The 54215-nt window shown below is 63.6% G+C and carries 55 protein-coding genes, 1 tRNA gene and 1 pseudogene (2 of these 57 cut by a window edge); 30 read left to right on the top strand and 27 right to left on the bottom strand.

The window, feature by feature from the left end; translation table 11 throughout:
• Both AC5I5I_RS23360 and AC5I5I_RS23355 read right to left on the bottom strand, forming a co-directional pair.
• Window positions 1-284, bottom strand: the 5' portion of a protein-coding gene (locus AC5I5I_RS23360) for a hypothetical protein (protein ID WP_495977119.1). The gene continues 217 nt to the left of window position 1, outside the view; 284 of the gene's 501 nt are visible here — the first part of the coding sequence; it begins with the start codon at window positions 282-284; its stop codon lies beyond the left edge, outside the window.
• Between the two features lie 137 nt (window positions 285-421).
• Entirely contained in the window at window positions 422-1219 is a 798-nt protein-coding gene (locus AC5I5I_RS23355) for a DUF2189 domain-containing protein (RefSeq protein ID WP_495977117.1), read from the bottom strand.
• Window positions 1220-1429: 210 nt separating this feature from the next.
• On the opposite strand from AC5I5I_RS23355, the gene AC5I5I_RS23350 reads away from it, so the two are divergent.
• Both AC5I5I_RS23350 and AC5I5I_RS23345 read left to right on the top strand, forming a co-directional pair.
• A complete protein-coding gene (locus AC5I5I_RS23350) occupies window positions 1430-1957 on the top strand; it encodes a hypothetical protein (protein WP_495977115.1) in 528 nt (175 codons plus the stop codon).
• Window positions 1958-2084: 127 nt separating this feature from the next.
• Window positions 2085-2663 carry an NAD(P)H-dependent oxidoreductase gene (locus AC5I5I_RS23345; protein ID WP_495977113.1) on the top strand — a complete coding sequence of 193 codons (579 nt, stop codon included), beginning with the start codon at window positions 2085-2087 and terminating at the stop codon, window positions 2661-2663.
• A gap of 23 nt (window positions 2664-2686) precedes the next feature.
• Here the strand turns inward: AC5I5I_RS23345 and AC5I5I_RS23340 are convergent, their stop codons facing one another.
• From AC5I5I_RS23340 to AC5I5I_RS23330, 3 genes are all read right to left on the bottom strand, one after another.
• Entirely contained in the window at window positions 2687-3565 is an 879-nt protein-coding gene (locus tag AC5I5I_RS23340; RefSeq protein ID WP_495977112.1) for an SDR family NAD(P)-dependent oxidoreductase, read from the bottom strand.
• A 3-nt stretch (window positions 3566-3568) separates the two neighbouring features.
• The gene (locus tag AC5I5I_RS23335) at window positions 3569-3742 is read right to left on the bottom strand and encodes a hypothetical protein (RefSeq protein ID WP_495977110.1); all 174 of its coding nucleotides are present in this window, start codon (window positions 3740-3742) and stop codon (window positions 3569-3571) included.
• 154 nt (window positions 3743-3896) lie between these two features.
• Window positions 3897-4595 (bottom strand): HAD hydrolase-like protein, encoded by a 699-nt coding sequence (locus AC5I5I_RS23330; RefSeq protein ID WP_495977109.1) that lies wholly within the window; start codon window positions 4593-4595, stop codon window positions 3897-3899.
• 80 nt (window positions 4596-4675) lie between these two features.
• Between AC5I5I_RS23330 and AC5I5I_RS23325 the strand changes: the two genes are divergently transcribed.
• On the top strand, window positions 4676-5041 hold the full coding sequence (locus AC5I5I_RS23325; RefSeq protein WP_495977107.1) for a lysozyme inhibitor LprI family protein: 366 nt from the start codon (window positions 4676-4678) through the stop codon (window positions 5039-5041).
• 24 nt (window positions 5042-5065) lie between these two features.
• Here the strand turns inward: AC5I5I_RS23325 and AC5I5I_RS23320 are convergent, their stop codons facing one another.
• Window positions 5066-5854 (bottom strand): potassium channel family protein, encoded by a 789-nt coding sequence (locus tag AC5I5I_RS23320; RefSeq protein WP_495977105.1) that lies wholly within the window; start codon window positions 5852-5854, stop codon window positions 5066-5068.
• 113 nt (window positions 5855-5967) lie between these two features.
• A complete protein-coding gene (locus AC5I5I_RS23315; RefSeq protein ID WP_495977103.1) occupies window positions 5968-6237 on the bottom strand; it encodes a hypothetical protein in 270 nt (89 codons plus the stop codon).
• Between AC5I5I_RS23315 and AC5I5I_RS23310 the strand changes: the two genes are divergently transcribed.
• Window positions 6236-6649: a hypothetical protein gene (locus AC5I5I_RS23310; RefSeq protein ID WP_495977101.1), complete on the top strand. Its 414-nt coding sequence runs from the start codon at window positions 6236-6238 to the stop codon at window positions 6647-6649. The genes AC5I5I_RS23315 and AC5I5I_RS23310 overlap by 2 nt on opposite strands.
• A 74-nt stretch (window positions 6650-6723) precedes the next feature.
• On the opposite strand, the gene AC5I5I_RS23305 is transcribed toward AC5I5I_RS23310, so the two are convergent.
• The gene (locus tag AC5I5I_RS23305; protein WP_495977099.1) at window positions 6724-7317 is read right to left on the bottom strand and encodes an HXXEE domain-containing protein; all 594 of its coding nucleotides are present in this window, start codon (window positions 7315-7317) and stop codon (window positions 6724-6726) included.
• A gap of 98 nt (window positions 7318-7415) precedes the next feature.
• Window positions 7416-8456, bottom strand: a complete 1041-nt coding sequence (locus AC5I5I_RS23300; RefSeq protein ID WP_495977366.1) for a fatty acid desaturase — start codon at window positions 8454-8456, stop codon at window positions 7416-7418.
• Window positions 8457-8727: 271 nt separating this feature from the next.
• Here AC5I5I_RS23300 and AC5I5I_RS23295 point away from each other — a divergent pair, with 271 nt between their 5' ends.
• The gene (locus AC5I5I_RS23295; protein WP_495977098.1) at window positions 8728-8928 is read left to right on the top strand and encodes a hypothetical protein; all 201 of its coding nucleotides are present in this window, start codon (window positions 8728-8730) and stop codon (window positions 8926-8928) included.
• 25 nt (window positions 8929-8953) lie between these two features.
• On the opposite strand, the gene AC5I5I_RS23290 is transcribed toward AC5I5I_RS23295, so the two are convergent.
• Window positions 8954-9190, bottom strand: a complete 237-nt coding sequence (locus AC5I5I_RS23290; protein ID WP_495977096.1) for an amphi-Trp domain-containing protein — start codon at window positions 9188-9190, stop codon at window positions 8954-8956.
• Between the two features lie 109 nt (window positions 9191-9299).
• Window positions 9300-9614 carry a hypothetical protein gene (locus AC5I5I_RS23285; RefSeq protein ID WP_495977094.1) on the bottom strand — a complete coding sequence of 105 codons (315 nt, stop codon included), beginning with the start codon at window positions 9612-9614 and terminating at the stop codon, window positions 9300-9302.
• Between the two features lie 590 nt (window positions 9615-10204).
• On the opposite strand from AC5I5I_RS23285, the gene AC5I5I_RS23280 reads away from it, so the two are divergent.
• Both AC5I5I_RS23280 and AC5I5I_RS23275 read left to right on the top strand, forming a co-directional pair.
• On the top strand, window positions 10205-10918 hold the full coding sequence (locus AC5I5I_RS23280) for a nucleoside deaminase (protein ID WP_495977093.1): 714 nt from the start codon (window positions 10205-10207) through the stop codon (window positions 10916-10918).
• Between the two features lie 198 nt (window positions 10919-11116).
• Window positions 11117-11566, top strand: a complete 450-nt coding sequence (locus AC5I5I_RS23275) for a DUF6790 family protein (protein WP_495977091.1) — start codon at window positions 11117-11119, stop codon at window positions 11564-11566.
• Between the two features lie 71 nt (window positions 11567-11637).
• Here the strand turns inward: AC5I5I_RS23275 and AC5I5I_RS23270 are convergent, their stop codons facing one another.
• The 4 genes from AC5I5I_RS23270 to AC5I5I_RS23255 form a co-directional block, all read right to left on the bottom strand.
• Window positions 11638-12309 carry a hypothetical protein gene (locus AC5I5I_RS23270; RefSeq protein WP_495977089.1) on the bottom strand — a complete coding sequence of 224 codons (672 nt, stop codon included), beginning with the start codon at window positions 12307-12309 and terminating at the stop codon, window positions 11638-11640.
• Between the two features lie 67 nt (window positions 12310-12376).
• Window positions 12377-13171 carry a response regulator gene (locus tag AC5I5I_RS23265; RefSeq protein ID WP_495977087.1) on the bottom strand — a complete coding sequence of 265 codons (795 nt, stop codon included), beginning with the start codon at window positions 13169-13171 and terminating at the stop codon, window positions 12377-12379.
• Between the two features lie 25 nt (window positions 13172-13196).
• Entirely contained in the window at window positions 13197-16145 is a 2949-nt protein-coding gene (gene uvrA, locus AC5I5I_RS23260) for an excinuclease ABC subunit UvrA (protein WP_495977085.1), read from the bottom strand.
• Between the two features lie 248 nt (window positions 16146-16393).
• The gene (locus AC5I5I_RS23255; protein ID WP_495977083.1) at window positions 16394-17167 is read right to left on the bottom strand and encodes an outer membrane protein; all 774 of its coding nucleotides are present in this window, start codon (window positions 17165-17167) and stop codon (window positions 16394-16396) included.
• A 233-nt stretch (window positions 17168-17400) separates the two neighbouring features.
• On the opposite strand from AC5I5I_RS23255, the gene ku reads away from it, so the two are divergent.
• The 6 genes and pseudogenes from ku to ipdC all read left to right on the top strand — a co-directional run bounded on the left by ku (window position 17401) and on the right by ipdC (window position 24533).
• Complete coding sequence (gene ku / locus AC5I5I_RS23250) at window positions 17401-18351, top strand: non-homologous end joining protein Ku (RefSeq protein ID WP_495977081.1); 951 nt, start codon at window positions 17401-17403, stop codon at window positions 18349-18351.
• A 14-nt stretch (window positions 18352-18365) separates the two neighbouring features.
• Window positions 18366-21113: a DNA ligase D gene (gene ligD, locus AC5I5I_RS23245; RefSeq protein WP_495977079.1), complete on the top strand. Its 2748-nt coding sequence runs from the start codon at window positions 18366-18368 to the stop codon at window positions 21111-21113.
• 220 nt (window positions 21114-21333) lie between these two features.
• Window positions 21334-21825 (top strand): single-stranded DNA-binding protein, encoded by a 492-nt coding sequence (locus AC5I5I_RS23240; protein ID WP_495977077.1) that lies wholly within the window; start codon window positions 21334-21336, stop codon window positions 21823-21825.
• Between the two features lie 146 nt (window positions 21826-21971).
• Entirely contained in the window at window positions 21972-22448 is a 477-nt protein-coding gene (locus AC5I5I_RS23235) for a DUF2269 family protein (RefSeq protein ID WP_495977075.1), read from the top strand.
• A 7-nt stretch (window positions 22449-22455) separates the two neighbouring features.
• Window positions 22456-22854, top strand: a complete 399-nt coding sequence (locus AC5I5I_RS23230) for a DUF2306 domain-containing protein (protein WP_495977073.1) — start codon at window positions 22456-22458, stop codon at window positions 22852-22854.
• A gap of 33 nt (window positions 22855-22887) precedes the next feature.
• A pseudogene (gene ipdC / locus AC5I5I_RS23225) lies at window positions 22888-24533 on the top strand (indolepyruvate/phenylpyruvate decarboxylase).
• 13 nt (window positions 24534-24546) lie between these two features.
• Here the strand turns inward: ipdC and AC5I5I_RS23220 are convergent.
• Both AC5I5I_RS23220 and AC5I5I_RS23215 read right to left on the bottom strand, forming a co-directional pair.
• Window positions 24547-25809 (bottom strand): RNA polymerase sigma factor, encoded by a 1263-nt coding sequence (locus AC5I5I_RS23220; RefSeq protein WP_495977071.1) that lies wholly within the window; start codon window positions 25807-25809, stop codon window positions 24547-24549.
• 57 nt (window positions 25810-25866) lie between these two features.
• On the bottom strand, window positions 25867-26298 hold the full coding sequence (locus tag AC5I5I_RS23215; RefSeq protein WP_495977069.1) for a YciI family protein: 432 nt from the start codon (window positions 26296-26298) through the stop codon (window positions 25867-25869).
• A gap of 272 nt (window positions 26299-26570) precedes the next feature.
• Between AC5I5I_RS23215 and gyrA the strand changes: the two genes are divergently transcribed.
• Both gyrA and AC5I5I_RS23205 read left to right on the top strand, forming a co-directional pair.
• The gene (gene gyrA, locus AC5I5I_RS23210; RefSeq protein ID WP_495977067.1) at window positions 26571-29333 is read left to right on the top strand and encodes a DNA gyrase subunit A; all 2763 of its coding nucleotides are present in this window, start codon (window positions 26571-26573) and stop codon (window positions 29331-29333) included.
• A 108-nt stretch (window positions 29334-29441) separates the two neighbouring features.
• Entirely contained in the window at window positions 29442-30044 is a 603-nt protein-coding gene (locus AC5I5I_RS23205; protein ID WP_495977065.1) for a DUF4337 domain-containing protein, read from the top strand.
• Window positions 30045-30056: 12 nt separating this feature from the next.
• On the opposite strand, the gene AC5I5I_RS23200 is transcribed toward AC5I5I_RS23205, so the two are convergent.
• Entirely contained in the window at window positions 30057-30737 is a 681-nt protein-coding gene (locus AC5I5I_RS23200; protein ID WP_495977063.1) for an ankyrin repeat domain-containing protein, read from the bottom strand.
• Between the two features lie 52 nt (window positions 30738-30789).
• The gene (locus AC5I5I_RS23195; RefSeq protein ID WP_495977061.1) at window positions 30790-31212 is read right to left on the bottom strand and encodes a hypothetical protein; all 423 of its coding nucleotides are present in this window, start codon (window positions 31210-31212) and stop codon (window positions 30790-30792) included.
• A gap of 161 nt (window positions 31213-31373) precedes the next feature.
• On the opposite strand from AC5I5I_RS23195, the gene coaD reads away from it, so the two are divergent.
• The 5 genes from coaD (at window position 31374) to tgt (ending at window position 35252) form a co-directional block, all read left to right on the top strand.
• Window positions 31374-31871 (top strand): pantetheine-phosphate adenylyltransferase, encoded by a 498-nt coding sequence (coaD, locus tag AC5I5I_RS23190; RefSeq protein WP_495977059.1) that lies wholly within the window; start codon window positions 31374-31376, stop codon window positions 31869-31871.
• 23 nt (window positions 31872-31894) lie between these two features.
• Window positions 31895-32440 carry a peptidylprolyl isomerase gene (locus tag AC5I5I_RS23185; RefSeq protein WP_495977057.1) on the top strand — a complete coding sequence of 182 codons (546 nt, stop codon included), beginning with the start codon at window positions 31895-31897 and terminating at the stop codon, window positions 32438-32440.
• 12 nt (window positions 32441-32452) lie between these two features.
• Window positions 32453-32914: a peptidylprolyl isomerase gene (locus AC5I5I_RS23180; protein WP_495977055.1), complete on the top strand. Its 462-nt coding sequence runs from the start codon at window positions 32453-32455 to the stop codon at window positions 32912-32914.
• Window positions 32915-33042: 128 nt separating this feature from the next.
• Window positions 33043-34122: a tRNA preQ1(34) S-adenosylmethionine ribosyltransferase-isomerase QueA gene (queA, locus tag AC5I5I_RS23175; protein WP_495977053.1), complete on the top strand. Its 1080-nt coding sequence runs from the start codon at window positions 33043-33045 to the stop codon at window positions 34120-34122.
• Window positions 34119-35252, top strand: a complete 1134-nt coding sequence (gene tgt, locus AC5I5I_RS23170; protein WP_495977051.1) for a tRNA guanosine(34) transglycosylase Tgt — start codon at window positions 34119-34121, stop codon at window positions 35250-35252. Before queA ends, tgt begins: the two co-directional genes overlap by 4 nt.
• Window positions 35253-35284: 32 nt before the next feature.
• On the opposite strand, the gene AC5I5I_RS23165 is transcribed toward tgt, so the two are convergent.
• Window positions 35285-36205, bottom strand: coding sequence for a LysR family transcriptional regulator (locus AC5I5I_RS23165; protein WP_495977049.1), 921 nt, complete (start codon window positions 36203-36205; stop codon window positions 35285-35287).
• Between the two features lie 216 nt (window positions 36206-36421).
• On the opposite strand from AC5I5I_RS23165, the gene AC5I5I_RS23160 reads away from it, so the two are divergent.
• The 4 genes from AC5I5I_RS23160 (at window position 36422) to AC5I5I_RS23145 (ending at window position 39724) form a co-directional block, all read left to right on the top strand.
• Window positions 36422-37249 (top strand): amidohydrolase family protein, encoded by an 828-nt coding sequence (locus AC5I5I_RS23160; RefSeq protein WP_495977047.1) that lies wholly within the window; start codon window positions 36422-36424, stop codon window positions 37247-37249.
• A 77-nt stretch (window positions 37250-37326) separates the two neighbouring features.
• Window positions 37327-37788, top strand: a complete 462-nt coding sequence (locus AC5I5I_RS23155) for a DoxX family protein (RefSeq protein ID WP_495977045.1) — start codon at window positions 37327-37329, stop codon at window positions 37786-37788.
• An 86-nt stretch (window positions 37789-37874) separates the two neighbouring features.
• Complete coding sequence (locus AC5I5I_RS23150) at window positions 37875-38876, top strand: Bug family tripartite tricarboxylate transporter substrate binding protein (protein ID WP_495977043.1); 1002 nt, start codon at window positions 37875-37877, stop codon at window positions 38874-38876.
• The gene (locus tag AC5I5I_RS23145; RefSeq protein ID WP_495977041.1) at window positions 38876-39724 is read left to right on the top strand and encodes an amidohydrolase family protein; all 849 of its coding nucleotides are present in this window, start codon (window positions 38876-38878) and stop codon (window positions 39722-39724) included. The genes AC5I5I_RS23150 and AC5I5I_RS23145 overlap by 1 nt, the downstream gene beginning before the upstream one ends.
• Window positions 39725-39860: 136 nt before the next feature.
• Here the strand turns inward: AC5I5I_RS23145 and AC5I5I_RS23140 are convergent, their stop codons facing one another.
• Window positions 39861-40058, bottom strand: a complete 198-nt coding sequence (locus tag AC5I5I_RS23140) for a hypothetical protein (RefSeq protein ID WP_495977040.1) — start codon at window positions 40056-40058, stop codon at window positions 39861-39863.
• Between the two features lie 236 nt (window positions 40059-40294).
• Between AC5I5I_RS23140 and AC5I5I_RS23135 the strand changes: the two genes are divergently transcribed.
• The gene (locus AC5I5I_RS23135) at window positions 40295-40690 is read left to right on the top strand and encodes a hypothetical protein (protein ID WP_495977038.1); all 396 of its coding nucleotides are present in this window, start codon (window positions 40295-40297) and stop codon (window positions 40688-40690) included.
• A 605-nt stretch (window positions 40691-41295) separates the two neighbouring features.
• On the opposite strand, the gene AC5I5I_RS23130 is transcribed toward AC5I5I_RS23135, so the two are convergent.
• Both AC5I5I_RS23130 and AC5I5I_RS23125 read right to left on the bottom strand, forming a co-directional pair.
• On the bottom strand, window positions 41296-41502 hold the full coding sequence (locus AC5I5I_RS23130; RefSeq protein ID WP_495977036.1) for a hypothetical protein: 207 nt from the start codon (window positions 41500-41502) through the stop codon (window positions 41296-41298).
• 123 nt (window positions 41503-41625) lie between these two features.
• Window positions 41626-41701: transfer RNA gene (locus AC5I5I_RS23125), tRNA-Lys, on the bottom strand.
• Between the two features lie 370 nt (window positions 41702-42071).
• On the opposite strand from AC5I5I_RS23125, the gene AC5I5I_RS23120 reads away from it, so the two are divergent.
• Window positions 42072-43250 carry a M20 aminoacylase family protein gene (locus tag AC5I5I_RS23120; RefSeq protein WP_495977034.1) on the top strand — a complete coding sequence of 393 codons (1179 nt, stop codon included), beginning with the start codon at window positions 42072-42074 and terminating at the stop codon, window positions 43248-43250.
• Window positions 43251-43357: 107 nt separating this feature from the next.
• Here AC5I5I_RS23120 and AC5I5I_RS23115 read toward each other — a convergent pair whose 3' ends face one another.
• Together AC5I5I_RS23115 and AC5I5I_RS23110 are read right to left on the bottom strand one after the other, a co-directional pair.
• Entirely contained in the window at window positions 43358-46207 is a 2850-nt protein-coding gene (locus tag AC5I5I_RS23115; RefSeq protein WP_495977032.1) for a glycosyltransferase, read from the bottom strand.
• 163 nt (window positions 46208-46370) lie between these two features.
• Window positions 46371-46838 carry a beta-1-3, beta-1-6-glucan biosynthesis protein gene (locus AC5I5I_RS23110; RefSeq protein ID WP_495977030.1) on the bottom strand — a complete coding sequence of 156 codons (468 nt, stop codon included), beginning with the start codon at window positions 46836-46838 and terminating at the stop codon, window positions 46371-46373.
• Window positions 46839-47065: 227 nt separating this feature from the next.
• Here AC5I5I_RS23110 and AC5I5I_RS23105 point away from each other — a divergent pair, with 227 nt between their 5' ends.
• Window positions 47066-48691 (top strand): glycoside hydrolase family 17 protein, encoded by a 1626-nt coding sequence (locus AC5I5I_RS23105; RefSeq protein WP_495977028.1) that lies wholly within the window; start codon window positions 47066-47068, stop codon window positions 48689-48691.
• Here AC5I5I_RS23105 and AC5I5I_RS23100 read toward each other — a convergent pair.
• Both AC5I5I_RS23100 and AC5I5I_RS23095 read right to left on the bottom strand, forming a co-directional pair.
• The gene (locus tag AC5I5I_RS23100) at window positions 48648-49040 is read right to left on the bottom strand and encodes a hypothetical protein (protein WP_495977026.1); all 393 of its coding nucleotides are present in this window, start codon (window positions 49038-49040) and stop codon (window positions 48648-48650) included. The two genes, AC5I5I_RS23105 and AC5I5I_RS23100, sit on opposite strands and share 44 nt — an antisense overlap.
• A gap of 50 nt (window positions 49041-49090) precedes the next feature.
• Entirely contained in the window at window positions 49091-49936 is an 846-nt protein-coding gene (locus AC5I5I_RS23095) for a hypothetical protein (protein ID WP_495977024.1), read from the bottom strand.
• Between the two features lie 207 nt (window positions 49937-50143).
• Here AC5I5I_RS23095 and glmU point away from each other — a divergent pair, with 207 nt between their 5' ends.
• From glmU to AC5I5I_RS23080, 3 genes are all read left to right on the top strand, one after another.
• Window positions 50144-51499 (top strand): bifunctional UDP-N-acetylglucosamine diphosphorylase/glucosamine-1-phosphate N-acetyltransferase GlmU, encoded by a 1356-nt coding sequence (glmU, locus tag AC5I5I_RS23090; RefSeq protein ID WP_495977022.1) that lies wholly within the window; start codon window positions 50144-50146, stop codon window positions 51497-51499.
• 127 nt (window positions 51500-51626) lie between these two features.
• Window positions 51627-53453 carry a glutamine--fructose-6-phosphate transaminase (isomerizing) gene (glmS, locus tag AC5I5I_RS23085; protein WP_495977020.1) on the top strand — a complete coding sequence of 609 codons (1827 nt, stop codon included), beginning with the start codon at window positions 51627-51629 and terminating at the stop codon, window positions 53451-53453.
• Between the two features lie 72 nt (window positions 53454-53525).
• On the top strand, window positions 53526-54215 hold the 5' portion of the coding sequence (locus AC5I5I_RS23080; protein WP_495977018.1) for a DUF502 domain-containing protein. 75 nt of this gene lie beyond the right edge of the window; 690 of the gene's 765 nt are visible here — the first part of the coding sequence; its start codon is at window positions 53526-53528; its stop codon lies beyond the right edge, outside the window.

The raw sequence follows: 54215 nt of genomic DNA, 5'->3' as shown, positions 1-54215 counted from the left end.
CTCAACGCTTCGCCGGTCTCGACCGCAGCTGTGTGCTGCGCGAGTGCGCGGGCGTTTGCCGCCGCATGGGTCATTCTGGCATGGAGCGCGTAGACGCTGATCGATCCGCCAAGGACCAATGCAACTGCGACGGCAGCGATGAACGCGTGCTGCCACTCGCGGTGCCGGGTCTTTCGGCGGTGGGCCGGGGCAACGGCTGCGCGCGCGACGACAGGCGCGGCAACGCGCGGCGGCGGAGCGCGATACTTTCCGACATGAGGACGCAATGGGTGGTTGGCAGCCATGGCTGCCACCAATGCAACAGGTCAGCTGTCGATCGCATGAAAGTTGCGCGATCAACTTGAATCCAATTCAAGCTAAAGGCACCACAAATCCGGCACGCGTTGCGATGGAGCGGGCGGCGGCGCCTTACTGTTCGGAGCTACGCGACAAGCTTGCGGTACAGGTGCCATGTCGCATGGCCGAGGACCGGCATCACTACCGCCAACCCGATGAAAGCCGGCAGCGAGCCGAGAACCAGCAATCCCGCAACGATCAAGCCCCAGGCCGCCATCACGACCGGATTGAGAACAACCGCCCGCACCGAGGTCAACAGCGCCGTAGCGGCGCCGACGTCGCGGTCGAGCAGAAGCGGAAAGGAGATCACCGTGAGGCAGAACGCGACCAGCGCAAACACGAAACCGATGGCGTTTCCATAGATCATCAATTCCCAGCCGGCTTTGGTGGTGAAGACCTGACGGACGAACGGTCCGATCGCGTCGGGCGCCGCGTAGACACCGAACAGCGATTGATACAGCGAGCGCGCGACCCCGATCCACAGCAGGAACAGGCCCATCAGCAGCAGGCCGATGGCGACGATGGCCGGAAACCCGGGCGCCCGGGTGACTCCAACGGCAGCCTCAAACGACGGTGGCTCGCCCCGTTCGCGGCGGCGGCTCAGTTCGTACATCATCAATGCAGCCACCGGTCCCAGCAACGCGAAACCAGCGATCAGCGGGAATACCAGTGGCAGCACGCTGTAGCCGAGTGCCATGCCGGCGAGTACGAGACCGACAAGGGGGTAGATGATACAGAGAAAAATGGCGTGGGTCGGCCACAGCTTGAAGTCTTCCCAACCTTGACGCAGAGCGTCTCCGAGATCGGAAAAGCCGATGCGGCGAACGACGGGCAGGTCCGCTTTCCGGTCGTCGGCAGGCGTAAGAACGTGGAACTGCGCCATGGGCAACTCTCCCTGTTCTGCGGTATTTTGCCAGCCGGGAACGATGTGGCGCGGTGAACAAGCCGGTCACGTCGGTCTCAGCCTGTCGCGCCATGCTAGAATAGAATGCGCGCCGGCAAATTCACGCTTTCGTGCATCGCCGGCGCCTGACGCCCTGCGAGTGCCGCAAAGTCGCCCTAGGGAACTCGAGACCCGAAACCGGGAAATGGAATGAAGCTTCGTACCGTCGCAATCGCACTGATCGGGCTTGCCGCGCTCGTGGGCGTCGCAGCGATCGTACTGCCTTTGGCGTTGACCGCGTCGGTGCCCAGCGCTGGTCCGGCAGCGCCGTCGGACACTGCGATGATCGCGCATTGGGAGAAGCATCGCGCCACGCTCGATGAAATCACCGACATGCTCCGGCGCGACCCGGCTTTGAACCGGCTGGGCCTAACCTGGAGCGATCCCGACGACCCCGAGCGCGCGCATGTGCCTGCAGCCCGTATCGCGGATTACCGCGATCTGATGCGCGAGGCTGCGATCATCAGCGTCAGCCGCGGACATCGGTCGGTGCAGTTTTTGTTCTATTCGAGCGGTCTGCCGGCCAACGGCTTCGGCAAAGGCTTTGTCAGGGGCGAGGCGTCGCGGCACGCGGAAATCGTTGACGGGGATCTCGACAAAGCGGCGGCTGGCCGGAAAAAGGTCTTGCTCCAGCGACCGATCGCCGAAGGCTGGTGGCTGCAGCGCGACGGCAGCTGATAGAGCGCAACGAGGGTGCTGCCCTTATTTCGAGCAGCCGGCAGCGGCGTTGCGCCATCGCAAAGCGTAGTCGGAGGTGTTTCGTCATAAGACGCCAAGTTGGCTTTTTCAGCAGCGGGCATGCGTCATGGCAATTGTCACAATCATTGTCGGTCATCCGCAACGGACCACCTTTTGCGAGGCGCTGGCGGAAGCCTACCGGCGCGGCGCGGAGAAGGCCGGCCATCGGGTGCATCTGTTCAAACTTGCGGAGCTGAATTTCGAGCCGATCCTCAGGGAAGGGTATCGCAAGGAACAACCGCTCGAACCCGATCTGCGCGCGGCCTATGACGCGCTCGCGGCAAGCGATCACTGGGTGCTGATATTTCCGCTCTGGTGCGGCGACATGCCGGCCATTTTCAAGGGGTTTTTCGAACGCATTCTCCAGCCCGATCTGATCAAGCGGCAGGGCACCGAGAACGCCATGAACTGGCGCATCTTCGAGAAGAAATCCGCACGCATCATCATGACCATGGGCATGCCGGTGTCGATCTATCGCTTCTGGTATGGGCCGCACGCACTGAAGCTCTTGAAATACAACATCCTGAATTTCATCGGCATCAAGCCGGTGCGCGAGACGCTGCTGGGCATGATGGCGGAATCGACCAACGAAAAGCGCGATCGCTGGCTCAAGCAGACCGAGACCATGGGGGAACGCGCCGAATAGCGGAACGAACCTTTGCCGCCCAGCTATCGCTCGGTTCTGGATTTGGACTTTCGCGGACGGTCGTGCGGAATCTCACGGGACATCCACCAATCGACCACACGATCGCCCGCAAGGTAGCGCCCAACGGGCCCGAAATTCGCCCAGAAGCCCACATTGTAGCGGGTCCGCGGGCGAGCCACGGTTGCCGCCTTGAACACCACCCGGGCAACCTTGTCCAAGGGCATGGTGCCGAAGGTCTTTGGGTCGAGGAAATCCAGCATGTAGGCGCCGACATTGCGCTTGTAGAGATCGTACGGAGAATCCGCGCCGGTCTCCGGGATCTTGGCGATCACCTTGTCGCGGTAGGGCGATGCGAACGGCCCCGGCAAAACGCTGACAAGGTCGACCCCGAACGGCTTGATCTCCGCGCGCATCGCGTCGGCGAGTGCTTCCACCGCGTATTTGGTCATGTGGTAGACCCCGCCGCCCTGTGCTGTGACACGGCCGGCGAGCGACGAAATATTGATGATGCGGCCGCGCCCGGCTTTGCGCATGCCGGGCATGACCAGTTGCGACATGCGCAGCAAGCCGAACACATTGGTTTCGAACGAGCGGCGAACATCCTCGGGGCTGACTTCCTCCAGAGGGCCGTACTGACCATAGCCGGCATTGTTGATGAGCACACCCACCGGTCCATGGCGACGCTCGATATCGGCAATCGTGGCGGTCCGCGAGGCCTCGTCGGCGACGTCGAGTCGCAATGTTTCGCATCCGATGGCCGCGAGCGGTTCGAGGCTTGAGGGGTCTCGCGCGGTCGCGACGGTGAGATAACCGGCCTCCCGCAGCAGCATCGCGGTTGCCTGGCCGAGGCCGCTGGAGCAGCCGGTGATCAGGATGGGAGAGGTACGGTCAGGCGCAGGCATGGTTCAAGCCACCGGGTCGCTGAATTCGGCATTCGTCGCGATGAATGCGGATGTGAAAGGACAGTGCTGCACCACGTCCAATTCGCGTGCGCGCGCGGGATCGCGCGCGACCAGACGATCGCCGGCCTTCGGTTCGAAGCGGCGCTCGGCAGTGTGGGCGGGGACGGCGGCGGACATGGCTTCTCCGAGCATTGCATGGCCCTGTCTAGTCAAGACGCGGAACTCGGCCAGTCCATCCCGACGGCAAGGCATGCCGGAGTTTTAGGCGTAATGATGTTTGCACCGGAGTATTGCAGTTGCGTTGCTCTGGATCAAACATATGCACTTGGGTTCACGTCGCTGCTTCCCGTGCAGTCATAGGTGCAGTCTCGTCCCTCGCTATCGTATGTCCTGCTGTCAGCACGCGGGGAATGTCGGTCACGGTGTCGAACCAGGCGTGCGGATGGCGCGCAAGCAGCGCGTCTGGGTCGGCGTAGCCCCAGGCCACGCCGCCAAATGCGATGCAGGCGGCGTCAGCGGCATCCATGTCCCGCATCTCGTCGCCGATGGCAATGGCCGCCGATGGTGAAAGCGTGGCGCGCTTCAATATCCGCCGGAATTTCGCGGCCTTGCCGAACAGCGAGGCGCCGCAGGCGAAATCAGAGAAGTAGGCGGCGTTTTCGCCCAGCTGCAGCCGTGCATTGGCCTCGCTGTCGGAACTGACCAGCGCCATCCTGATGCCGTTGCTTCGGAGCGTGTCCAGCATTTGGGGAATGCCGGGAAACAGCGGCAGCTCACCGAGATGCGCGCGCTTCATCCGCCGCATATGCGCCGCGATGCGCGGCACTTTCCATAACGGCACTTCCAGGTGGTTCAGAATGGCACGCGTGCCGGCGCGCCGGAGCCCCGCGATCTCGTCCTGTACGATCGGTCTGAAATTGAACTCGCGCGCGACATCGTTCACGACCCGCAGAAACCACGGAAAGCTGTCGACCAGCGTGCCGTCGAGGTCGAAGATGACGAGCGCATACGGGCCTGCCTGATGTTGCATCCGCTTGGCTTCTCAAAGGATCATGGATTTTGTCGGGGCAGGAGGCGATATTCAGCGCGGAAGATTTGCGAGGGCATGTGATGACGTCTCGTTCAATTCTGCTCGCATTTGTGGTCATCGGATGTGTCGCTGCGAAGGCCGAACCTGTGACGGCGGCAGATTACGCGCCTTTGAACTGCGCCGATGCCGCGTCCCCCGCCGAGAAGGCGATCTGCAGTCATTATGGTCTGGGCCAGTCCGAGGCACGGATGGCGACACTGTATCAGTGGAGCACGGCCTTTGTCGGCATGGGGCAACGCGGGGACATGCAGGATGCGCAGCGCGATTTCCTGAAGCGGCGTGAGCAATGCGGGGCGGATGTCGCATGTCTGCGGCGGATTTATGAAACGAGGATCGGCCAGTTGCAGAGCGTGATGGAGCAGGTCCGCGCGCGCGGACCGTTCTGACCGGATCGGCAGGCGGGCGGATCGTCAATTGAGATCCTCGTTCGGAATCTTCAGCATCTTGCCGCACGCCTTGCAGTGCACTGCATCGGGGTCATGTGTCATCAGTCCGCAATCGGAACATTCGAATCGCACCTTGTTGGGACGCAATACCGCGCGCGCAAGATTGAAGAACAAGGTTACGCCAAAGATCATGATCGCGACCGAAATCAGACGACCGGTTGTGCCCTGCAAGGTGATATCGCCGAAGCCGGTCGTGGTCAGCGCCGTGACGGTGAAGTAGAGCGCGTCGACATAGTTCTTGATTCCGGGATTGGTGGCGTACTGGGTTTCGTAGACGAAGCCGGTCATCACAAACAGGAACACCAGGAAGTTCGCGACCGCTATGATCACTTCCTCATGCTCGCGGAAGTAGGGGAAATCCGCACGCAGGCGCGCGAGCAGCTGATAGCTCCGGAGAAAGCGTAGCGTGCGCAGGATACGCAGGAAGCCGGCCGGCTCGCCCACCAGCGGCGCCAGAAACGATACGATGGCTGCCGCGTCGGCCCAGGTGACGGGGTGGAGCAGGTCGCGCAGCGGACGATCGCTGATGATCAGGCGGGCGATGAAGTCGGCAAGGATAATGAGCCCGAATCCGACATCCATGACCTCGATCCAGTTTTCACGGGGAATGAAGGAGGTCGCGACGATGAAGACGAGGGTTATGACGTCGAAAATCAGGAGGCCGTAGCGGAAGCGATGCGCCTCCTCGGACCGTCCCTCATAGAGCATCTTGAGGCGTATCCTGAGGTCCGTCACCGTTCTGCGGTTAGCCATGCCGGGTCCGTTCGTTCTCACTCGTCGCTGAATCTATAGCAAAGCGGGCAGGGGTGCGGTGGACGCGTGTGCTGCTCGCCTTATGCCTCGACGCGAACATAAGGCCGGATCTGTCAGCGAGGATAAGTTTTCGGTCCTGCCTGAACGGCATGGAACTCGTTCCCGGTTCGATTGTTGTTGTGCGAAACTTTCACCCCCAGAAGCAAGGGACGACCGCATATGGCAAAAGCGAAAAAGGCAAAGCGGACGGCGGCACGTACGACCAAAAGCACCGCCAAGAGGGCACCGGCTAAACGTCGCGCATCGGCCGGCTCCGCCCGCAGCGCGTCCTCCAACACACGCGCGGCATCGCCCCGAACGGCTTCGTCGAAGAAGACCGGCATGATGGCTGGCCTGTTCGATTTCATGCCCTCCAACCTGATGAAGGATATCCTGGCGTCGCAAACCAGCCGCGTGATCATGGCCGAAGCCCTGGTCGCCGCTGCTGGGGCAGCGGCTGCTGTCCTCGCTGCGTCTCGCACCGAGAGCGGGCAGCGCGCCGGCAAGGCACTGGCGGACGGCGGTGTCCTCATGAAGGAGGCCGCGGTGAGCGCCGCAGCAGCGGCGCGCGACGTGATCGCAAATGGCGCTACCGATGCGATCGGTTCGGCAGCGCGTTCCCTGATGGGCGCCGTCGAGGAAACGCAGCAAGACATCGCCGAGAGGGCGTTGCGTCTGAAGCGCGAAGCCAAGGATGCGGCAGACGATATCGCGGACAATGCGCGCCGATATGACGAGCGCGACCGTCCGCACTGATTGTTGCGTAATTCGATGACAGAAACGGCCGGACCGCGAGGCATCGCGGTTCGGCCTTTTCTTTAGGCGGGGCTTCAGGCGCGCGCTTCGCCGCGGCGGTACGGGACCACGAACAGTGCCGCGACCGGAACATGCAGCAGGATGCCCGCGATCAGGAGTGCGGCCACCTGCCAGCCGGTCAGCAGGCCCGCAGATACTTCGCGCGCCAGCATCCAGATCGTGAACGGCAGGAACAGCACGATCGAGGTGATCAGCCCGGGATTATAGATCCGGAAGCGGATCGACGTTGCGATGTGAGAAATCCCGTTGATCAGCGTCAGGCCCACCCAGCCGAGCCCGAGCCAGCGCAACGGTCCCGGGAACAGAGCGGCCAGCAGGATCGGCAGCCACACATATCCGACATTGACCAGTGCAACGCCGCCTTCGGACACCGGCCAGTCATCGTCGCCGCTCTTGAAGACACGGGCATTGGCGAACTGCCGGAAGCCGCCGGGCCAGAGATGCTCCTCGATCTGATGGATCATGTAGATGATGAGGAGCGCGGCGAACAACGCCTGCTCGGTGGTGGGGGTGGCCCTGAACAGCATGAGCCAGATGACGATACCGATGACGATGAGGACGGGGAGGGCCTTCTGCCAGTCGGCAGAAACAAGCTTCAGCGGGTGCATGCGGCTTCGATCCTGAGAGGGGGGTGGGACGCACGCGACTCAGACGCCGCCTAATTTACCACGCTCCTCCGGGCCGGTCGCCGGTTTGCTCTTGCGCCTCAGGCGGGCACCGGTGCGCTGCGGCGGCGGGCGTCGCGGAAGGACACCAGCTGCCGGCGCTCTTCGTCCCATAACGTCAGCCGGACGCAGGCCAGGCTGTCCAGCAGGGTCACGCGGCTGATCTCGGCCAATTCCGGATGGTCGCGCAGCACGCGCGGCAGCCGGTAATAGGGAATGCGGCTGCACAGGTGATGCACGTGATGGATGCCGATATTGGCGGTGAACCAGCGCAACACCGGCGGCAGGTCGTAATGTGAGGAGCCGTGCAGGGCGGCGTCGTGCAGATCCCAGTTGGTGTTGTCATGCCAGGAGGTCTGCTCGAACTGGTGCTGCACATAAAACAGCCAGACCCCGAGCGAGGCGGCGATCAGCATGATCGGCAGATGCACCAGCAGGAATTCCTGCAGCCCGATGAACCAGATCAGCGTGCCTGCGATCGCTGCGATCGCGGCATTGGTCGCCATGGTGCTGATCCAGGGCAGCCAACCGCTGCGCATCAGTCCGAAAGGCAGACGATGCCGCAGCAGGAACAGATAGGCCGGGCCGATGCCGAACATCACCAGCGGGTGGCGGTACAGCCGGTATTGCAGGCGGCCGAGCCGCGAACGGGCGTGATATTCGCGCACCGTGAGGGTGTCGATGTCGCCCATGCCGCGGCGATCCAGATTGCCGGAAGTGGCGTGATGCATCGAATGGGTGCGGCGCCAGAAATCGTAGGGCGTCATGGTGAGCACGCCGATGATACGTCCGGTCCAGTCGTTGACCTGCTTGTGCGCAAAGAACGCGCCGTGCCCGCAATCGTGCTGGATCATGAACAGCCGCACCAGGAAGCCGGCGGCCGGAATGGCGATCAGCAGCGCCAGCCAGAAGCCGACGAAGTGCACGGCCGCCCATATCGCGGCCCATAACAGCACCAGCGGCACCAACGTAATGGCCAGTTCGACCGCGCTGCGGCTGCTGCTCGGTTCGCGATAGCGGTTGAGGATGCGGGTCCAGTTCCGGGCGGGCCCGGTATCGGCGGATATGGGTTCGGCATCGATCGCGCCGGCGGGGCTGCCGGTCGCGGTTTGTCGATCGAGAAGAGTCAAAACTGATCCTTTTGGCCGGTGGCTGGCACCGGCGATGCGCCGCCCGCGCTTTGTTATTGGTTCCGGAGGGCGCCTTAGCACAGGCCCGGCGCCCGGTGGTGGGCTTTTTCGCTGCAACCGGGCCGCGCACGCCGGCCCGTAGTTCTACGGATTGAAGGCCGGTCGCCGCAGCGCGACATGAAGGGGGCGCCGCGACCGCATTCCGCCGCCGAAAGAAACGCCCATGCTGACCGATAAAGTCAAATACTGGCTCGCCGTGGCCGCAATCATGGCGGTGATGTGGGGCTATTCCGGGCGCCTCAGCACCGCGCTGATTTTCGGCATCGCAGCCGTGGGCGCCTTCGTCTACTGGCAGGTGATGGCGCGGCGGCGCCAGCGTGCGGTTGACTCGGCGCAGCACCAGGAGCGGCCGCGCGGGGCGTGACCGCGCACCCAAGGGTCACCAAGCGTCAGACGCGCTGCCACTTGATCTGGAATTCGATCTCCTCCTCGCCGTCGCCGCGTTCGTGCTCGATATTGTATTGTGCGCGCACCGGCACCGAGATGCGTTCATTCGCGATCTGGATCTCGAAGCGTTCGCCTTTTTCCAGCGCGTCGGCGAGGCGGCGCAGCTTGTCGATGAATTGCGGCAGCGGATAATCCTTTTCGATGTCGCGGTCGCGTTTCTTCGGGGCTGCGGTGCTCAAGGGTCGTCTCCTGTTTGTTGCCGGGCGCAAATGGGGATGACGCGTTGCGCGTGCGACTGACAAAATGCCGCAAGACGATGCGGGAACCGCCACCGCGATGCGCGCGCGATCACGCGATGCTGCGCGCGACCTGCTCACGCCAATGCTCCAGCGCCGCAAGCTCCTCGGCGCAGACATCGATCATCTCGTCATAGTTCAGGCCGTCGTCGCGCGCCTGTTCGAACGCGGCGAGGAAGTCGAGCGCGTCCGGCGGCACCAGCGCGAGGCCGGTCTGGCAGGCGCATCCGCCGCTGCGGCAGGCTTTCGCGCGCCGGCAGGCGGTGCGCGGACACAGCCGCCACAGGCAATAGAGCTCGGCGATCCAGTGCGGCGTGGCGTGGGTGCCGTCGCGATAGTGTCGTTCGGTGAGCGGGGTGGGTTGCATGGCCAGGCTGGGCCTCCATCGTTGAAATGCTGATGTGCGCCATCGCCCCTGTTGTTTGAGGCGCGGGGTGCGCCTTTGACGCTCTGTCCCTTCGCGCAACGCGAAAGGGACGGGGACGGAGCACCGGAGGGCGCACCTGTCCTTCAGTGAGCCGCATGTCCTCGCTCTATGCTCGCGCGAACTGCGCAAGCTTGAGCGCGCACATGCGGGCGCCTTCCGGCGCTCCGTCGTGACGTCTATGCGGCGCCGGGCCGCGCTTTGCCTCCATGCGCCTGAAACTGCGCATGGCGTCAGCCGGCTCCCGGCAGGGGTCCGTAGTGACCCCGGGCGGAGCCCCGGCGCCGCCCGGGGCCGTGCTTGCGAGGCACGGACGCGGGCGCCACACCACCCCCACGCAATCCGGAGCAACCGGTTTTGCGTCCCTTACGCGGGAGCGGCGAGAGGCAAGATAAGGTCGCGCGAGGCGAGGGGGATAAGTTTTTTTCTATGCGGGATCGCTCAACTTTGAATCATTCCCGGCGGGCGATTTTCACAAGTGGGCTCTAGACCCGTTCGCGCGCGGATCAGTCGCGAACGGAGAGGCCACGTCCATGACCGAGTGCGAGTGCGATCATCATCTCCCCAATGCCGGACGGCGCGCCTTTTTCGGCAAGGCCGTGGGCGCTGCGGCGCTAAGCGTGGCCGCGACCTCCGGGCTGCAGGCCGCGACATCCGGCGTCGGCGTCAAGGAGATGCCGGCGGACAAGCGCGTGTTCATGGAGGAGGCGACCAAACTGGCGATCGAGTCGGTGGAGAAGGGATGGGGAGGCCCGTTCGGCGCCGTGATCGTGAAGGACGGCGAGATCATCGGCCGCGGCCAGAACCGCGTTCTGCTCACCGGCATTCCCGTCTATCACGCCGAGATCACCGCGATCATGGATGCCTCGGCGCGGCTGAACCCGAAGGCGCTGCTCGGCAGCGAATATGGCCCCGGCACCATCCTCGAGATGATCCCGCGCCCGGCCGGCTCGCCCGACCCCGTGCCTGAGCGCGCGAAGATGCTGAGCGGCTGCGAGATCTATATCAACGGCGCGCCGTGCCCGATGTGCATGAGCGCGATCTACTGGTCGCGCATCGACCACGTCTATTTCGCCGCCAGCCTGAAGGACACCAGCGCGATCGGCTTCGACGATGCCTTCCAGTACGAGGACTTCGCCAAGCCGTGGGCGGACCGGCGCATCGCGGTGACCGAGAATTTCGAGCGCGACACCGGCCTCAAGGCCTATCAGGCCTGGATGAACAAGAAGGATCGCCATCCGTATTGAGGCGGATGAAGCAAAGCGGGCTGGGCGCGGCGCGTGACGGTTTCGCAACTCCCCCGATCCGCTCGTCCCCGCGAAAGCGGGGACCCAGGGCGACATTCGCTGCCGATGCGGCTTCCTGGATTCCCGCTTTCGCGGGAATGAGCGGAGTTTGTTGCGCACGCTTGCGCCCACTCACTGGCAAGCGGGTAACATCACCGCATGCTCCAGATCGTCACCATCCTGATTCTCATGCTGGCCGCGCCGCTTGCGGCCATTGCCATTGAAGCCATGACGAGCGGCGGCAGCCTGATCGCGCTCGCCGGCAAATGGTTCGTGTTCTTCTTCGGATTGCGGCTCTTGATCGCCGGGCTCTACCAGCTCGCGAAGCCGGACTTCACCGCGAAGACCATCTTCCGCATCACCGATCCGAACGCGATGAAGATCGTGAGCGAATTAGGCTTCGGCAACATCGCGATCGGCGCGCTGGGCGTGCTGACGATTGTCAATGCGAACTGGATCGTGCCGGCCGCAATCACGATGGCGATCTTCTACGCGCTAGCGGGCGGCAAACATGTGATGAATGCGGAGCGCACAGTGTCGGAGAACTGGGCGCTGTGGTCGGATCTGTGGGCGGCGGTTGTGTTGGTGGTGTGGTTGGTGGTGATGTGATAGCGCGCATCTAACGAACAGCAATGCGAGAAAATCTTGTCACCGATTTCGCTTCTTCCGGGCCACGTTTTCTAGTTTTTGTTAAGTATTTTCTTGAGTTTTTGATGTCTCTCCAACACGCTACCACCCATCAACCGGTCCGTCGTTTGGAAAAGAATGCCGAGTGGTTGGCTTTTCAGTATGGCCTCGATAAGCGCAAATTGCGCTTCGGCGGCATATGCAGAAATAGTTGTGTTTAAGGTCGTAGAGACTTCGACTCCCTCCATTCGACAATTGATTGAGGAGGCAATAGGCTTTCCATCGAAAAATAGCGCTAATCCAAACATTTCTTTCGGATTCAAGAAGGGTGCTGATACTTGAAGTGCATCGTCGTTTGGGTCGGCAAGCCAATTGGCATCCAGTGATTCGATCACCTTATCGTCGTTGTACGGTCTCCAATTAAAGGTTCGCATTTTGTGATGTCCGGGCGTCCGGATAATAAAACGCACATCCTTTATAGGAGCGTTCCCGCTGTTTTGGACACGCACAACTGTTCGATTGAAGTGGTCGACATCCTGCTCTTCATACCTAATACTGAACTTGACGTTTTGTCGCCTCATCGGTGCCGTCAAATCTTCCGGCGCTGTAATTTCGAATCTTAGTCGCTTCCGCTCACGAAGACGCCTTGTCGCGATGAGGGTAATTACCGCCGCAATAATGGGGCCAATTACGGCGATCGCGGGAAGCCAGTCCTTAAGCGACATCTGAACAATACTCCCAGCGAGATCAGTCCGCCGCTTCCATTCTACCTCGGCGCGCACTTGGCATCGGCTAATTTGCGCTTGTTACCAATTGGAATAGAACATTCGGATCATTAGTGGAGCCTTGGGCGCCTCGCCTGATAGCTTCGTTTCTGTGTTCTTGTGAGTTCGATCCTGCGTAAATGAAGAACGGCGTTTGATTTCCTGACGATCTAATTTTCTCAAGGAGAGCGTAGCCCTCCTGTGGTCCTTCTTTTCGTCCCATGTCGGAAATAATCGCGGTGAAACGCTTTGCGCCGAGTTGTTCAATCGCCTGCTGGGTTGAGAGTGCAAGTGTTATCGAGTAGCCAGCGCTTTCAAAAGCCCTTCGCTCCAGGACATTGTTTTCAGGATGATCGTCAACCCAAAGCAGAGCTTTGCGTTCATTGCTGATACGGACGTCAGATCTGCGCGAGGTTTTCTCAACGGTTGCTATAATCGCACTGACGTCAATTGGACTCGGCAGACCATCGGATGTCGAAGACTTTGCTTGTGCTGCAGCCAGCAAAGCGATCGTTCTGACGTAGTTGTCTTCATTCTGGAAATCTCTCGGCGCGTAAAGCTTTGTTGGATGTTGGCTTACGAGCCAAGCAAATACTCCGAGCACGACAAAAGGAAACACCACCATAAAGTATATCAGCGGCGTTCTTTCATTGGTCGCAAATGAGCCACTGAAAGCGGTAACAAGCGATGCGAAAGCGTAAAGCAGAACAATAAAGAGCGCTATAATTCCAAGTGGGCTGCCTGACAGTGACTTTGCAGTATTGGCAAAACTATCAACAGAGCTGGCGTCCATTTCATTATCCCCCACCACCAATGCAATCATGCGTTGTGGCCGGGCTTCCGTCAACTCACTCCGCCGCTTCCACCTTCCGCCGCTTCGGGCCGCCCTTGGCCAGCACCGGCTTGAGATATTGCCCGGTGTAGCTGCGCTTCTCCTTGACCACGTCTTCCGGCGTGCCGGCCGCCACGATCTCGCCGCCGCCGTCGCCGCCTTCGGGGCCGAGATCGATGATCCAGTCGGCGGTCTTGATCACCTCGAGATTGTGCTCGATCACCACCACCGAATTGCCGGTCTCGACCAGCTCGTGCAGCACGTCGAGCAGCTTGGCGACATCGTGGAAATGCAGCCCGGTGGTGGGTTCATCCAAGATGTAGAGCGTGCGGCCAGTGGCGCGCTTCGACAATTCCTTGGCGAGCTTGATGCGCTGCGCCTCGCCCCCCGACAGCGTGGTGGCCTGCTGGCCGATATGGATGTAGCCCAGCCCCACGCGCTGCAGCGTGGTCAGGATATCGCGGATCTTCGGCACCGCCTTGAAGAAGTCCGCGCCCTCGTCGACCGTCATGTCGAGAATGTCGGCGATCGACTTGTTCTTGAAGGTGACGTCGAGGGTCTCGCGATTGTAACGTTTGCCCTTGCAGGTCTCGCAGGTGACATACACGTCGGGCAGGAAGTGCATCTCGATCTTGATGACGCCGTCGCCCTGGCAGGCCTCGCAGCGGCCGCCCTTGACGTTGAAGGAGAAGCGGCCGGGCTCGTAGCCGCGCGCCTTCGACTCCGGCAGGCCGGCGAACCATTCGCGGATCGGGGTGAAGGCGCCGGTATAGGTCGCGGGATTGGAGCGCGGGGTGCGGCCGATCGGCGACTGGTCGATGTCGATGATCTTGTCGATATGCTCCAGCCCCTCGATGCGGTCATGCGGGGCGGGGGCGTCGGAGGCGCCGTTCAGCTTGCGGGCGATCGACTTGTACAGCGTGTCGACGAGGAAGGTCGACTTGCCGCCGCCGGAGACGCCGGTGACCGCGGTGAACAGACCCAGCGGGATTTCGGCGGTGACGTTCTTCAGATTGTTGCCGCGCGCGTTGACCACCTTGATGGCGCGATGCTTCGACGGCGCGCGGCGCTCGGGAACCGGAATGCCGTATTCGCCGGTGAGATATTTGCCGGTGAGCGAATGCTTGTCGTGCATCACCTCGTCGGGCGTGCCCTGCGCCACGATGCGCCCGCCATGCACGCCGGCGCCGGGGCCGATATCGAGCACGTAATCGGCGAGCCGGATCGCGTCCTCGTCATGCTCGACCACGATCACGGTGTTGCCGAGGTCGCGCAGCCGCTTCAGCGTTTCAAGAAGCCGCGCATTGTCGCGCTGGTGCAGGCCGATGGAGGGCTCGTCCAGCACGTAGAGCACACCGGTCAGGCCTGATCCGATCTGCGAGGCGAGGCGGATGCGCTGGCTCTCGCCGCCCGACAGCGTGCCGGAGGCGCGGGCGAGGGTGAGATATTCGAGGCCGACGTCCACGAGGAAGCGCAGGCGGTCGCGGATCTCCTTCAGGATGCGGACCGCGATCTCGTTCTGCTGCTTGTTGAGCTGCGACGGGATGCCCTCGAACCATTGCGCGGCCTTGCGGATGCTCATCTCGGAGACCTGGCCGATATGCAGGCCGCCGATCTTCACGCACATCGCTTCCGGCTTCAGGCGATAGCCATTGCAGGCGTCGCACGGCACGTCGGTAAAATACTTGCCCAGTTCCTCGCGCGCCCATTCGCTTTCTGTCTCGCGGAAGCGGCGCTCCAGATTGGTGACCACGCCTTCGAACGGCTTCTTGGTGGTGTAGGAGCGCAGCCCGTCGTCATAGGTGAACTTGATGTCGTCGTCGCCGGAGCCATACAGGATCGCGTCCTGGGTCTTTTTCGGCAGCGCCTTCCACTTGGTGTCGAGGGTGAATTTGTAATGCTTGGCCAGCGCTTCCAGCGTCTGCACGTAATAGGGCGATGACGATTTCGCCCATGGCGCGATCGCGCCCTTGCGCAGCGTCATGTCCTTGTCGGTGATGACCAGTTCGGCGTCGATATGCTGCTCGACGCCGAGGCCGCCGCATTTCGGGCAGGCGCCGAACGGATTGTTGAACGAGAATAGGCGCGGCTCGATCTCGGCAATGGTGAAGCCGGAGACCGGGCAGGCGAATTTCTCGGAGAACAGCATGCGCTCTTCGGCATGGCTGCCCTTGAGGCGCTTGCCTTCGGCTGCGACGCCGCCATCGGCGAATTCCGCCACCGCCATGCCTTCGGCCAGCGCCAGCGCGGTCTCGAAACTTTCCGCCAGCCGCTGCTTGATGTCGGCACGGACCACAATGCGGTCCACCACCACGTCGATATTGTGCTTGAACTTCTTGTCCAGCACCGGCGCGTTGGCGATCTCGTAATATTGCCCGTCGATCTTCAGCCGCTGAAAGCCGCGCTTCATCCAGTCGGCAACCTCCTTCTTGTATTCGCCTTTCCGGTCGCGCACGACCGGCGCCAGGATGTAGAGGCGGGTGCCCTCGGGCAACGCCAGCACCCGGTCGACCATCTGCGACACGGTCTGGCTCTCGATCGGCAGGCCGGTCGCGGGCGAGTAGGGGATGCCGACCCGCGCCCACAGCAGCCGCATGTAATCGTAGATCTCGGTGACGGTGCCGACGGTCGAGCGCGGGTTCTTCGAGGTGGTCTTCTGCTCGATGGAGATGGCCGGCGACAGGCCGTCGATCTGGTCGACATCCGGCTTCTGCATCATCTCGAGGAATTGCCGGGCATAGGCCGACAGGCTCTCGACGTAGCGGCGTTGGCCCTCGGCATAGATGGTGTCGAAGGCGAGCGAGGATTTGCCCGACCCGGACAGGCCGGTGAACACCACCAGCGAATCGCGCGGCAGGTCGACGTCCACGTTCTTGAGATTGTGCTCGCGGGCGCCGCGAATGGAGATCACGCGGCTATCGGCGCGACGGGACGATTTGGCGCTCTTGTCGAACAGGTCGTTCATGCCGGGGTACCGGGGCTCTGCAAAGTTACGGCGGACGTCCGGCACGCGTTTCGACGCAGGCGGATGGTCAGGCGAACGTAGTGAGAACACCTGCGGTTTTCCACCCCCGGCGGCCGCATGGGCGTTATCTGTCAACAGACACCGGCCGGAACTCACGGGCCGCGCCGGAAGCTGCGCGGCTACGGGCCCATCCAAAGCAAAAGGGCCGGCGCGAGGCCGGCCCTTTGAGAGATCCGAGCGCGGATGGCTCAGTATTTCGCCATCACCGGAGCCTTGCCCCAGTCGAACCGATAGTTCACGCCAACCTTCACAGTCTGCACGCTGTCGCTGAAGGTATAAGTCTCGCTGCCAGGATCAAGATTGGCGATCGAGACGTTGCTGAAGTCCATGTAGAGATACTCGACCTTGACCGACCAGTTCGGTGTCAGTCCGTATTCGAGACCGCCGCCAAGCGTCCAGCCGCCGCGGTTCTTCGACACCGACACGAAATCGGTCGGATCAATGGCGCCGCCGTCGGTGTCACCGGCTAGCTGCGAGATCTTCGCATTCACATAACCGCCCTTGACGTACCAGAGGGCGCGGTCCATTGCCCAGCCAAGGCGGCCGGTCACGGTGTAGTAACGGCCATAGCTGACGGAGAAGATGTCGTCGTTTCCGGCGCTGCCGGGGCCGAAGAACGTCACATTGGCGCTGGGATTGAGTTCCCCAAGGTCTGCTTCAATGCCGACGACCCAGTTGCCGGCTTGCCAGTTGTAGCCAATCTGGCCGCCCCACATCCAGTCGTCCGGCTTCAGCTTCTGGCTCTGCGGCCCGCCATTGTCGAAGGTTCCTGTGGTGCCATCGACCGTGGAATCGGCCCAAGCCCAGCCGGCATGGCCGCCGACATAGAAACCGGACCAGTTGTACATCGGCGCGACGACCGGCGCGGCCTTGTAGACCGGGCGCGCGATGTCAGCAGCGTGAGCGGCCGCGGTCATCAGGACCGTTGCAGCGATCGTGTATCCAATTTTCAAGGCACGCATGAGAGCCTCCCCAGGCTTTCTGGAATCGTCCCGGGGACTATATCCGCCGTTCGCCGCGCGCGCTGTCACCCGCCTGCAACAATCGTATTCTATTCACAGTATAGGTACGCAAATAAGGAGCTGCGCATACGCGATTTCGCAACCCTTACGGTGCATAAGGGCAGGGAACCGGACTTGGCGGCGGTCGTTTTATGACCTTGAATGCCGCTGCAGTCCCGCGAGAGGGGTTTTCCATGCCGACGCGTGCGTATTGGTCGGGCCGGATCAGGCTGGCACTGGTCTCGATCCCGGTTGAAGTCCTGCCGGCCACAAAGTCCACCAGCCGGATTTCGTTCAACCAGATCCACGAGCCGACCGGCAAGCGCATCCGCTATGAGAAGGTGGTGCCGGGCGTCGGTCCGGTGGAAGCGTCGGAGATCGTGAAGGGCTACGAGGTCGAGAAGAACAAATACGTTCTCCTGACCGACGAGGAAATCAACGACGTCAAGCTCGAGGCCAAGAAGTCGATCGACCTGTCGCAATTCGTGGACGAGGATGCGATCGACGAAGTGTATTTCGACCGGCCATTCTACATCGTGCCGTCGGACGAGGATGAAGACGCGGCCGAGGCCTATATCGTTTTGCGCGACGCCTTGAAGAAGACGAAGAAGATCGGGCTCGGACAGCTGGTGGTGCGCGGCCAGGGATCGATCGTGGCGATCAAGCCCTACGGCAAGGGTCTTCTGATGGAGACGCTGCGCTATGCCGACGAGATCAAGAAAGCCGACGTATTCGACGAATTGCCGTCGAAAAAGGTCGATGCCGATCTGGTGTCGCTGGCCGAAGAGCTGATCCAGAAAAAGGCAGGCGACTTCCAGCCGGAGAAATTCAAGGACACCTATACGGCCGCGTTGCGCGAGCTGATCAAGGCCAAGGAAGAGAAGCGTCCGCCGCGCGAGATCGAGGAAGCGCAGCCGGTCTCCAACGTCATCAACCTGATGGACGCGCTGAAACGCAGCGTCGGCAAGGGCGGTGGCGACAAGGGCGGCGAGGGCAAACCCGCCGGCAAGGGCAGCGATTCCAAGTCGTCCGCATCGACCGGAAAAGCCAAGACGCCGGCAAGCAAGACCAAAACCGCCAAGAGCAAAAGCGCCAAGACTGCGAGCAAGACCGCCAAGAAGACCAGCCGCCGCAAGGCGGCGTGACGGATACCTGACCGATGCCCCGCGGATCGCTGCGCGAGTACAACGCCAGGCGGGACTTCGCGCGCACCGCCGAGCCGAAAGGCGTCGTCGGCAGGCAGAAGAAGGCATCCAAACTTCGCTATCTGATCCAGAAGCATGCCGCGCGCGCGCTGCATTACGACTTCCGCCTCGAGTGGAACGGCGTGCTGATGAGCTGGGCGGTGCCGAAAGGCCCCAGCGAGGATCCCGACGACAAGCGTCTGGCGGTCCGCACCGAAGATCACCCGCTCGATTACGGCGATTTCGAAGGCACGATTCCGAAGGGCGAATATGGCGGCGGCACGGTCATGCTGTGGGACACCGGCACATGGGAGCCGCAGGAGCAGGAGCCCGACGTCGAGGAGCAGCTCAGGAAAGGCAAGCTCGCCTTCATCCTTCATGGCGAACGGCTGCATGGCAAATGGGCGCTGGTGAAACTCCGCAAGCGCTCTCCGAAGGACAAGGACAACTGGCTGCTGATCAAGGAGCTGGACGATTACATGCGGCGCGGCGGAACGCCGTCGGCCGAGACCGAACTCACCAGCGTGAAATCCGGCCGCAGCATGGACGAGATCGCGCAAGGAAAGCGCGGGGGCAAGGCGGTCTGGCACTCGAACCGGAAGGGTGGCAGTGCGGGCAAGGACGATCCCGAGATCGTCGGCAGGACGCGCAAGGCAACAAGCGCCAAAACATCCAGCGCCAGATCATCGAGCGCCAAAGCCAGCGGCTCAAAAAAAAAGTCCGTAGCAAAGCGGTCAAAACAAGCGTCGGCAAAACTGCCGGCCTTCGTCGAACCGCAACTGGCAACGCTGGTCGACGGCCCGCCAGACGGAAATGAGTGGCTGCACGAGATCAAGTATGACGGCTATCGCGGCGTCGCCGCTATCGCCGGCGGCAAGGTCGCGATCTATACCCGCAACGGCCTCGACTGGAGCGACCGGTTCGCGCGCATCGTGCCGGCGCTGCAAAGCCTTCCCTGTCAAACAGCGCTACTGGACGGGGAGATCGCGGTCGCCGACGCGAAAGGTCATACCGATTTCGGGGCGCTGCAGGATGCGTTGTCGACCGGCCAGGGCAGCCTGACCTATTACCTGTTCGACCTGCTGGAGCTCGACGGCGAGGATCTGCAGCGGCGTCCGCTCACCGAGCGCAAACAGAAACTGCGGGCTTTGCTGAAAGGCGTCGCGGCGCCGCTGGTCTATTCCGATCACGTCGTGGGCAACGGAGCCGAAGCGTTCGCGCAGGCCTGCGCCATGAAGCTCGAAGGGCTGATCTCCAAACAGGCCGACGCGCCGTATCGCTCCGGCCGCACCCGAAGCTGGCTGAAAAGCAAATGCGGCTTCGAGCAGGAATTCGTCATCATCGGCTGGCGGCCCTCCGACAAGGCCGGTCGCCCTTTCTCATCTCTGTTGCTGGCTTTGCGCGAGGGCGACACCTTCCGCTATGCGGGCCGGGTCGGCTCTGGCTATTCGGGCGAGGGGCTCGACAGTCTTTCAAAGCAGTTCAAGACGCTGGCGCGCAAGACGCCGCCGGTGCCCGATGTGCCGCGCGATATCGCGCGCCATGCGCGGTTTCTGGAACCGAAGCTGGTGGCGGAGATTGCCTTCCGGGGATGGACGCGGGAGGGGCTGGTTCGTCAGGGCTCGTTCAAGGGGCTGCGCTCCGACAAGCCGGCCACCGAGGTGGTGAAGGAGGCGCCGGTGCCACGGCAGGAGGCGACGCAAAGCGCGAAGAAGAAGCCAGCGGCCAGGAAGGCGGCCGGTGCGAAAACAACCGCGAGCAAGAAGACCACGGTTCGCAAGGCCCCTGCGAAAACACGGGTCAGCAAGGTGCGCAAGGCGGTCAGCCCGCGCGTGGTCTCGTCGGTGCGCGACGGCGCCGAGGAGATTGCCGGCGTCCGCGTTACCCATCCGGACCGCGTGATGTATCCCGATTGCGGGATCACCAAGCGCGACGTGATCGCGCATTATCTCTCGATCGCCGACCTGATGCTGCCGCATGTTGCCGACCGTCCCTTGAGCCTGGTGCGGGCGCCGCGCGGCGTCGGCGGCGAGACGTTCTACCAGAAGCACGCATCGGACGGCTGGCCGGACGAATTCAAGGCGATTTCGATCCGCGAGAAATCCGGCAGCGACCGCTATCTCTATATCGAGGACGAGCGCGGCCTGGTGGCGGCGGCGCAGATGAGCGTGCTCGAACTGCATATCTGGTGCTGCCATGTCGACGCGGTCGAGAAACCGGACCGGCTGGTGTTCGATTTCGATCCCGACGAGGATCTTGATTTCGGTCATGTGCGCGCCGCCGCCAAGGACATGCGGGCGATGCTCAAAGAGATCGGGCTGCAATCCTTCCCGATGGTGACAGGCGGCAAGGGCGTGCATGTAGTGGTGCCGCTGAAGCCCGGGCACGATTGGGACGTGCACCGCGAGTTCGCAGAAGCGCTGGCGCGGGTGATGGCCGAGCGCGAGCCGGAGCGCTTCATCGCCAACATGTCCAAGGCCAAGCGCCGCGGAAAGATCTTCGTCGATTATCTGCGCAACCAGCGCGGCGCCACCGCGATCTCGCCATTCTCGACCCGTGCTCGCAAGGGTGCGCCGGTGGCGGTGCCGGTATCATGGGAGAAGCTGGCGCGGCTCGATAACGCGCATCCGGTCGCGGTCGGCGAGGCGCGGAAATTCATCGGCCGTAGCGACCCCTGGCCGGGCTATTTCAAACTGCGGCAGGCCTTGCCGAAGCTCAAATAACGCGCGCGGTCAGGTTGCGCGGGCGAGCGCGCCATGATAAGAACAAACCATGAACTTTGGGGTTTCGCCCATATTTCGGGGATTGAACCTCTGGACAACGCGCCCAGTTGTGGAAAAGGCCCGATGGCGCCGAGTTGCACGGGTTTGCGGCTGGGCTTCGCTCTAGGGTGCAGAGACTTTGGAAGGCGCGATTGCGCCGTGTTCGGAACGGGAGAATGTGATGGCGGGTTCGGTCAACAAGGTGATCCTTGTGGGTAATCTCGGCAAGGATCCGGAAATGCGGCGCACCCAGGATGGCCGGCCGATCGCCAATTTTTCGTTGGCGACGTCGGAAACCTGGCGTGACAAGAATACCGGTGAGCGTAAGGAAAAGACCGAATGGCACCGCGTCGTGGTGTTCAACGAGGGTCTGTGCAAGGTCGTTGAGCAGTACGTGAAAAAGGGCTCGAAGCTCTATATCGAGGGCGCGCTGCAGACGCGCAAATGGACCGACAAGGACGGCGTCGAGAAATACTCGACCGAGGTGGTGCTGCAGGGCTTCAATTCGGTGCTGACGATGCTGGACAGCAAGGGTGGCGGCGGCGACCGGGTGTCGGATTACGGCGGCGGCAGCGATTTCGGTTCGAGCGGACCGAGCAGCGGCGGCGGATCGCGCAAACCCGCGATGGCGGGCGGCGGCGGCCGCGACATGGACGACGAGATTCCGTTCTGATCGTTTTCGTGTAGCGAACCGGATTTTTCGTCCGATCATTTCCCCGCCCGGGCCCACGCTTCGGGCGGCCCGAGTTTAAACTTCGGCGGGAATCCAGCATGTTGAGCTCTGGGTTCCCGCTTTCGCGGGGACGAGCGGGGATTAAGTTGCCCGAGCTCTACCATCTGCTGAAACTGGCGCACATTCTCGGTGCGGCGGTGCTGTTCGGCACGGGCATCGGCATCGCGTTCTTCATGCTGATGGCGCATCGATCACGCAATGTCGCGGCGATTGCGGCGACCGCCACCATCGTGGTGATCGCGGACGCGGTCTTCACGGCGAGTGCGGCGGTTGTGCAGCCAGTCACCGGCATCTGGCTGGCGTATGTTGCCGGCTATTCGCTGCTCGACTCGTGGATGGTCGCCGCGGTCGCGCTCTATCTGTTCGTCGGACTGTGCTGGCTGCCGGTGCTCCGGTTCCAGAAGCGCATGCGCGATCTTGCGCTGACGGCGCTGGCAAGCGGGACCTCGCTGCCAGCGGATTACGATCGTTATTTCCGTTACTGGTTCATTCTCGGCTGGCCGGCCTTCGGGGCCATGATCGCGATCTTCTGGCTGATGATCACGCGTCCGCAACTGTGGTGAAGCCATCATGACACTCGAGCCGCTGCTGAGCGCTTCGCCCGCAATCCAGATTCACACGGCCGCAGCGCTGTCGGCCTTCGCGATCGGCCTGGTGCAGTTCGCGTCGCCGAAGGGTACGCTGCCGCATCGGACGGTCGGATGGGCCTGGGTCGCGCTGATGGCGACGGTGTGCGTCACCGCGTTCTTCATTCATGAATTGCGTGTATGGCACGAATGGAGTCCGATCCACTTGCTGGCTGTCTTTACGCTGGTAATGCTGCCAGTCGCGGTCTGGCATGCGCATCGGCATCAGGTCGCGAGCCACAAGCGCGCGATGACGTCGCTGTTCCTCGGTGCGCTGGTGATCGCGGGCATCTTCACGCTGTGGCCGGGCCGGATCATGCACAGGGTGGTGTTCGGGAGCTAGCGGTGTCGGTGGCGGCATGCGAGACTTTCTCTCATGGCCACGCTTGCAACCGTTCTCCTGCGCGCGCTGAAGGCGCATGGCGCCCGTGAAATCTTCGGCATCCCGGGCGACTTCGTGCTGCCCTTCTACAAGGCGATCGAGCAGTCACGGATCCTTGCGCATTACGAATTGAGCCACGAACCTGCGGTCGGTTTCGCGGCGGACGCCGCGGCGCGGTTCATGGCGGCATCGGCGTCGCGGTCGTCACATATGGCGCCGGAGCCTTCAATGTCGTCAACGCGGTTGCTGGCGCCTATGCCGAACGCTCTCCAGTGGTGGTGATCGCAGGCGCGCCCGGCGCGCTGGAGCGGCAGAGCGGGCTCCTGCTGCATCATCAGGCGCGGACTGTGGATACCCAGCTTGCGGTGTTCCGCGAAATCACCTGCGACCAGGCGGTGCTGACCGATCCGGCAACCGCGCCGGCCGAGATCGCGCGCGTGCTGCACAATGCGCGCGAGCGCGCGCTGCCGGTCTATATCGAAATTCCGCGCGACATGGTGGACGTCGAATGCGCTCCGGTGCGGGAGCTGAAGCGGCCGCGCGTCGATGCTGCGGCTCTCGACGAATGCGTCGACGAGATCATGTCCCGCCTGCGCGCGGCGAAACGCCCGGTGCTCGTGGTCGATGTCGAGATCCGCCGCTACGGCATCGAAAGCCGGGTCGCCGAACTGGCGCGCAAGCTCGGTCTGCCGGCGGTCACCACTTTCATGGGGCGCGGGCTGCTCGCGGGTGCGCCCGACATCGTCGCGGGGACCTATCTCGGTCTTGCGGGTGAGAAGACCGTGACTGCGCTGGTGGAGGAGTCCGACGCGGCGCTCCTGCTCGGCGTAATCCTTTGCGACACCAATTTCGCGCTGTCGAGCCGCACGCTCGATCCGCGGCGCACCATGCTGGCCAGCGACCGGCAGGTTCGCATCGGCCACCACACCTATGCCGGCCTGCCGCTCGATGTGCTGGTCGACGCGCTGATCGAACGGGCCGGCGCGGCGAAGCTGAAGCCGTCGAAGATCAAGCGGCCGCGGACGCTCTATCCGCGCGGTTTGAAGGCCGACGACAAAGCGGTGGCGCCATCCGACATTGCCTGCGCGATCAATGATCTGTTCGACCGCCACGGTCCGATGCCGATGACCGCGGACATGGGCGACTGCCTGTTCACGGCGATGGAGATCGAGAATACCGAACTCGCCGCGCCCGGCTATTACGCCGGCATGGGCTTCGGCGTGCCCGCCGGGATCGGTGCAGCGGTGGCGACCGGCAAGCGCCCGGTGATCCTGGTCGGCGATGGCGCATTTCAGATGACCGGCTGGGAACTCGGCAATTGCCGCCGCTACGGCCTCGATCCGATCGTGGTGCTGTTCAACAACTGCTCATGGGAGATGCTGCGGGTGTTCCAGCCGGAATCGACATTCAACGATCTGTCGGACTGGAATTTTGCGGCCATCGCGCCGTCGCTGGGCGGGCACGGGGAACGCGTGACCACCCGCAAGGGCTTGCGCGAGGCCCTGGAGGCGGCGATCACGCGCCGCGGACAATTCTCGCTGGTCGAGGTGATGCTGAAGCGCGGCGAGACCTCGCAAACGCTGCATCGCTTCGTGACCGGCTTCAAGGCCGCACGGGAGCGCATGGTGAAAAGCAAATAGCGGGCGGCCTGCATCACGCGATGCAGGCCGCGGCGCGTCCCAGCAGAAAATCCCGCTCACGCGTATTGCGGGTCAGACTCGCCGCGCGTTCGAACTCGATCCTCGCCTCGGTCAGACGGGCCGCCCGAAACAGAAAATCGCCTTTGGCTGCCGGCAGTGGTGCATAGTTGCGCAAGGCAGCGGCGTGTTCGATTTCGGCCAGAAGCTTCAACCCGACCTCCGGGCCAAAGGCCATGCTGTGAGCCACCGCGCGATTCAGCTCGACCACGGGTGAAGGCGTGACGTCGCGCAGCGCGTCATAGAGCGATGCGATCCTGGGCCAATCGGTGTCGCTCAAGGTGCGAGCCCTTGCATGACAGGCGGCGAGTGCGGCTTGCAGGGCGTAAGGCCCGTTGCTGCCGCCAAGCGCCACCGCGCGGTCGAGCGCGGCGAGACCGCGGCGGATCAGAAGCTGATCCCAACGGGCGCGGTTCTGTCCGGTCAAAGGAAGCAGCGAACCGTCAGAGTTCACCCGGGCGGTCAGGCGCGAGGCTTGGATTTCCATCAATGCAAGAAGACCCAAAACCTCCGGTTCGTCCGGCAATGCGCCGGCGAGAATCCGCCCAAGACGCTGCGCCTCGGCGCACAGGGCCGGGCGGATCAAGTCGTGGCCGGTAGTGGCGGCATAGCCTTCGTTGAAGATCAGATAGATCACTTCAAGAACCGACGGGAGGCGCGCGTGCCGCTCCGCGCCTCGCGGAACTTCGTACGTCACGCCGGTCTCTCGCAGCGTCTTCTTGGCTCGAACGATGCGCTGGGCGATCGTGGTCTCGCTCGACAGGAAGGCGCGCGCGATCTCGTCGGTCGTCAGTCCGCCGATCAGACGCATCGTCAGTGCGGCGCGCGCTTCCGGCGACAGGATCGGGTGGCAAGCTGTGAAGATCAGGCCGAGCAATTCGTCGCCGATGTCGTCGTCCAGTGCCGCTTCGATGTCCTCGACGAGGTTGTCTCGCGCCTCGTCGAACTCGCGCCCGATCTCGGCGTGTTTGCTTGCGAGCATCCTCTCGCGGCGCAGTCTGTCGATGCCCCGGCGTTTCGCCACCGCCATCAGCCACGCGCCGGGTTTGACCGGAATGCCGTTCACTGGCCAGTCGGCAAGCGCAACCACCAGCGCGTCCTGTGCCAGTTCCTCGGCGAGCCCCACGTCCCGTACCATCCGCGTCAAGCCTCCGATCAGGCGGGCTCGTTCGATGCGGAAAACGGTTTCAACCGACTTATGGATATCGGGCGTTGCCACGCGCCCCGCTTACGAAAAAGACGGGGCGCATGGCAAGCAATTGGCCAACCTGGACCCTTAGCGGTCTTCCAATTTCTCCCGGCTCCGCTCGATCCGTTCGGCGGTTTCCGGTTTCAGCATTTCGGCAAAGTCGGACATCTCGTAGAGGGGGCGGATTTCGATCTCGCTGGGCCCTGGCATCGGATTAGGGCAGCGCTTCACCCACTCGACCGCCTCGGCCATATCCTTGACCTCCCACAGCCAGTAGCCGGCCACCAGCTCGCGGGTCTCGGCGAACGGGCCGTCGATGACCGTGCGGCCCGGGCCGTCAAAGGCCACACGCTTGCCCTGCGAGGAGGGCTTCAGGCCGTCGCCGGCCAGCATCACGCCGGCATTGACCAGTTCCTCGTTGAATTTGCCCATGGCCTCGAACATGTCCGCGGTTTCCGCGGTCGGCTTCATGCCGGCTTCGGAATCCTTCGTCGCCTTGACCAACACCATCACACGCATCGTTCTGTCTCCTTCGGTTTTCGGAGGCCGGTGGCCGTCCTGCCTCGCGACGATCCGTCGGGGCCGGATTCGACAAGGTCCGCGAATTTTTTTTGTTCTCGCATGCGCAAAAAAGGCAATGCTGGGGCAGCCCTCATGACGTCCGGAAGGGGGTGAATAAGACACTGAAATAACTGCAAAAATTCGGCCATCTGCAGCCTGAAATGATTGGCAATGCGATTGTGAATCGGCTATTGATCCGGCCGATTTTCAAGCTTCCCGGATAACCCTTCTTGGCCGATCCCGAAAACCCCGCCGCCGGAGGCGCGCTGCCGCCGGACATTCGCCCCGTGTCGATCACGGAGGAGATGAAGCGCTCGTATCTCGATTACGCCATGAGCGTGATCGTGTCGCGGGCGCTGCCGGACGCGCGTGACGGCCTGAAGCCGGTGCACCGGCGCATCCTCTATTCGATGCACGAGCAGGGGCACACCCCCGACAAGAAATACGTGAAATCAGCGCGCATCGTCGGCGACGTGATGGGTAAATATCACCCGCATGGCGACCAGGCGATCTACGACTCGCTGGTCCGCATGGCGCAGGATTTCTCCATGCGCCTGCAGTTGATCGACGGGCAGGGCAATTTCGGCTCTGTCGATGGCGATCCGCCCGCTGCGATGCGCTACACGGAATCGCGCCTCGCCAAGCCGGCGATGGCGCTCCTGGCTGACATCGACAGCGACACCGTCGACTTCCAGCCCAACTATGACGGCAACGAGCGCGAGCCCGTCGTTCTTCCGGCACGCTTCCCGAATTTGCTGGCCAACGGCGCCGGCGGCATCGCCGTCGGCATGGCGACCAACATTCCGCCGCACAATCTCGGCGAACTGATCGACGCCTGCGTGGCGATGATCGACGATCCGGCGATCTCGATCGACGATCTCAACACGATCGTGCCGGGACCGGATTTCCCGACCGGCGGCGTCATTCTCGGCCGCGGCGGCATCCGCAACGCCTACCATACCGGCCGCGGCTCGATCATGATGCGCGGCAAGGTCGAGATCGAAACCATCCGCAAGGAGCGCGAGGCGATCGTCGTCACCGAGATCCCGTATCAGGTGAACAAGGCGACCATGGTCGAGCGCATCGCCGAACTGGTGCGCGAGAAGAAGATCGAGGGCGTCGCCGACCTGCGCGACGAGTCGAGCCGCGAAGGCTATCGCGTGGTGATCGAGCTGAAGCGCGAGGCCATCCCTGAAGTCGTGCTGAACCAGATCTACCGCTACACGCCGCTGCAGACCTCGTTCGGCTGCAACATGGTGGCTCTGGAAGGCGGCCGTCCGCAGGTGATGAACCTGAAGGACCTGCTCGCATCCTTCCTGGCCTTCCGCGAAGAAGTGGTGTCGCGGCGCACCAAGTTCCTGCTCAACAAGGCGCGTGACCGCGCCCATGTGTTGGTCGGCCTCGCCATCGCAGTCGCCAATATCGACGAGATCATCCGGCTGATCCGCGCCTCCAAGGACGCCAACGAAGCGCGCGAGGCGCTGATCGCGCGCAACTGGCCGGCCAAGGCGGTCGAGGCGATGATCCTGCTGATCGACGATCCGCGTCATCGCATCAATGAAGACGGCACCTACAAGCTGTCCGACACCCAGGCGCGCGCGATCCTCGATCTGCGCCTGCAGCGGCTGACGGCGCTCGGCGTCGAGGAAATCCAGGCCGAACTCGACAAGCTCGCGGCCGAAATCAGCGACTATCTCGAGATCCTGCGGTCCCGCGCGCGCATCCAGGCGATCGTCAAGGACGAGCTCGCCAAGGTGAAGGCGGATTTCGCCACCCCGCGCCGCACCGAAATCGTCGAGCAGATGGACGAGGTGGTCGAAGAAGACCTGATCCATCGCGAGGACATGGTCGTCACGGTCTCGCATCAGGGCTACATCAAGCGCGTGCCGCTTTCGACCTACCGGGCGCAGCGCCGCGGCGGCAAGGGCCGTGCCGGCATGCAGACCCGCGACGAGGATTTTGTCGCGCGCCTGTTCGTGGCCTCCACCCATGCGCCGGTCCTGTATTTCTCCTCGCTCGGCAAGGTCTACAAGCTCAAGGTCTGGAAGCTGCCGGTGGCGGCGCCGCAGGCCCGCGGCAAGGCGATGATCAACATCCTGCCGCTGGCGCAGGGCGAGCGCATCACCACCATCATGCCGCTGCCCGAGGACGAGACCACCTGGGACAAGCTCGATGTGATGTTCGCGACCACCAAGGGCTCGGTGCGCCGCAACAAGCTGTCGGATTTCTCCGATGTCCGGCCGTCCGGCATCATCGCGATGAAGCTCACCGACGGTGAGGGTATCGTCGACGTGCAGATCTGCACCGAAGCCGACGACGTGCTTCTCACCGCTGCGAACGGCCAGTGCATCCGCTTCGCGGTGCCGGACGTGCGCGTGTTTGCAGGCCGCTCGTCGATGGGCGTGCGCGGCATCTCGATGGAGGAGGGCGATCGCATCATCTCGATGTCGATCCTGCGCCATGTCGATGCCAGCGCCGAGGAGCGTGCCGCCTATCTGAAGCGCGCCAATGCAGTGCGGCGCGGCGACGACCTGGATGGCGGCGAGGTCGACGAGGATGCGGAGGCCGAGGAGACGGCGGCCGATACCATCGAGCTTGGCGAGAAGCGCTATGTCGAGATGTCGGCGCTGGAGCAGTTCGTGCTGACCGTGACCGAGAAGGGCATGGGCAAACGCACGTCGTCCTACGAATACCGGATCACCAATCGCGGCGGCAAAGGCATCGTCGCGATGGGCATCCTGGAAGGCAAGAAGGGCGCGAAGACCATCCGCAAGAAGACCGGCAAGCTGGTCGCATCCTTCCCGGTCGAGGAATCCGACCAGCTCATGCTGGTCACCGATCGCGGTCAGTTGATCCGCACCCGCGTTGCCGGCATCCGCATTGTCAGCCGCTCCTCGCAGGGTGTGATCGTATTCGACACCGCGGATGACGAACGCGTCGTGTCGGTTGAGCGGCTATCCGAAGAAGGCGAAGACGTCTCGAACGGGTCGTAACGGTCCAGCGGGTCGCAACCGGGCGCGCGAGCCCGACCGAAATCTCAATTGAAAAAAGTCTGTCACGTCCGTGGTGCATCCTGCGCCGCGGCAATGAGGGTGGGTGCCATGAAGGCCGACGAAGCTGCCGAAATGATGGATCAGGACAAAACGCATGACCGCTTCAAGCAGCGGGCCGCCGTGACGATCGCGATCCTGGCGATGATCCTCGCGATCACCGGGCTGGGCGGGTCGAATGCCGGCAAGGAAGCCGTCAACAACAACGTGCTGGCGTCCAATTACTGGAATTTTTTCCAAGCCAAGAACATGCGCCAGACCTCGTTCGCGCTTGCCGCGGATCAGCTTGAATTGCGGCTCGCACAGAACGATCCGGCGCTGTCGCCGGAGGCACAGGCGGCCCTGAAAGCCAAGGCCGATGCCTATCGCAAGACTGTCGCTCGCTACGATTCAGAGCCGGACACCCGCGAGGGCAAGAAGGAGCTGATCGCCCGCGCCAAGGAACACGAAGCCCTGCGCGATCACGCGCTGAAGCAGGACCCCTATTTCGATTACGCCGAGGCTCTGCTGCAGATCGCGATCGTGCTGATCTCGGTCGCGATCGTCGCCGATTTGGTGTGGCTCAGCTTCGTCGGCGGTGCGCTGGGCATCATTGGTGCGATGCTGACGCTCAACGGCTTCTTCCTGTTCGTCCAACTGCCGTTTCTGAGCTGAGGCGAAGCCTGACTAGCGGGCTCCGGCCCGCCCCAGGATCTCGGTCATTGCCGTAAACCCGCGGCGGCGCGCATGCGAAAGCGGCGTGACGCCGTCGCGGTCGGCAATGTCGAGGTTGGCGCCCGCCTTCACCAGTGCCGCGAGGGTGTCGTTGTGAGCCTTTCCGCCGTCGCCGAGCACGACGGATTCCATCAGCGCCGTCCAGCCCAGGTTGTTGACATGGTCGAGCGGCGCGCCGGCGGCGATCAGCATGCGCACGACCTCCGCATGACCGAGATGGGCGGCGGCGATAAGCGCGGTGCCGTCATAGACCGAGGTGATGGCGCGCGGGTTGCCGCCGCCTTCAAGCGCGATCTTGAGGCCGGGCAGATCGTTTGCGACCGCCGCGATGGTGATGATGTCGTAACGCCCGAATTCGAGCCGGTTAGGATCGGCGCCGAGACGGAGCAGGGCACGCGCGGCCTCATGTTGCTTCATGAAGATGGCCACATGCAGCGGCGTTCGCTGCTGCGGATCGACGGCGTCGAGCGCGGCACCGTCGCGGACGGCGCGCTCGATGGCGGCAACGTCGCCCTTCGCTGCTGCGGCGTGAAGGCCGCGATAGGCGGCGATGGTCTCGGGCGACGGTGCGACCTGCGCGGCTGCGGGCATACAGATCGACGCCGCGACGATGACGGCTAGTAGCAGGCGCATGACAACCTCCGGCAGACCGGAGACTATCAGAGTTTATTGAGCTCAATGAATATCAGCGGACCGTGCGGCGGATGAAATCGCCGGCGTCCAGATGCAGCTTGGCCTCTGTATAGGGCATCATCCAGCCTGACGGGGCAATCGCCGTGCGTGCGGCCGTGGTCTGGGTCGCAGCGTCCGGCTTTTCCGCGGCCGGATAGGTACGTTGCAGACCGGAAGCGGCCTTCAATTCCCAGTCCGGAATGCGGTCCGGGGCCACGATCCGAACCTTGATGGCCCGGCCACCGGCATTCAGGGTCTCGTCGCGCACGCAGGCGCGGGCGTAATAGGGCCAGCTTCGCAATTCGCAATCGGTCAGATCGGCGATATCGCCCTTCTGTCCGGCGAACGGGGCACTCGCATTCACGAGCCCCGGGATGGTCATCACCGCCGCCGCAAATACGGCGACACTCGCCATCGCAGACACGGCCTTGATCATCCTGTGGTCCCTCCGTTCGCTCAAACATCCCTGTGGACCTATGACGCTTGAGCCGGCCTTTGGTTCAGCGCTCGCGAAATAGTGACAAACCCGGAACGGCAGGGGCGCCGCGGCGTTGTCTAACCCTTGCGGGAAGCCCGACCCCGGGCTAGACGGGCGTCATGCCGCGAATTGCGCTCTATGCGGGTTCTTTCGACCCGGTCACCAACGGCCATCTCGACATCGTCCGGCAGGCGGCCAGGCTTGCCGACCGGCTGGTGCTGGCGATCGGCGTGCACCCCGGCAAGACCCCGGTATTCACTCCCCAGGAGCGCATGGAAATGCTGGAGGAGGTCTGCCGCCCGGTGGCGCGCGAGACTGGCTGCGAAATCGGCTATCTCACCTTTGACGATCTCGTGGTCCGTGCGGCGCAGCGCGAAGGCGCGACTTTGCTGATCCGGGGCCTGCGCGACGGCACCGACCTCGACTACGAAATGCAGATGGCCGGCATGAACGGCGCCATGGTGCCGGAGGTGCAGACCGTGTTCCTGCCGGCGTCGCCGATGGTGCGCCCGATCACGGCCACACTCGTGCGCCAGATCGGAAAAATGGGCGGCGATATTTCGCATTTCGTGCCCGTTTCGGTCGCCACCCGCCTCAAGGCCAAATTCAAGTCCTAACGCCTGACGCTCAGGGAGCCTTCATGATCCGCATTCTTGCCATGCTGCTGGCTGCGTTCGTTGTCGCCGTGCCCGCGCACGTCACTTCGGCGCTGGCCCAGTCCGATCCGCAGAACACGCTGGTGCTCGAAACCACCAAGGGCCCGGTGGTGATCCGGCTGCGCAACGACATCGCGCCGGGACACGCCGATCGGATCAAGCAGCTCGCACGCGACGGCTTCTACAACAACGCGCCGTTCCACCGCGTCATTCCTGGCTTCATGGCGCAGACCGGCGACGGCGACCGCGGCGACGGACGCGGCAAGTCGAAATATCCGAACATCAAGGCCGAGTTCTCGCAGGTGCCGTTCCGGCGCGGCATTGTCGGCATGGCGCGCGCCAGCGATCCCAATTCCGCAAATTGCCAGTTCTTCATCACCTATGCCGATGCGCCACATCTTAACGGCCAATACACCGTCATCGGCGAAGTGGTGTCGGGCATGGACAATGTCGACAAGCTCAAGAAGGGCGAGCCGGTGGCCGACCCCGACCGCATCACCCGCGCCTTTGTGCAGGCGGACAAGAAATAACAGGAGGACTATATGGCCGATCCGGAAAACACATTGAAGCTCGAGACCACCAAGGGCGACGTCGTCATCGAGATGCGTCCCGACCTTGCGCCCAACCATGTGGCGCGCATCAAGGAGCTGGTCCGCGAGGGCTTCTATGACGGCATCGTCTTTCATCGCGTGATCGACGGCTTCATGGCGCAGACCGGCTGCCCGCAGGGCACCGGCACCGGCGGCTCCGGCAAGAAGCTTAAGGCGGAATTCAATGCCGAGCCGCATGTCCGCGGCGTGGTGTCGATGGCGCGCGCGCAGAATCCGGATTCCGGCGACAGCCAGTTCTTCATCGTCTTCGACGACGCGACTTTCCTCGACCGGCAATACACCGCCTGGGGCAAGGTGATCTCCGGCATGGAGAATGTCGACAAGATCAAGCGCGGCGAGCCGGTCCAGAACCCGGACAAGATCGTGAAGGCGACCATCGCTGCGGATGCTTAAACCCTCGCCCCGCTAAGCGGGGAGAGGGTGGCGAGCGGTAGCGAGCCGGGTGAGGGGCTTTTCTCCGCATCCCTGACATGCCCCTCACCCCGACCCTCTCCCCGCAAGCGGGGAGAGGGAGAAGAACCATGCTCACCTCGCTCTTCGATTTCGAGCTGCCGGCGGACCGCATTGCGCTGCGGCCGGCGTCACCGCGCGATGCCGCGCGGCTGATGGTGGTACGTCCGGGCGAAACGCCGGAGACGCAAGACCGGATCGTGCGCGACCTGCCGGAGCTTCTGCGCGCGGGCGATGCGCTGGTCGTTAACGACACCAAGGTTATCCCGGCACGGCTGTTCGGCCGCCGCATCGGCCGCGGCGAGGAACCCAAGATCGAGGCAATGCTGCACAAGCGGCTCGACGGCTCGCGCTGGCTGGCCTTTGTCAGACCGGCCAAGCGGCTGCAAACGGGTGACACCGTGCGTTTTGGGGATGAGGGCAAGGTCTGCTTTCTCGGCCAGCTCGACGCCACGGTCGAGCACAAGGGCGAGAGCGGCGAGGTGACTTTGGCCTTTGTATTTCATGGCGCGGTGCTGGACCAGGCGATCGCCGAGCGCGGCGCGCTGCCGTTGCCGCCCTATATCGCCGGCAAGCGCGCAGCCGACGAGCGCGATGCGACCGATTATCAGACCATGTTCGCGGACGAAGAAGGCTCGGTGGCGGCGCCGACCGCGGCGCTGCACTTCACGCCGGATCTTGTAACGCGGCTGCAGGCGGCCGGCATCGCGCTGCACCGGGTGACGCTGCATGTCGGCGCCGGCACCTTCCTGCCGGTCAAGGCGGAGGACACCGCTACGCACAAAATGCATGCCGAATGGGGCGAGATCGACGAGGCGACGGCGGCGGCGCTGAACGAGGCGCGGGCACGGGGCGGCCGGCTGGTGCCGGTCGGGACCACGGCTTTGCGGCTTCTCGAAAGCGCCGCCGACGAGGCGGGCAGGGTGCGGACGTTTCGCGGCGACACCGATATCTTCATCACGCCGGGCTATCGTTTCCGCGCGACAGACCTGCTGATGACCAATTTCCACCTGCCGCGCTCGACCCTGTTCATGCTGGTCTCCGCGTTCTCGGGTCTCGACACCATGCAGCGGGCCTATGCCCATGCCATTGCGACAGGCTATCGCTTCTATTCCTATGGCGACGCCTGCCTGTTACACCGCGCCCAATGACCAAGCCGTTTTCCTTCCACCTGATCGCCACCGACGGCGCAGCACGCGCCGGCGAGGTCGAGACCGCGCATGGCCGGATCGCGACGCCAGCCTTCATGCCGGTCGGCACCCAGGCGACGGTGAAAGCGGTCACGACCGACGATGTCGCGCGAACCGGCGCGGATATCCTGCTTGCGAATACCTACCATCTGATGCTGCGGCCGGGCGCGGAACGGGTGGCGGCCCTGGGCGGCCTGCACTCGTTCATGAACTGGCACAAGCCGATCCTCACCGATTCCGGCGGCTTCCAGGTGATGTCGCTGTCACAGCTTCGCAAACTCGACGAGAAAGCGGTGACCTTCCGTTCGCATCTCGACGGGTCGATGTACGAACTCTCGCCCGAGCGCGCGGTCGAGATCCAGCGGCTGCTCGGCTCCGATATCTCGATGCAGCTCGACGAATGCCTGCGGTTGCCGGCGAAGCGCGAGGAGATCGATCGCGCGATGCAATTGTCGCTGCGCTGGGCAGAGCGATCGAAGCGCGCATTCGAAGGGGCGAAACCGGGTTACGCGCTGTTCGGGATCGTGCAGGGCGGCGACGATCCGGACCTTCGGGTCGAAAGCACGCGTGCACTGGTCGGCATGGATTTCCAGGGCTATGCCATCGGCGGGCTCGCGGTCGGCGAGCCGCAGGCGGTGATGCTGTCGATGATCGACATCGTCGCACCGGAATTGCCGGCCGACCGGCCGCGCTACCTCATGGGTGTCGGCACCCCCGACGATCTGATCGAGGCGGTCTGGCGCGGCATCGACATGTTCGATTGCGTGATGCCGACCAGGAACGGCCGCCACGGGCTCGCCTTCACCCGGCACGGGCCGGTCAATCTCAAGAATGCGCGGCATGCCGACGATCCGCGTCCGCTGGACGAGCGGAGCTCCGACATCGCGACGCGGACCTATTCGCGCGCCTATCTGCATCATCTGATCAAGGCCAACGAGACACTCGGCGCGATGCTGCTGACCCAGGTCAATCTGGCTTATTACCAGACGCTGATGCGTGGCGCGCGCGAGGCGATCGCGGCCAGGACTTTCGGCGCGTATCGGGAGCGGGTGAAGCGCGGCTGGGCCGCAGGCGATATCCCGCCACGTTAAAGAGGTCGCGCCGTTCGTTCGCTCTCAGCCGCTCAAAGTTTGCGGTAGATTTCCCCGATCTGCCGTCGAAACCAGGCATGCTTGGAGTCGCGCTCGTTTCTGATGTGCCAAACCATGCTCGTGGTGATCGCGCCGACATCAAGCGGCACCGGCCGCTTGACCAATCCAAACGACCGTTCGAACGCACTCGACGCTAGCTCGGTGAAGACGCCGATCATGTCGCTTCGGGACAGGAGTTCAGGCACCGCCGTGAAGTTCGTTACAGAGACCAGCGGCTCGCGACGAAGGTTGAAGCGCGATAGCAGTTCGTCGAAGATTGCGGTACGCGCGCCTGTCGCGCTGACAATCAGATGTGGATAGCTCAACACTGAATCTATGTTGAACTGTTTGCGCGCTCTTGCCAGCGGATGCTCGCGGCGGAACACGCAGAACAGGCTCTCTTCGTGCAACCGCTCCGTTTTCAGGTGAGGCGGCTTTTCATCGTACCACGCCAGCGCGAGGTCGGTCTGGTCGTCGTCTAACAGCGCCAGTGCGGCTTTGCGGTCGGCGGTCACGACATGAAGCGACATGCTCGGCGCATTCTGCCGCATCCGATCAAACAATGCAGGTACGATGGCCAGACTAAGCCGGTCCGGCACAGACAGGCGGAATGTTCCGGTTGCGAAAGCAGGGTCAAAGGTTTGATCGTCGCCGAGGCATCGTCCGATGGTTTCGATGGCCTCGCGCAGCGGCTGCCGAATTGCCTCGGCGCGAGGCGTCAGCACTAGGCCGCCCTTGGGACCGCGGACCAGAAGGTCGTCGCCAAGCACGGTCCGCAGCCTGCGCAACGCATTGCTGATCGCGGGCTGCGAGCGGCGCAGGATGTCCGCCGAGCGTGTGACGTTGCGCTCGGTGATAAGCGTATCGAGCACCCGTAACAGGTTGAAATCGAGGTTGTTGAGGTTCAAAAACATTCACCCCATGAATGAAGGTGATTGATACTATAAATTTTTAAAATGGGGAAGCGTCCCTATCCTGCAGTCTGAAGTCCGGTTCAACGGACCCGAAGGGAGGACGTGATGCTTTCAAGGCGCTTGTTTTTGAATGGCGCGTTGGGCGCCGGTGCTGTCTTGGCTTCGGCGCAGACGACGGCAGTTTCAGCGCAGGTCGCACGACCGCAGCAGAAGCGAATGATCGTCGATTCCCAGGTTCACATTTGGCAAGGCAATACACCCGAACATCCGTGGGTTCCGGGTTCGACGGCGCAAATGCCGGAGCCATTCACCATCGAAAAGCTGATCGCTGCGATGGACGAGGCAGGTGTCGACCGTGCGGTGATCGTCCCGCCGAGCTGGGTCGGAGACCGCCTCGACTATGCGCTGGAAGCCGCCAAGCGATATCCGCAAAGACTTGGCGTCATGGGCCGGCTGCCGCTCAAGACACCGCAGTCGCCGGACGATCTTGCGCGCTGGAGGGCGCAGCCGGGGATGCTCGGCATCAGGCTCACATTTCTGGGTCCGGCAGCCGGGATGCTGACCGACGGGTCGACGGACTGGCTCTGGCCGGCCGCGGAGAGGGCGGGCGTGCCGATCATGTTTCTGACCGCCGGCACGCTACCGTTATTCGGAACGATCGCCGAGCGGCACCCCAAGCTGACGCTGATCATCGATCATATGGGCATCTCGTCGCAGGTGGTCGCGCAAAAGAAGGTTCCGGAAGCGGTCGAAGCGGCGGCGGCTCTGGCCAAATATCCGAACGTGTCGGTAAAGCTCTCAGCGGCGCCGGCCTATTCGACGGAGTCTTATCCGTTCAAGGATATGCACGGGCATATTCAGCGGCTCTTCGACGCATATGGACCGCAGCGCAGTTACTGGGGGTCGGATGTGACCCAAGGCTTTGCCAAGGCCTCGTATCAGGAACGCATCGCACATTTCCTGCAGGAGCTGAAATTCCTCTCCGAGGACGACAAGGATTGGGTGATGGGACGTGCGATCCTTGCGCGGTTGAAATGGAAATAGCGACGTGGTGATGGGCGACGCGTGTGGCGCATCGGCCTGAAACGCTTCACTGACAGAAAATTCAACGGGGGGAGACCATGACCTACGCGGACAAGGGCAGCGATCCGAAACCTATGGTTCCGGCATTGCGCGGGTTCTACGAAAGCTTTGCAGAATTGTACTGGCCGCTCATTCGCGTCACCGCTGGTGCGATTCTTTTCACGCATGGTTGGCCCAAGGTCATGGCGGGCGTGCATGTCTTCGCGGCCAATAGTCTCGCCAAGCGGGGGATCGAGCCGGCGCTGTTCTGGGCCTATGTGGTCGTGCTGCTCGAAACGGTCGGAGCCGTGCTTATCATGCTGGGCCTCTTTACGCGCGCGGTGGCCGCGCTTCTGGTGGTCGAATTCATCGTCATCATTTTCGTGCAGATGCCGAACGGCTATTCGTGGGTCAACCGCGGATACGAATATCCGTTGTTCTGGGGCCTCATCTTTCTCGCGATGCTGTTGCGGGGGGGCGGTCCCTATTCGCTGGACCGCAAGCTCGGCCGGGAAATCTGAACCGCCGGGAATGCCGGGGCAGCTTTTCGGACTTGCCCTCGCGGCGCAAAGTCTGCTTCTTGGCGCCTGATTGGGAGGACTATGCCATGTGTAACAGAAACAATCCCGCGCGCTCTATCCGCACGGCGGGCCTTGTTGTCGCCGGGCTTGCTGCAATGCTGCTTGCCCCGTTGCCTGCTTATGCCCAGAGCAAATATCCGGACAAGCCGGTCAAGATCGTCCTGCCATTCGGCGCCGGCGGCGTTGCCGACATCACCACGCGGCTCGTGGCCGAGAAGCTCGGCGAGAAGCTTGGCCAGCGTTTCGTGGTCGAGAACAATCCGGGCGCGGGCGGCATCACCGCGGCCCGCGCTGTACTGAGCGCACCAGCCGACGGCTATACGCTCGCGGTGCTCAGCAACGGCACTGCGGTCAGCGTCGGCCTGTTCAAGGCGCTGCCCTTCGATCCGGTGAAGGATTTCGCGCCGGTTTCGGCCATGGGCTATTTCGACCTGATCCTCGTGACCAATGCCAACGGTCCCTACAAGACGCTCGGCGATTTCGTGAAGGCCGCGAAGGACAAGCCGGGCCAACTCAATATCGGCACCATCGCCGCCGGATCGAGCCAGAATCTCGGCGCCGAGTTGTTCAAGTCGGTGGCCGGCATCAATGCCGTGATCGTGCCGTTCAAGACCTCGGGCGACGTTCTGGTGGGGCTTGAGCGCAACGACATCCAGATGGCGACCGAGTTTTACGCCGCGTTGCGCGGCAGCCTTGACGCGAAGAAATTCATCCCGGTCGCGATTTCGGGCACGCAGCGCGGCGCGTATCTGCCCGATGCCCCGACCGCGAAGGAGGCGGGCGAGCCGAAATGGGAGGTGACGTCCTGGAACGCGATCTTTGCCCCGGCCGGTACGCCGCCAGACGTCATCGCCACCCTGAACAAGGCGTTGAATGAAGTGCTGGCCGATCCCGAGGTCAAGAAGAGGGCGCTCGAGCTCGGCATTGACGCGCGCGGCTCGACCCCGCAGGAGATCCAGGACCGCCTGAAGGAAGACATCGTGAAGTGGTCGGACGTGATTCAGAAGGCCGGGATCGAGAAGCGTTGATGACTGCGATCGACTTTGCGACACGGCGGAAGCCGTCCTTTCAGCTTCCGCCGGATGCGTGCGACGCGCACTGCCATGTCTTCGGACCAGGCAATGTGTTTCCGTATGCGCCGAACCGCCGCTACACGCCGGACGACGCGCCGAAGGAAATGCTCAAAGCGCTGCACGATCATCTCGGCATCAGCCGTGCGGTGATCGTGCAGGCGAGTTGTCACGGCAGCGACAACCGGGCCATGCTGGATGCGCTGGCATGGCGGCCGGAGCATTATCGCGGCGTCGCCATTCTCGACGGGAATACGCCCGGCACCGACATCCCCGTCATGCATCGCGCCGGTGTGCGCGGCGCGCGCTTCAACTTCGTCAAGCATCTCGGCGGCTCGCCGGACATGACGGTGTTTTCCAACATCCTGCGCCGCATCAAGCCGCTCGGCTGGCACGTGGTGCTGCATGTCGATGCGCCCGACATCATTCCGCTGTCGGACATGATGCGCGGCCTGACCTTGCCGTTCGTGATCGACCATATGGGCCGGGTGCCGGCCAAGGATGGCGTCGACCAGAAGCCGCTCGAAGCCTTGCTCGATCTGGCTAAGCTCGATCGCTGCTGGATCAAGGTCTCGGGCTCGGAGCGGATCGACATGCCGCCTTACGACAAGGCGATCCCGATCGCGCGGAAGATCGTGGAGGCGAGCCCCAGCCGCGTGCTGTGGGGTACGGATTTTCCGCATCCCAATTCCACCCACGAGGCCGACGAGGCCGACCTGGTCGACCTGCTGCCGAAGATCGCGCCCGATCCGGCGCAGCAGAAGGCACTGCTCGTGGACAATCCGGCGAAACTTTACGGGTATTGAGCCGGTCGGCGCCAAAGCGTGAAATTCGGGCTTGAATGCCGGCTTCAAGCGACGCTGCGCTGTCATCGCAGCAATGAAAAAGGGCTCACCGCTGAGGTGAGCCCCGAAATCCTTTTAAAGGTGGGTCGGCCCGTTGTCAGCTCTCACTGGGGACCGCAAGCGCGGTGCGAAATTCATATTCGCAACGATCGCAGGACCAGACATTGGCGATCCTGCCCTGTCCCAGAAATTCCGTAGCAGCGGCGGCAAAAAGCATATTGCCGCAAGATGGGCAGGCCGGCCGGCGAAAAACAGGGTATGCGATACGGGCCGGATCGCCGGATGTGTGCAGCATGACGGTCCTCCTCTCGTGTTACCCCTCCTCCAGAGGCTAGCGTGTATCGTGCGTTCGTGGCGGTTTCGCGACGCGAATTGGATTATGATCGCGCGATTTCGCGACAATCAGAATCGATTGCGATTGGTCCGGCGCTGAGATGACAGGAGAAAGACGTGCACGCCATTCAGGTTGCGCCGCAGCATCGGGACGTCGGTGCGTCGGCCGAACATAAAAAGCCGGGATGAGAGGGGCACGTGCCGGATTATCTGCCTTGGACCGCAAACGAACTGGGCCACGTCGAACGGGCGCTGAAGCGCTACAACTCCCTCGGACTTGAGGGCAGTTGCGATATCGACAAGGCCGGGGAGGGCATCGTGACCCTCTCGCAGATCGATGGCCGCGTTCCGGACGCTCCCATCGTCATCTTCGAGATCCACAAGCTGAAGCGCACCGACAGCGACCAGCGCGCGCATTGGGTGGTGCAGCTTCAGTCGGTCAGCGGCAGGAAGCAGGCGCTGACCCGGCATGGCTGCGTCTCCGCCGGCTCCGCGCTGTTCGCGCTGACGAAAGCGGAGAAGGACGCGCAGGCGGGCTTTGTCTCAAAGGACAGCTTCGACATGGCCGCGAATGCCTATTGGCTGAAACTGTGAGGCTGCGCGCGCTGTCCCGGGCGCATCTGTGCTGAGTGTATCTGTCCCGAGCGCATCTCATGCGGAGCCTGGGCAACATTGTCCGCATTATCGCCGGCGCACATCTTCAGCGCTGACGCGGGGTGAAGCGCGCGTCTCGTCCCAGTCCGGCGCGAAGCGCGCCTGATCCTACATCGCGGCGAAGTTCACGCTGGACCACACGGTCCAGATGCACAGCGCAACGATGCCTGACGAAATGACGATCTTGGTCGGCGTGCTGAGCCGCTCGAAACGATCCGCCAGCATTCCACCCTCCATGGTGTTAAGGGCCGGTACGGACTTCACGCACTGAGATTACCACGAGACCGGCCGGACGGCGATGGCCTCCGGTGAGACGCTACGGACTCGATCGTTACCGATGCATCCGTTTCCGGTCGCGTGTTTGGCGAAAGTTAAAGTCAAAGGACCGCAAGCAGGCGCCGGTCAGATGGCTTCATCCGGCCTTGATCCGGGCAAGGTGCGCACCCTGGATGCAACCCTCGCATTGCGACGAGCGGCGGTTGCTCGCTTCTGGACGTCGAAATCGCTTCTGTCAGGCCAAGCGGGCGAGGGGCAATCCAGCAGCGTCAGGCCTTGCCCTGCGCCGCCAGCAGTGCGTCGCGCTCCTTGGTCAGGCGCTCGAGCTCCTCGCTCTGCTGCGCGATCCGGTCCGAGGCCAGCGCCTCGTCGGCTGCGCCCGATCGCGCCGCGGCCTGCTCGATCAACTGCCGGATATTCTCGCGGACGATGGCGATGCGGCGGTCGAGTTCATCGAGGGACAGCGGGTCGGTCATGGTGGTGTCTTCTTGGCCGGGGCGTTCGCGGACATCGCTCCCACCGATCTAGGGGAAATCGGTGCCTGGGACAACCGGGCGGTCGGTTCCCGGGATTTGAGCATGTGGCGAAACTCGAAATTGTGGTGAGCCCGATGGGATTCGAACCCATGACCTACTGATTAAAAGTCAGTTGCTCTACCGACTGAGCTACAGGCTCCCAGAGCCACCCTGCAGGGAGGCCGGAAAGGCGGTACGGCGATTTCGGTTCAGGCCGCGCGCCTGCCGCGAACGGCGGGCCGAGACATAAGCCGTGTTGCCCTGCGGGACAATCAAAAACTGCCCCCGGACATCGGGGGTGGATAAACCGGTGCCGGACAAGGCGGCCTCGAAATACTGTCACCGAGCGCGGCTTCGGAAAACGAGGCGCTTTCATGCGTGGCGTGAGGCTAGGGAAAACCGAGTTTTACCCGCGCGGATCGAGGCCCGCACCGCAGGCCCTGCGCGCGCCCCATCCCGCGGTTGCCCCTGAGGCGGCGGCAGGATTAACTGGCCGCCAAATCCCGCCATTCGGACCGGAGCCCGCCGCCATGCCGATCGTGAACCGTATTGCCGAGTTCCATCCCGAAATCACGGCCTGGCGGCGGGATCTGCATGCCAATCCGGAACTTCTGTTCGACGTCCACCGGACCGCTGGCTCGGTGGCCGAAAAGCTCAAGGCCTTCGGCTGCGACGAGGTGGTGCCCGGGATCGGCCGCACCGGCGTCGTCGGCGTGATCACGGGGCGCAAGGAGGCCGCCGGCGGCCGCGCCAGGGTGATCGGTCTGCGCGCCGACATGGACGCGCTACCGATCGAGGAGGCAACCGGGCTGCCCTACAAGTCGACGGTGCCGGGGAAGATGCATGCCTGCGGCCATGACGGACACACCGCGATGCTGCTCGGGGCCGCCAAGTATCTCGCCGAGACCCGCAACTTCGCCGGCACCGCGGTGGTGATCTTCCAGCCGGCCGAGGAGGGCGGCGGCGGCGGCAAGGAAATGGTCAAGGACGGCATGATGGACCGCTTCGGGATCGAGGAGGTCTACGGCATGCACAATTATCCCGGGATGCCGGTCGGCCAGTTCGGCATGCGGGTCGGGCCGATGATGGCGGCGGCCGACTATGTGTCGATCGAGATCGAGGGCAAGGGCGCGCATGCGGCGCGGCCGCATCTGGGCATCGATCCGATCCTGGTCGGCGCGCAGATGGTCAACCAACTGCAGTCGATCGTGTCGCGCAATGTCGACCCTCTCGAAGCCGGCGTGGTCTCGATCTGCGTGTTCCAGGCGGGCACGACGAACAACGTGATCCCGCAGACGGCGAAGCTCGCCGGCACCATCCGCAGCCTGACCGACGCGGTGCGCGACCAGCTCGAGACAAGGGTGAAGGAGATCTGCGAGGGCGTCGCCAAGCTGCACGGCGCGACCGCGCGCATCCGCTATCACCGCGGCTATCCGGTGACGGTGAACCATGCCGAACAGACCGCGTTCGCGGCGCAGGTCGCCTCCGAGATCGCCGGCGGCGATCGGGTCAACGACGATCTGCCGCCGATGATGGGCGCGGAGGATTTCTCCTACATGCTGAATGCGCGGCCGGGCGCCTTCATCTTCGTCGGCAACGGGGAGAACAGCGCCGGGCTTCACCATCCGGCCTACGACTTCAACGACGACGTCATCCCGCTCGGGTCGAGCTATTGGGTGCGACTGGTCGAGAAGGCGATGCCGGCATAACGGAGCCGCGCGCCGGAGCCACGAACGCGGTTCATTCCCGCAAGCGGAAATCCAGAAAGCGCGGATGTGATCCTTGGTCCCCGCTTTGCGGGGACCAACAGGCTGACTTACTGCACCGTCTCCGGCTGCTTCTCGCCCTGACCTGCGGCCTGTACCTCGGCGATGGCGCTGGCGATCGCCGGCGCCTGCGCCGCAATTGCCGCGGGACGCCGGCGCAGAGCCGCCAGCATCTGCGGCTGCAGCTCGTTCCAGAACGCGAATTCGTTGATCCGCCGGCCCTCGATCGCAGCCAGCATCGCGCCGGACAAGAACGGCAGGCTCTGCACCACCAGCACGAAGGCGAACAGGTAGATTTCGGTGATGTGCAGCGGATTGTTCGCAACCAGCACGATGGCGCCGATGATCAGCAGCGAGCCGAGCACCAGCTCCCAGAAGCCGTCGAACTGAACCGGCTTGCGGGCGCGGTTGCCCTTGGCGGTGCGCTTGAACGGCAGGTGATCCTTGACCAGGCCGTCGACAACAGCGTGCGCGACCGTCAGCTGCAACGACATCGCGGCAAATACCGCACCCAGCATCTGCTTCTTCGGGATTGCGACGCGCAGACGGTACAGCACGGCGAAATGCAGGATGGTGACGGCGAAGGACGCCAGGATCGGGATGGTGAGAACCTTGGCCGGAATGCCGATTTCGGCAAAGGCCACGACCGGCACCCAGAGCAGGTTGGCCAGCGCGACGACGACGCCGAGCGCTTCGGCGCCCATCCAGCTCAGCCAGCCGAACAGGAACGCGTGCTTCTGCTCGCGGTTCAGGCTCGAGACGCCGGGCAGGAAACGCCGCCAATGCTTCTTGACGATCTGGCAGCCGCCATACGCCCAGCGATGGCGCTGCTTCTTGTAGGCGCCGAAGGTGTCCGGCAGCAGGCCGAAGCCGTAGCGGCGGTTGGTGTAATGCGTGGTCCAGCCGAGTTCGAGCATGGTCAGCCCGAGATCGGTATCCTCGCAGATGGTGTCGCTCGACCAGTTGCCGGCCGCATGCAGCGCCGCGCGGCGCATCAGGCACATCGTGCCATGCACCACGATCGCGTTCTTCTCGTTGCGTTCGACCATGCCGATGTCGAAGAAGCCGGAATATTCGCCGGCCATGGCGTAATGCATAATGGAGCGGTCGCCGTCGCGATGCTCCTGCGGGGCCTGAACCAGACCGACCTTCGGATCGGCGAAAGCAGGGACGAGATCCGAGAGCCAGCCCGGCGCCACCACGTAGTCGGCGTCGATGATGCCGATGATCTCCGCATCCGGCGCGGTGCGCTCAAGCGCAATGCGCAGCGCACCGGCCTTGAAGCCTTCGACCTTGTCTTCGCGCAAAAAGATGAAGCGCTCGCCCAGCGTCTTGCAATGCTCTTCGACCGGCTCCCAGTAATAGGGCTCCGGCGTATTGTTGATGATGACGATGCATTCGAAATTCGGATAGTTCAGCCCCGCCACGGCATCGAGCGTAGCTTTCAGCATCTCCGGCTCTTCCTTGTAGGCCGGGATATGGATCGACACCTTCGGCGTATCGGCCTGCGCCTCAGGCGCCAGCGGTGGCGACATGACCTGAAGCAGACGGCGCGGCTTGCGGCCGAAGGCGATGGCGGCGATTTCCTCGATGCGCGTCATCGCGATCAGCACCAGCGGCACCAGCAGCACGACGCCAATGCCAAGCGCCACCACTTCGCCCCAGACGAAATAGTGACCGTTCCAGAACGCGAACACGCCGGCAAACCAGGCGCCGACGACATTGGCGGCGACCGCCAGAACGCCGGCCTCGGTCAGGGTGACGCTCATGGCCAGGAGCGGCAGCGAGAACAGCACGCCCAGCAGCAGGGCGAGCAGCGCGAGCTTGCGGAATTCGGGATCGGTGATCGTGCCGCTCCACGCAAATTTCTGCTCGCCGGCACTGTTGAACAGACCCCAATAGGCGCCGACGCTGCCTTCGGAGATCTTCCACGGCTGATCCAGCGCCTCAATGATGTTGTAGTCGATGCCGATGGCGTTGGCCCGCGCCACGAAATCGCGGATGATGTGCGCCTGCTCGAAATAGCCCGGCTGGGCGAGCTTGAAATTGTAGCCGGCGCTCGGCCAGCCGAATTCGGCGATCACGATGCGCTTGCCGGGATACATCTGGCGGAGCTGGTGGTAGCCGCCGATCGCGGCATCGACCGCGGACTGGTCTGGTGCGCCTTCCCAATAGGGCAGGATGTGGACGGCGATGTAATCGACCGCGGCGACCAGTTCGGGATGGTCGCGCCATACGCTCCAGATTTCACCGGTCGTGACCGGGACCGACACCTGACGCTTGACGTCCCGGATTGCCTTGATCAGGCGGCCGACATTGATGCGTTCCTTGACGCGGGTTTCTTCGGCCTTGGAGACCTGGGCCGCGGCACGCGCCAGTTCGACTTCCTCCGGCGACAACGTCTCGTTGTCGAACATGATGGTCTCGCCGCGATAGATCGCTTCGTTGGCGAGCACGAGGCCGTCGAGGTTCGAATTCCGGCGGGCGATGTCAATGACTGCATTCAGCTCGGCGGTATTCCGCGCGCGTTCGGCCATCCGTTCCCGGTAGCGGCGACCGTTCGTCGCATCCGGGCCTTTGCCCTGCCATTCGGCGGCGTCGAGGCTGCCACCAAGCCAGGCGCCCGCAGTGACGCGCAGCCCCGACGAGGCGGCGATCTGCGGGACCATTTCCAGGCCCTTGGTCGAGGAATAGGTACGGATCGCGCGGGTGTGTGGCGCGAGCTTTTGAAGGTCGGAGCGGATCTCGGAAATCCCGACGGTCTTCTCGGGATGCTTGCCGTAGGACACGCTGGCCAGCGGGCCATCGATGTCCGGCGCTGAGACTCGCTTTTCGGATAAAGCCCACAAACCCGCATGCACGCAGGTTACGAGCGCGACGACCACCGCGACCAGGCGCATAGAACGCGAAACCAAACGGGGCTGGGTGAAGGATGCTGTCCCGTCCCCTGGAACAGCGACCTGCTACGACAGTCAAATAGCTCAGGTGAGCCAGATTTTCAATCGCATCGCGGCATGGCGAATTGATGACGTGTAGACGCCGTTTCGCCAACCTTAAACGCCGCTACTGCGTTGTGGTTCCTGTCTGAGGCGTTGTCGCCGCAGCGGAAGGAGCAGGAGGCGATGCAGGATTAACCCAGCATGAATGGACGCGGTTCAGGATGTTTTCCTGCGCCTTGGCATCGACGATCGGTCCCTGCATCACCACGCAACGGAAGGCCGCCTGGATATGTCCGCCGGGACAGCCGAACCGATCATACAGGTCCATGTGGCGGAAGGCCGTATCGAGATCGTCCTGAAACAGGCGGTGAACCACGCGGCGGCCGACCCAGACGCATTCCGGATTTCCGGCCGGGCCAGTCATCTGTTTTGAGACTTCCGAGAGATCGTTCAGCCGTTGCGCGTCTTTCTTGGCCTGTTCGGCGGCTTGCTGCTTCGCCTTGTCGGCCTGTTCGTTCTGGGCGAGGGCCGGCGTGGCGCCGAGGAGCAGGGCAAGGCAGAGAGCTGGCGCGACGGTCAAGGGGCGGGGCATGATGGCTGAATACTCTGGCGCGTTTAGCGCAATGTGGGTGTTAAGAGCTGCAGTTTACATCGGATTCCGTCCGCAATGCGGCCTTGCACCGATGGAAGGAGATTTCCGCCTTTCACAGCTTTTGTCCAGCATGCACGTGACATCGCATCGCGGTGACATTTGGCGCGCACCGGTGTTCGTGCGAAAGGGCGGGCCGAGATCTGGGCGAGCACGGACGACGACTCCTGATGAATGAACGCACGTTAACCCGGCCGCTGCTTCCGGCGATTTTCCTTGTCGTGGTGGCGATCCTTATCGCCCTGGTATGGTGGTGGCTCGGCCGGCCGGTCGCGATGCCGAGCGCGAGCGGCGCCGGAGACAAACTCCAATGTCTCTCCTACGCTCCCTTCCGCGGCAATCAGTCGCCGCTGCGGGCGGATACCTACATTGCCGCCGCGCAGATCGAGGACGACCTGGTGCGGCTCAAGTCGCTCACTGACTGTATCCGCACCTATTCGATCGAGCATGGGCTCGAGCAGGTGCCGGAGATCGCACGGCGAGTCGGTCTGAAGGTCATCCAGGGTCTGTGGCTGTCCAGCCATGCCGACAAGAACCGCCAGCAGGTGGAGACCATCGTCCGGCTGACCAAGGAATTCCCGGACGTGATCCAGTCGGTGGTGGTCGGCAACGAGGTGCTGCTGCGGGGTGAATTGTCGGCCGACAACGTCGCCGCCTTCCTGCGCGAGGTGAAGAGCCGGACCGGCGTCCCCGTCACCTATGCCGATGTCTGGGAGTTCTGGCTGCGCAACCGCGACCTCGCTTCCGCCGTCGATTTCGTGACCATCCACATCCTCCCGTACTGGGAGGACTTCCCGATCCCGGCCACGGCTGCGGCTGCTCACGTCGAATCGATCCGCGAGCGGATGGCGGCGGCCTTTCCCGGCAAAGAGATCCTGATCGGCGAGACCGGCTGGCCGAGCGCGGGCCGGATGCGGGAAGGGGCGTTGCCATCGCTGGTCAACCAGGCGCTGGTCCTGCAGGAAGTTCTCGCCGTCGCCAACCGCAAGGGCTACCGGGTCAACGTGATCGAGGCCTTCGACCAGCCCTGGAAGCGAAGGCTCGAAGGCACGGTCGGCGGCTATTGGGGCTTGCTGGACGACGCCACCCGGCAGGCGAAATTCGGATGGGGCCAGCCGGTCTCCAATCATCCGCTCTGGCGACAGCAGGCCGCGGCCGGAGTCGCATTCGCGGCGCTGGTCTTTGGTGTGGCGCTGTGGGGCAGGCGCCGGGATGTGTCGGTGTCGCGCTGGGTCGCGGTCGCGGCCATCGCACTGGCCGGCGGCGCCATGATCGGCTTGGCGGCCGAACTGGCGATCTATGAGAGCCTCGGGATCGGCGGCTGGCTGCGATCCGCGGCTCTGCTCGCCTTGGCTGCTCTGACGCCGCTGGCTCTGGCCTTCGTGCTGGTGCGGGACGGACGGTTGCCATCCTTTGCCGACGTCCTGGCAAGACGCGAGGGGCCGGCCCTGTCCGGGGCCGAATGGATGGCGGGCCTGCTGGCGGTCGCGACCACGGTGATGGCGGTGCAGGTCGCGTTGGGGCTGGTGTTCGACCCGCGCTACAAGGACTTTCCGTTCGCGCCGCTGACCGCGTCGATCGTTCCGGTCGCGGTGCTGACGCTCTGGTCCCGCACCGGCGCCTCGGGGCAGGGGCTTGCCGAGCGTCTGGCCGCGACCACGCTGGCATTGTCGGCGGTCTATATCTTCTTCAACGAGAGTGTCGCGAACTGGCAGTCGGTCTGGCTGTGCCTGCTGCTGCTGCTCCTGGCGCTCAGTCTTGTTCGGTTTCGCTTCGCAGCGGCCGCGCGAAACTGAGGATCAGCAAGGCGGCCGCCAACGCTGCCAGACCGACATTATAAAGAACGACGCCGAACGCGGCGGCGGCCAGGCCAAGCGCGAAAACCGGCAGCGTCGGCCGCAACAGGTTGACGATCGCGGCGCCCAGCGCGACCCAGCCGAACACCGAATGATTGAACAGGGTCATCACCAATTGGCGGGTGGCGCACAGCCAGGTCTGGGACCCGGCCTGACAGGCGAGTCCGACGCTTGACGTCTCGATGGCGAGATAACGTAGATAAAGCGCATAGCCGAGCGAGATCAGGCCAAGCGCGATCAGCCAGCTGGTCTGGCGCGCGGTCGGGGCGAAGAGCGTGCGGGCGGTCATGTCCAGACTATGCCCAACCGGCCGCTGCCGGACAACCTGGTGCGCAGCAGCTAGCGCAACGCCAGACGCTGCCCCTCGAACATGGTCGGCTGGCACGACAGCCCCGCGCCGGCCAATGCCGCGCAAAGTCTGGCGGCTGCGGCGGCGTTGCCGATCGGTCCGACCACCAGCCGCAACTCGACCTGTCCGGCGCGGCCGTCACGCACGGCGATCAGCGGCCGCAAGCCGTCCAGCAGCACGGCGTGGTTGCGGCTGGCGCGGTCCCACGCGCTCCGCAGCCCGGCGAGTGTCGGTGCGCCTCCGATATCGATTCCGAATTGCGATTTGGTCGAGACCGCGCCCGGCTGCTCCAGCGCGGCGGGGGCAGGCGCAGGCGCTGGGACTGGCGCCGCGGCCGGGGCTGGTGCCGGCGTGGTAGCCGGAGCGCTGGCGACCGGCATCGCGCCCGGCTCGTTCGGAACTGCGGCCACGGCTGCGGCTTCCGCTTCGGGCGGCCTGGCAGTGCTGGCGGCATTGGCGAGTTTGCCGATCGAGCCGGTTACGTCTTCGTAATTGCGCTCGAGAACGGTCATGCGCGCCAGCAGCCGATCCCGGTCCTCGGTGAGGTTACGGATCATTGCGGTCATACGCCGGGCATCGTCCAGCTCCCGCTGGCGCGCTGCAGCCTGCCGCTTCTCCTCTGCCGACGCTCCGGTCAACGCGGTATAGGCCGACAGCATGCGAACATGACCGGACTCGGTCCGTGTGGCGAACGCCACCAGCAGCAGGCAGGCCGCTGCCGCTCCACCCCAAAGGCTGAGGTGAAACAGCGGCCCAAATCCGGTGTCATCGCGTGCCTCCGGGGGGGCCGCAGGCGTACGGACGGTGCCGGACAGTCTTGGTTCGCTGCGAATCATTTGGAGAAACTGTAGCAGGAGCGGCCGTTGCTGGCCCGCCAGTGTTCCTGGCTGCCCGGCACAATCCGGCCCAGGTGTGAGAACATGCGGCGCCTGCCCAGTGGGAACCTTGCCGGACGCCGGTCCCGGAACGAGCGCCGCGCCGGGACGGCGGCTTTTCCGCGAGACCCCGCCGGGCTATGACGCGGACCTGAAACGGGGATCGCGATGGCGGAACGAACATGTCTGGCGGTGGTGCTTGCGGCGGGCGAGGGCACGCGCATGCGATCGTCGCTGCCCAAGGTGTTGCACCCGATCGGGAACGAGCCGCTGCTGGCGCATGTGCTGCGCGCGGTCGCTCGTGCCGGCGCCGCCGATTGCGTCGTGGTGGTCGGGCCGGACCATGACGCGGTGGCAAAGGAAGCTGCGCGAGTCTCTCCAAATGCATCGATTGCACGTCAATTGGAGCGGCTTGGCACCGCGCATGCGGTTCTGGCGGCGCGGGTCGCGCTGGAGCGTGGCTTCGATGACATCCTCGTGGTGTTTGCCGATACGCCTCTGGTGCGGCCGGAAACGCTGATGAAGCTTCGCGCCGCGCTCTCCGCCGGCGCGGCGGTTGCGGTTGCGGGATTCACGCCGGCCGATCCAACCGGCTACGGCCGTCTCATCGTTCAGGGCGGCAAGCTCGTCGCGATCCGCGAGCACAACGATGCGAGCGAGGCCGAACGCGCAATCGGCCTGTGCAATGGTGGCCTGATGGCGCTCGATGGCCGACAGGCGCTCGGTCTGCTCGATCGCATCGGCAATGCCAATGCCAAAAAGGAATTCTACCTGACCGACGCGGTCGCGCTCGCGAATGAGGCGGGCCTTCGGGCGGTCGCCGTCGAAGTCGAGGAGGACGATGTGAGAGGCATTAACACGAAGGCGCAGCTCGCCGAGACCGAAGCGGTGTTGCAGCAGCGGCTACGACAGGCGGCGCTCGATGCCGGCGTGACGATGATCGCGCCCGAGACCGTCTTTCTGTCGGCCGACACCGTGCTCGGACGCGATGTGACGATCGAGCCCTATGTCGTGTTCGGTCCCGGCGTGACGGTGGAGGCGAACGCGGTGATTCATTCGTTCTCGCATTTGACCGAGGCCCATATCGGCGAGGGCGCCCTGATCGGTCCGTTCGCGCGCCTTCGTCCCGGTGCGCGCATCGGCAAGGGCGCGAAGATCGGCAATTTCGTCGAGGTGAAGCAGGCGGAGTTCGCAGACGGCGCCAAGGCCAACCACCTCGCCTATATCGGCGACGCGCGCGTGGGCGAGGGCGCCAATATCGGTGCGGGCACCATCTTTTGTAACTACGACGGCGCCGGAAAGCACCGGACCGACGTCGGCAAGGGCGCTTTTGTCGGCTCGAATTCCTCTCTTGTCGCGCCGGTCAGCATCGGCGACGGCGCCTATATCGGTTCGGGTTCGGTCATTACCGAGTCGGTGCCGCGGGATTCGCTTGCGCTCGGACGGGTCCGGCAGGTCATTAAGGAAGGCTGGGCGTCACGCTTGCGCAGCCTGAAGGCGGCGGGCAAGAAGGGCGGCAGTTGAGCGTCTTCCCGCCGCGCTCGATCCCGGTTACAGGCCGAAACGCATTGTGATTTCCGCGGTCAGGCGGATGCGGTTCTAACGGCGGCGGGGTATCGAGACTCAAATCTCGGCGGGGGATCGGCACGGTATGTGCGGCATTGTCGGAATTCTCGGGCGTGAGCCGGTCGCGGGCCAGCTCGTCGACGCCCTGAAGCGGCTGGAATATCGCGGCTACGATTCGGCCGGCATCGCCACGGTCGAGAACGGGCATCTCGAACGCCGGCGCGCCGAAGGCAAGCTCCGCAATCTGCAGGACCGGCTCAGCCGCGAACCGCTCTCAGGCCTGGCCGGCATCGGCCATACCCGCTGGGCGACCCACGGCAAGCCGACCGAAAACAACGCCCATCCCCATGCCACCGAGCGCCTCGCGGTGGTCCATAACGGCATCATCGAGAATTTCCGCGAGCTGCGCGAGCAACTCGAAAAAGAGGGCGCGCGTTTCGGCACCGAGACCGACACCGAAGTGGTGGCGCATCTCGTCACGGAAGAAATGAAGAAGGGCAAGTCGCCGGTCGATGCGGTGCGGGCGGCGCTTCCGCGGCTGCGCGGCGCCTTTGCCCTGGCCTTCATCTTCGCGGGCGAAGACGATCTGATGATCGGGGCGCGCAAGGGATCGCCGCTGGCGGTCGGACATGGCGCGGAGGAGATGTATCTGGGCTCCGATGCGCTCGCGCTGGCCCCCTTCACCGACACCATTTCCTATCTCGAGGAAGGCGACTGGGCCGTGATCCGGCGCGGCAGCGTGCAGATCTTCAACGAGGCCGGCGAACCGGTGACGCGGCCGGTCATCAAGACCACCGGCTCGGCGTTTCTGGTCGACAAGGGCAACCATCGCCATTTCATGGCGAAGGAGATTCACGAACAGCCCGAAGTGGTCGCGCACACGCTCGCGCATTATCTCGACATGGCGAAGGAATGCGTCACGCTTCCGGGTAAATTGCCGTTCGACTTCAAGACCCTCGACCGGGTGTCGATCTCGGCCTGCGGCACCGCGTATTATGCCGGGCTGGTGGCAAAATACTGGTTCGAACGCTATGCGCGCCTGCCGGTCGAAATCGATGTCGCGTCAGAATTCCGCTACCGGGAAGCGCCGCTGCGCAAGGGCGATCTCACCATCGTCGTGTCGCAGTCGGGCGAGACCGCCGACACGCTCGCGTCGCTGCGCTACGCCAAGGAGCAAGGGCAGTCGGTGCTGGCGGTCGTCAACGTCCAGACGTCGACCATCGCGCGCGAAAGCAGCGTCATCATGCCGACGCTGGCGGGGCCGGAAATCGGCGTCGCCTCCACCAAGGCCTTCACCTGCCAGCTCGCGGTTCTGGCGTGTCTTGCCATTGCAGCGGGGCGCGCGCGCGGTGTGCTCAGCGAGAGCGAAGAGCGCAAGCTGGTGCGGGCGCTGATCGAGGTGCCGCGGCAGATGAACGAGACGTTGAAGCTCGAAGGTGAAATCGAATTGCTGGCGCGCGATCTCAGCAAGAGCCGCGATGTACTCTATCTCGGGCGCGGCACCAGCTATCCGCTGGCGCTCGAAGGCGCGCTCAAGCTGAAGGAAATCTCCTATATCCACGCCGAAGGCTATGCGGCCGGCGAACTCAAGCATGGACCGATTGCGCTGATCGACGAGACCATGCCGGTGATCGTGACCGCGCCGTATGACAGCGTGTTCGAAAAGACCGTCTCCAACATGCAGGAGGTGGCGGCCCGCGGCGGACGGATCATCCTGTTGACCGACGCGAGGGGGGCGGCCGAGGCGGCCATGCCGGGGGTGACAACGATCACCCTGCCGGATATGCCGAACTCGGTCACGCCGCTGGTCTACGCGCTGCCGGTGCAACTGCTGGCCTATTATGCGGCAGTGGCGCTCGGGACCGACATCGACCAGCCGCGCAACCTTGCGAAATCGGTGACGGTCGAATAATCCGCCTCGGTTCCGTCGCAAATCCCGGCGAACAGGCTATAAAGCGGTCCGCTGGAGCCGCCGCGAAGCCGCATGACCGAACAGAGCCCACCCCCTCCGGACATTGTAGAAACCGACCTGCCGCCGCAGGGCATCGGCGCGCGGCTGCGCAACTATTTTCTGACCGGGCTCGTGGTCGCCGGACCGCTTGCGATCACCGCCTGGCTGATCTCGGCTTTCGTCACCTGGGTCGACGACGCCGTACGTCCGCTGATCCCGGAATTGTATCGGCCCGAGACCTACCTGCCGTGGAAAATCCCGGGCTCCGGGCTGGTCATCGCGCTGATCGCCCTGACGCTGCTCGGATTCCTGACCGCGAACCTGGTCGGCCGCACGCTGGTTCAGCTCGGCGATCACCTGATCGACCGTATGCCCATCGTGCGTCCGATCTACAAGACGGTGAAGCAGGTCTTCCAGATGCTGTTCTCGAAATCGGGAACGAGCTTCCGGAAAGTGGGACTGGTGGAATTTCCCGCGCCCGGAATGTGGTCGCTGGTTTTCATCTCTCAGCCACCGAGCGAGGAGGTCGCCGGCCGCCTGCCGGGAGGCGACGACCATATCTCGGTATTCCTGCCCTGCACACCCAACCCGACAACCGGCTTCTACTTCTACGTCCCGCGGAAGGATATCATCGAACTTGAGATTCCCGTCGAACAGGCGGCGACCCTGATCATGTCGGCCGGCATGATCCAGCCTGGTGCGGCAAGCGCCACTGGAAACGGA

This window comes from Pseudorhodoplanes sp., assembly GCF_059499825.1.
Note: the sequence above shows the minus strand (reverse complement) of the source record. Positions and strands in the feature narration are given on the sequence as shown.

What these genes read in the sequence shown, in the direction of transcription:
- AC5I5I_RS23205 (WP_495977065.1), top strand. Translation starts at nt 29,442, where the DNA reads ATGAAGGCCGACGAAGCTGCCGAAATGATGGATCAGGACAAAACGCAT.
- AC5I5I_RS23335 (WP_495977110.1), bottom strand. Translation starts at nt 3,742, where the DNA reads ATGTCCGCCGCCGTCCCCGCCCACACTGCCGAGCGCCGCTTCGAACCG.
- glmU (WP_495977022.1), top strand. Translation starts at nt 50,144, where the DNA reads ATGGCGGAACGAACATGTCTGGCGGTGGTGCTTGCGGCGGGCGAGGGC.
- AC5I5I_RS23105 (WP_495977028.1), top strand. Translation starts at nt 47,066, where the DNA reads ATGAATGAACGCACGTTAACCCGGCCGCTGCTTCCGGCGATTTTCCTT.
- AC5I5I_RS23275 (WP_495977091.1), top strand. Translation starts at nt 11,117, where the DNA reads ATGCTCCAGATCGTCACCATCCTGATTCTCATGCTGGCCGCGCCGCTT.
- AC5I5I_RS23355 (WP_495977117.1), bottom strand. Translation starts at nt 1,219, where the DNA reads ATGGCGCAGTTCCACGTTCTTACGCCTGCCGACGACCGGAAAGCGGAC.
- AC5I5I_RS23155 (WP_495977045.1), top strand. Translation starts at nt 37,327, where the DNA reads ATGACCTACGCGGACAAGGGCAGCGATCCGAAACCTATGGTTCCGGCA.
- AC5I5I_RS23095 (WP_495977024.1), bottom strand. Translation starts at nt 49,936, where the DNA reads ATGATTCGCAGCGAACCAAGACTGTCCGGCACCGTCCGTACGCCTGCG.
- AC5I5I_RS23285 (WP_495977094.1), bottom strand. Translation starts at nt 9,614, where the DNA reads ATGCAACCCACCCCGCTCACCGAACGACACTATCGCGACGGCACCCAC.
- AC5I5I_RS23255 (WP_495977083.1), bottom strand. Translation starts at nt 17,167, where the DNA reads ATGCGTGCCTTGAAAATTGGATACACGATCGCTGCAACGGTCCTGATG.
- AC5I5I_RS23150 (WP_495977043.1), top strand. Translation starts at nt 37,875, where the DNA reads ATGTGTAACAGAAACAATCCCGCGCGCTCTATCCGCACGGCGGGCCTT.
- AC5I5I_RS23115 (WP_495977032.1), bottom strand. Translation starts at nt 46,207, where the DNA reads ATGCGCCTGGTCGCGGTGGTCGTCGCGCTCGTAACCTGCGTGCATGCG.
- AC5I5I_RS23230 (WP_495977073.1), top strand. Translation starts at nt 22,456, where the DNA reads ATGACACTCGAGCCGCTGCTGAGCGCTTCGCCCGCAATCCAGATTCAC.
- AC5I5I_RS23320 (WP_495977105.1), bottom strand. Translation starts at nt 5,854, where the DNA reads ATGGCTAACCGCAGAACGGTGACGGACCTCAGGATACGCCTCAAGATG.
- AC5I5I_RS23280 (WP_495977093.1), top strand. Translation starts at nt 10,205, where the DNA reads ATGACCGAGTGCGAGTGCGATCATCATCTCCCCAATGCCGGACGGCGC.
- AC5I5I_RS23325 (WP_495977107.1), top strand. Translation starts at nt 4,676, where the DNA reads ATGACGTCTCGTTCAATTCTGCTCGCATTTGTGGTCATCGGATGTGTC.
- AC5I5I_RS23345 (WP_495977113.1), top strand. Translation starts at nt 2,085, where the DNA reads ATGGCAATTGTCACAATCATTGTCGGTCATCCGCAACGGACCACCTTT.
- AC5I5I_RS23100 (WP_495977026.1), bottom strand. Translation starts at nt 49,040, where the DNA reads ATGACCGCCCGCACGCTCTTCGCCCCGACCGCGCGCCAGACCAGCTGG.
- AC5I5I_RS23110 (WP_495977030.1), bottom strand. Translation starts at nt 46,838, where the DNA reads ATGCCCCGCCCCTTGACCGTCGCGCCAGCTCTCTGCCTTGCCCTGCTC.
- queA (WP_495977053.1), top strand. Translation starts at nt 33,043, where the DNA reads ATGCTCACCTCGCTCTTCGATTTCGAGCTGCCGGCGGACCGCATTGCG.
- glmS (WP_495977020.1), top strand. Translation starts at nt 51,627, where the DNA reads ATGTGCGGCATTGTCGGAATTCTCGGGCGTGAGCCGGTCGCGGGCCAG.
- AC5I5I_RS23160 (WP_495977047.1), top strand. Translation starts at nt 36,422, where the DNA reads ATGATCGTCGATTCCCAGGTTCACATTTGGCAAGGCAATACACCCGAA.
- AC5I5I_RS23185 (WP_495977057.1), top strand. Translation starts at nt 31,895, where the DNA reads ATGATCCGCATTCTTGCCATGCTGCTGGCTGCGTTCGTTGTCGCCGTG.
- AC5I5I_RS23180 (WP_495977055.1), top strand. Translation starts at nt 32,453, where the DNA reads ATGGCCGATCCGGAAAACACATTGAAGCTCGAGACCACCAAGGGCGAC.
- coaD (WP_495977059.1), top strand. Translation starts at nt 31,374, where the DNA reads ATGCCGCGAATTGCGCTCTATGCGGGTTCTTTCGACCCGGTCACCAAC.
- AC5I5I_RS23130 (WP_495977036.1), bottom strand. Translation starts at nt 41,502, where the DNA reads ATGACCGACCCGCTGTCCCTCGATGAACTCGACCGCCGCATCGCCATC.
- AC5I5I_RS23165 (WP_495977049.1), bottom strand. Translation starts at nt 36,205, where the DNA reads ATGTTTTTGAACCTCAACAACCTCGATTTCAACCTGTTACGGGTGCTC.
- AC5I5I_RS23310 (WP_495977101.1), top strand. Translation starts at nt 6,236, where the DNA reads ATGATGGCTGGCCTGTTCGATTTCATGCCCTCCAACCTGATGAAGGAT.
- AC5I5I_RS23140 (WP_495977040.1), bottom strand. Translation starts at nt 40,058, where the DNA reads ATGCTGCACACATCCGGCGATCCGGCCCGTATCGCATACCCTGTTTTT.
- AC5I5I_RS23200 (WP_495977063.1), bottom strand. Translation starts at nt 30,737, where the DNA reads ATGCGCCTGCTACTAGCCGTCATCGTCGCGGCGTCGATCTGTATGCCC.
- AC5I5I_RS23120 (WP_495977034.1), top strand. Translation starts at nt 42,072, where the DNA reads ATGCCGATCGTGAACCGTATTGCCGAGTTCCATCCCGAAATCACGGCC.
- AC5I5I_RS23270 (WP_495977089.1), bottom strand. Translation starts at nt 12,309, where the DNA reads ATGTCGCTTAAGGACTGGCTTCCCGCGATCGCCGTAATTGGCCCCATT.
- AC5I5I_RS23340 (WP_495977112.1), bottom strand. Translation starts at nt 3,565, where the DNA reads ATGCCTGCGCCTGACCGTACCTCTCCCATCCTGATCACCGGCTGCTCC.
- ligD (WP_495977079.1), top strand. Translation starts at nt 18,366, where the DNA reads ATGCCCCGCGGATCGCTGCGCGAGTACAACGCCAGGCGGGACTTCGCG.
- AC5I5I_RS23305 (WP_495977099.1), bottom strand. Translation starts at nt 7,317, where the DNA reads ATGCACCCGCTGAAGCTTGTTTCTGCCGACTGGCAGAAGGCCCTCCCC.
- AC5I5I_RS23315 (WP_495977103.1), bottom strand. Translation starts at nt 6,237, where the DNA reads ATGCCGGTCTTCTTCGACGAAGCCGTTCGGGGCGATGCCGCGCGTGTG.
- ku (WP_495977081.1), top strand. Translation starts at nt 17,401, where the DNA reads ATGCCGACGCGTGCGTATTGGTCGGGCCGGATCAGGCTGGCACTGGTC.
- AC5I5I_RS23145 (WP_495977041.1), top strand. Translation starts at nt 38,876, where the DNA reads ATGACTGCGATCGACTTTGCGACACGGCGGAAGCCGTCCTTTCAGCTT.
- AC5I5I_RS23330 (WP_495977109.1), bottom strand. Translation starts at nt 4,595, where the DNA reads ATGCAACATCAGGCAGGCCCGTATGCGCTCGTCATCTTCGACCTCGAC.
- AC5I5I_RS23195 (WP_495977061.1), bottom strand. Translation starts at nt 31,212, where the DNA reads ATGATCAAGGCCGTGTCTGCGATGGCGAGTGTCGCCGTATTTGCGGCG.
- tgt (WP_495977051.1), top strand. Translation starts at nt 34,119, where the DNA reads ATGACCAAGCCGTTTTCCTTCCACCTGATCGCCACCGACGGCGCAGCA.
- AC5I5I_RS23295 (WP_495977098.1), top strand. Translation starts at nt 8,728, where the DNA reads ATGCTGACCGATAAAGTCAAATACTGGCTCGCCGTGGCCGCAATCATG.
- AC5I5I_RS23350 (WP_495977115.1), top strand. Translation starts at nt 1,430, where the DNA reads ATGAAGCTTCGTACCGTCGCAATCGCACTGATCGGGCTTGCCGCGCTC.
- AC5I5I_RS23215 (WP_495977069.1), bottom strand. Translation starts at nt 26,298, where the DNA reads ATGCGTGTGATGGTGTTGGTCAAGGCGACGAAGGATTCCGAAGCCGGC.
- AC5I5I_RS23265 (WP_495977087.1), bottom strand. Translation starts at nt 13,171, where the DNA reads ATGATTGCATTGGTGGTGGGGGATAATGAAATGGACGCCAGCTCTGTT.
- AC5I5I_RS23240 (WP_495977077.1), top strand. Translation starts at nt 21,334, where the DNA reads ATGGCGGGTTCGGTCAACAAGGTGATCCTTGTGGGTAATCTCGGCAAG.
- uvrA (WP_495977085.1), bottom strand. Translation starts at nt 16,145, where the DNA reads ATGAACGACCTGTTCGACAAGAGCGCCAAATCGTCCCGTCGCGCCGAT.